Raw genomic sequence first — 55,156 nt, 5'->3', positions numbered from 1 at the left:
CAGGCGACAAGAGTTATTATGGAGCTGATCGCGGTCGATCCTACGAATTCATAGTAATTAGTAGAGGCATAAATTCGCAGAGATTGTCGGTGATAATTAGTTTTCCGGGCAGCGATACGGAAGATCCGCAGGAGTACCCGTTCGAATGCGTGTCCAAGGCGGAAGTCGAGCCCTACCTCGGCTCGGGAAAAATACTGCAATGGCGATTTGATCGGCGAGCCGGCGCCCTTATTGGTGAAGGCGTGCGCAAAATTGCCGATGTCGGGCCGTGCCAGGGCGGTTCTCGTCCGCTCTCTCCGTTCGTTTGGCAAGGTGATTTTTCCCTGATATCGACGGCAATAGCCGACCCCGCTATCAACTTCGCTGACATCCTTGATGATCTGGAGTCGGATTCGACCACGGTCCGTCGGGAGGCCCGATCGCTTCTCTACCAGGAGGGAATGAAGGCAATCCCACCGATGCTTGAGCGCTTGAAAGAGCGGAAGGACTCATATCGCGTCAGGCTGGGTGTTGCTGTTGCTCTGACGGAATATATGAGGGAGCACAAGTCCGAGCGGCGAGAAATTGCGAAGTTGATCGACGACCAGTCGTTGGAGGTTCTCTGCCAGATGGCCGGGGATGAAGATAGAACGGTTAGGGTCTTTGCCTCCGAGTTTCTGTACGATCTGGGGGATCCGAGAGCCGTGAAGATCGCGCTGGAACTGATAAGAACGGCCTCCGAAAATGGTAAGTACAATCTCATTCTGGTCATCCACGGTGCTTATCCAGACCTCAAGGAGGCTGATCGTGCGGCCCTGGCCCTCTCCTTCAATGGGCTTCGGAGTGATGTCGGGCCCCGCACACAGGAACTGATCGACAAGGTTTTGGGTAGCGGCTCCTGATGTCCGTGAAGCGACGGCAATCGACGCGACAAGCGCATGGGGTGAAAGTGATGCTGTCGTAATAGCGGCAAAGAACGACTCCCTCGCAAGAGCTGGCTGGCCGGGCGAGGATAGTGCATGAGTGATTCGTCGGTGAAACCCTCTCCCTCCTGGTGGCGTGCGCTGGCCGTCTATGGCGAGCGGCGGGTGCTGGTCATGCTGGCGCTCGGCTTTTCCGCCGGGCTGCCCAACCTGCTGGTGTTCGACACCCTGTCGGGCTGGCTGCGCGACGACGGCGTCTCGCTCGCGGTGATCGGCTTCTTCAGCCTGGCGACCCTGGCCTATTCGGCCAAGTTCCTGTGGGCACCGCTGGTCGATCGCTACGACATTCCGCTGCTGTCGCGCCGGCTGGGCCATCGCCGCTCGTGGATGCTGGCGGCTCAGGTCGCGGTGATGGCCGGCTTGATCCTGATCGCCGGGCAGAATCCGGCCGACAACCTGGGCCTGGTCGCCGCCTTCGCCGTGTTCGTCGGCTTTTCCGGGGCGACCCAGGACATCGTCATCGATGCCTGGCGCATCGAGGCGGTGGAAGGGGCCAAGCAGGGTGCCATGGCCGCAGCCTATCAATGGGGCTATCGCATTGCCGGGCTGGTCGCCGGCGGCGCGGCCCTGGCCCTGGCCGAGGCCTTCACCTGGAATTTCTCCTATGCCGCCATGGCCTGCCTGATGATCGTGGGCATGATCGGCGTGCTGACCGCCCCGCGCGAGGCATCCCGCGCGCCGCGTCCCGCCCCGCGCGCCGGCCGCCCCGGCCTGACGCCGGCGATCGCGGCCGAATGGCTGGTCCGGGCGGCGATCCTGCTCATCGGCGCCTTGATCGTCGGTGCCGGCCTGAGTGGCGATCCCTTCACCTTGACCCTGCTGTCGAGCGCCGTCGGCTCGCCCGACGGCTTCGGCCTGGCCCCGCTGTGGACCGTGCCGCCGCAGGCCGTCTTCCTGCAATTCGGCGCCGTCATCGTCGGGCTGGGCCTGATCGTGGTGGCCTGCTGCCCCATTCCCGGCATCGAAACACCGCCGGGCCGGACCCTGGCCGAGGCCTTCGGCACGCCGCTGGCGGTGTTCTTCCGCCGCTATGGCCGCCTGGCCGGGCCGATCCTGGCCCTGATCTGCGTCTACCGCCTGTCGGACTTCGTGCTGAACATCATGAATCCCTTCTACCTCGACTTAGGCTTCACCAAGATCGAGGTGGCCGAGGTGCGCAAGGGCTTCGGCCTGGTCATGACCATGGTAGGGGTCTTTGCCGGCGGCTATGCCGTGGCCCGGTTCGGCATTCTCCGGTCCCTGCTGGTCGGCGCCTTCGCCGGCCCGGCCAGCAACCTGGTCTTTGCCTGGCTGGCGCTCCAGGGGCCCGATGTGCCGTCGCTGATCGTCGCCATCGGCATCGACAACCTGGCCTCGGGCTTCGCCGGCACCTGCCTGATCGCCTATATGTCGGGGCTCACCTCGGCCGGCTTCACCGCCACGCAATATGCCCTGTTCTCCTCGCTCTACGCCCTGCCCGGCAAGCTGATCGCCTCGCAGTCGGGCCGCATCGTCGAGGGCGCCGCCCGGGGTGCTGAGGACGGCGGGCTGTTTTCGGCCGTCATGCCCTGGCTGTCCGACCTGCCGCCCCAGGCCTTCGCCGCCGGTGCGGCCAAGGCGGGGACAAGTCCTGCGGCGCTGGGTGCTGGATATGTCACATTCTTCCTCTATTCAGTGGTGATTGGGCTCTTCGCCATCGTGCTGTGCTTCGTCGTCGTCAGGCGGCAGTCGCGGGACGGTCGGTCCGTTTGACCGGCGAGGCCCGAGGGCGGTATGCTGATCCCTTATCAGGTGGGTCGGACCCGGCTGGGGAGGCACCACCGTGCGGGAGGGGATGCCGCTTTTGGAATGACGCGGCGCCGGGGGGCAGACCGGTGGCCTGTGTCGATCGGCGGGCAGGCGCAACGGCGCAGACAAGCAGGTGAACGTGGCGTTGAACACACTGAAGGTTGACGAGGGCGCGGGCGAGGCGGTACCCGCCCGCCGGCCGGCCGATACCGACAAGCTCGAGGCCCGCCTGGCGCGCACCGAGGCGGAACTGCTCGCCTCGCAGGCGCTGCGCTACCGTGTCTTCTACGACGAAATGGGCGCCCAGCCGACGCCGGAACTGGCGGCGGCCAAGCGCGATTTCGATCACTTCGACCCGTTTTGCGACCATCTGCTGGTGTTCGATCACGGCGACGGCAGCCAGCCGCCGGTGGTGGTCGGCACCTACCGGCTGTTGCGGGAGTGCGTCGCCAAGGCCCACGGCGGCTTCTATTCGGCCAGCGAATTCGACATCGCCATGCTGGACCGCGGACGCCGGCCGGACGACAATTTCCTGGAACTGGGCCGCTCCTGCGTGGCGCCCGAATACCGCACCAACGCAGTCATCCAATTCCTGTGGCGCGCCATCGCCGGCTATATCGTCGAGCACAAGATCAGCCTGATGTTCGGCTGCGGCAGCTTCCACGGCGTCGATCCCGACGCCCTGGCCGTGCCGCTCGGCTATCTCCACCACTATCACCTGGCGCCGCCCGAGCGCCGCGTCCGCGCCCTGCCCAGCCGCTTCGTCACCATGGACCGGATCCCCAAGGAGCAGCTCAACCCGCGCGAGGCCAAGCGCACCCTGCCGCCGCTGATCAAGGGCTATCTCAGCCTGGGCGGCTATATCGGCGACGGTGCCGTGATCGACCCGGAATTCCAGACCGTCGACTGCTTCATCATGGTGCCCTGCGATACCCTGACCGAGCGCTATATCCACCGCTATCGCCGCGAGCAGAGCGAGGCGGAGTAGTCAGTCCCCGCTCATAGTGTAACAAAGCATCACCAGCCCGGCCCTGCGCGACGGCGGTTAACCGCGTTCGCGGGTTGAGGGGTGCGGGAAAATTTCTCCGTTGCAAAAAATATGAAGATCGGTCTACATATTTTCTGCAACAAGGAACACCCATGGCCGGACCATCGAAATTGCCCAAGGGGGAAAAGACCCGCGACCGCCTGGTCGCTTCAGCGCTGGCGACCTTCCACGCGCAGGGCTATCGCGGCACCGGGCTGAATCAACTGATCCAGGAAAGCGGTTTTCCGCGCGGCTCGCTCTACTTCCATTTTCCCGACGGCAAGGAGGCGATCGCGACGGCGGCAGTGGTACTGGCCCAGGATGTCATCGGCCAGGGTATCGACATGGCCTTTGCCGCGGCCTCCTCCCCGCTCGAGGCGCTGAAGTTGATCGTCGATGGCTTTGCCCGGGAACTGGCAGCCTCGAACTACGCCCGCGGCTGCCCGGTGACCACGATCGCGCTCGAGACCGGCGAGGATACGCCGGCGCTGGGCCTCGCCTGCGCGCAAAGCTACCAGGACTGGCTGGCGCGCATCGCCCGCCACCTGGTCGCCGCCGGCATCGCCGCGGAACGGGCGCCACGCCTGGCGACCTTCGCCCTGTCGGCGATCGAGGGCGCCCTCATTCTGGCCCGGACAGGCCGTTCGCGCGCACCGCTCGACGATGTCGTCGCCGAGATCGCACCACTCTTCCACACGAGGAACGCCAGATGACAAAGACCATCCTGATGACCGGCATCACCGGGTTGATCGGCCGCTGGACCGCCGCCCGGCTGACCGCCGACGGTCACAAGGTGCTGGGCCTGGTGCGCAACGCCAAGGCGCGCGAGGCCGAGTTCAAGGCCTGGGTCGTGTCTCATGGCGGTATCGCCGCGCAGCTCGAGCTCATCGAGGGCGATCTGGCGCTGCCGGGCCTGGGCCTCGCCCAACGGGACAGGAGCCGTCTCGCCCAGGCGCGCCACATCTACCATCTGGGTGCCTTGATGGATTGGAGCGACGACCGCGTGCGCATGCACCGGGTCAATGTCGAGGCGACGGTGGACCTGCTTGCCCTCGCCCGCTCGATCGAGGGGTTCGAGCGTTTCGTCCACATCTCGGGCTATCTGGTCACCGCGGGGGCGTTCTGGCGCTCCCTGGGGTTCGAGCGGGATAAACTGGTTGAAGACGAGGGCGCGGCGCAGAAGGCATTCCGCATCTTGCGCAAGCGCGGCGCGGTCTATGAAAACTCCAAGATCGAGGCGGACATCCTGGTGCGCCGGGCGGCCCGCCAGGGCCTGCCGGCGGTGATCGTCAACCCATCCAGCGTGATCGGCCACGCCAAGACCGGCGAAGCGCACCAGATGTTCGGCATCGAGGGCCTGATCCAGGGCATCTCCAACGGCTCGATGTCCGCCATTCCCGGCAAGGTGGGCGACTGGGTGCCGTTGCTCACTGTCGACTATCTGGCGGCATTCCTGGCGCGGGCGCCGATGCTGCCCTGGAGTGCCGGCCAGGACTTCACCGTACTGCACCAGGGCACGCCCGACCTCGCCCGGGTGATCTCGATCATTGCCGAGGAGCTGGGCAAAAAGGCGCCGCGGCATCACGTGCCGCTGTGGCTCCTGCGGCCATTGCTCAAGGCCGGACTCGACCGGAAAACCGGCACGCCGGCGCAGGCCCTGGCCTTCATCAACGCCTATCGCTTCGATACCAGTGCCGCCGAGCGTGCCGCCATCGAAATCGGCCTTGCCCATCCCGACATCGAGCAGGCCCTGCGTCAGAGCATTCGCTACTTCACCAGCCAGCCGGCCTTGCGCCGGGCCTGACGCCTAGTGGCGGATGGGCCGGCCGCCGGCGCCCTGGGTGTCGATGGCATAGCCGGCGGAGCGCACGGTGCGGATCATGTCCTTGCCACCGTTGGCGTTCAGGGCCTTGCGCAGGCGGCGGATGTGGACGTCGACCGTGCGCTGCTCGATATAGATATCCCGGCCCCAGACCGCGTCCAGGATCTGCTCGCGGCTGAACACCCGGCCCGGGTTTTCCAGGAAATGGCGCAGCAGGCGGAACTCGGTGGGGCCCAGGTGGATCTCGCCGCCGTTGCGCATGACCCGGTGGGACGACAGGTCCATCACCACGTCGGCATAGGCGAGGCCTTCCTCCGACAGGGCCGGGCGCGAGCGGCGCAGCACCGCGCGGATACGGGCCAGCAACTCGTTGGGCGAGAACGGCTTGGTCACATAGTCGTCGGCACCCGATTCCAGGCCACGCACCCGGTCGCTTTCCTCGCCCCTGGCGGTCAGCAGGATGATCGGCACCTGGCGGGTACCCTGCTTGCGGCGCAACTGGCGGCAGACCTCGATGCCGGAGACCGAGGGCAGCATCCAGTCCAGCACGATCAGGTCGGGCAGGCGCTCGTCGACCAGCATCAGCGCCTCGTCGCCGTCCATGCCCGCGCGCACGTCGAAGCCGTTGGCCTCGAGGTTGTAACGCAGCAGATCGACCAGGGCCGGCTCGTCCTCGACGATCAGGATCGAGGGCTTCATGACAGGGGTCAGTGCCGTCATGCGGCGACCGTCGGGTCGGAGATCTGCGAGGTGATGTCGGCCTTGGGCCGGTCAGACTGCATCCGCGAACCACGCACGATGAAATAGACCGTCTCGGCCATGTTGGTGGCGTGGTCGCCGATCCGCTCCAGGTTCTTGGCGATGAACAGCAGATGGGTGCAGCCGGTGATGGTGCGCGGGTCTTCCATCATGTAGGTCAGCAGTTCGCGGAACACGCTGTTGTAGAGCTCGTCCAGCGCCGGGTCGCGGTCGCGCACCTCGACCGCCCGGTCGGCGTCCTCGTTCGAGAGGGCGTCGAGCACGTCCTTGACCATGCTCAGCACCATCTCGCCCATGCGCGGAATCGCGTGCATGGTCTGGACCGGCACCGCGATACCGATCGAATTGGCGCGCTTGGCGATGTTCTTGGCATAGTCGCCGATGCGCTCCAGGTCGGTCGCGATCTTCAGCGCGCCGACGATGTGACGCAGGTCGACCGCCATCGGCTGGCGCAGGGCCAGCAGGCGGGTGACCAGGTCCGAGATTTCGCCGTCGAAGACATCGATGCGGGCATCGGAATTGATGGTGCGGTCGGCCAGCGCCCGGTCGCGCCGGACCACGGCCTGGACGGCGGAGGCGATGTTGGCTTCCGCGATGCCGCCCATGCGCAGCACCTTGGTCTTGAGGGCGTTCAACTCCTGGTCGAACGCCGAGACGATATGATTGTCGGCCATTGGGTCGATTCCTTCGTGTCCGCGTTCAGCCGAAACGGCCGGTAACGTAGTCCTGGGTACGCTTGTCCACAGGATTCGTGAAGACCCCTTCGGTCGGGCCGTTTTCGACCAGCACGCCCAGATGGAAGAAGGCGGTGCGCTGGGAAACGCGCGCGGCCTGCTGCATCGAGTGGGTGACGATGGCGATGGTGAAGTTCTCGCGCAGCTCGTCGATCAGTTCCTCGATCTTCGCGGTGGCGATCGGGTCGAGGGCCGAGCACGGCTCGTCCATCAGGATCACTTCAGGGCTGACCGCAATCGCGCGGGCGATGCACAGGCGCTGCTGCTGGCCGCCGGAGAGGCCGGTGCCGGGCTGGGGCAGGCGATCCGAGACTTCCTTCCACAGGCCGGCCCGCTCCAGGCTCGCCTTGACGATGTGCTCGAGGTGATCCTTCGACTCGGCCAGGCCGTGCAGGCGCGGGCCATAGGCCACATTGTCGAAGATCGACTTGGGGAACGGGTTGGGTTTCTGGAACACCATGCCGACCCGGGCGCGCAGGTGCACGACGTCGAGGTCGGGGGCATAGATGTCGTCGCCGTCCAGGCGGATGTCGCCCTGGACGCGGCACGACGGGATGGTGTCGTTCATGCGGTTCAGCGTCCGCAGGAAGGTCGACTTGCCGCAGCCCGACGGGCCGATCAGCGCCGTCACCTGGTTCTTGGCGACTTCCAGGTTGATGTTGTACAGCGCCTGTTTTTCGCCGTACCAGAGGTTGACGCTCTTGGCCGAAATCTTGGCCACACCCTCGAGCGGGACGGTGTGGGTCGTGAAATCAAGGGTGTTCATGGGGGCGGTCATGGGGCTCACCACTTGCGTTCGAATTTCTTGCGGAGATAGATCGCGATCGCGTTCATGAAGGTCAGGAAGACCAGCAGAACCATGATCGCGGCGGAGGTTTTTTCGACGAAGGCCCGCTCCGGGCTGTCCGCCCACAGGTAGATCTGCACCGGCAGCACCGTGGCCGGGCTGGCGAAGCCGCCGGGCACGTCGACGATGAAGGCGACCATGCCGATCATCAGCAGCGGCGCGGTCTCGCCCAGGGCATGGGCCATGCCGAGGATGGCGCCGGTCAGCATGCCGGGCATCGACAAGGGCAGCGTGTGGTGCATCACCGTCTGGATCTTCGAGGCGCCCATGCCGTAGGCCGCCTCGCGGATCGAGGGCGGCACCGCCTTGATCGCGGCGCGGCTGGCGATGATGATGATGGGCAGCGCCTGCAGGGCCAGCACCAGGCCGCCCACCAGCGGGGCCGAGCGGGGCATGCCGAAGAAGTTCAGGAACACGGCGAGGCCCAGCAGGCCGAAGACGATCGAAGGCACCGCCGCCAGGTTGTTGATGTTCACCTCGATCAGGTCGGTCCAGCGGTTCTTGGGCGCGAATTCCTCGAGGTAGATCGCCGCCATCACGCCCAGCGGGAAGGCGATGCCGATGGTTACCACCAGGGTGAAGAACGAGCCCATCACGGCGCCCCACAGGCCGGCGCTTTCCGGCTCGCGGCTGTCGCCGCCGGTCAGCAGTTCGGTGTTGAGCGCCGCCGTCAGGCTGCCGTCGGCCACCAGCTTGTCGTAGATGCCGATCTGGAAGTCGTTCAGCTTGCGCTCGGCCTCCGGCAGGTTGCGGTCCATGAAGCCCTTGCGGAACTGGTCGACCAGGTCGTCGGCCAGCACCTCGACCTTGATGGTCTGGCCGATCAGGCCGGGATCGGCCTTGACCATGTCGGCCAGTTCGTAGGACGCACCCGAGGAGATCAGCCCCATCATCTGGCGCGTCGGGCCGCGGCCCTCGACCTCGGGGAAGCGCTTCTGCATCGCGGCACGCAGGATCGCGTTGTAGTCGGCGGCACCGATCACCGCCGGATCCTTGGAACCCTGCGGATCGATCACCGCCGGGTCCAGCGCCACCTCGAGGTTGATCTTGGTGGTCAGGAACGCGGTCGAGCCCTGGTAGATGATCGAGCCGACCAGCAGGATCAGGAACACCACCGCGACCGAGACCGCGGCGATGCCCCACATCTTGAAGCGGGCCTCGGCGGCATAGCGGCGCTTGAGCAGTCGGTTGAACTTCTCGCGGCCCTCGTCCGTGGTCGAGAACGGCTCGGAGCGGAATTTCTGTGCGACGTCGGTCATTCGTACTGCTCCCGGTACTTACGCACGATGCGCAGGGCGACGATGTTCAGGCACAAGGTGACGACGAACAGGACCAGGCCCAGGGCGAAGGTCGCCAGGGTCTTGGGGCTGTCGAACTCCTGGTCGCCCACCAGGAGGGTCGCGATCTGCACGGTCACCGTGGTCACCGCCTCGAAGGGATTGGCGGTCAGGTTGGCGGAAAGGCCGGCGGCCATGACCACGATCATGGTCTCGCCGATGGCGCGCGAGATCGCCAGCATCAGGGCGCCGACGATGCCCGGCAGGGCGGCGGGAATGATCACCCGCTTGATCGTCTCGGACTTGGTGGCGCCCAGGCCGTAGGAGCCGTCGCGCATGGCCTGCGGCACCGCGGTCATCACGTCGTCGGACAGGGACGAGACGAAGGGAATGATCATCACGCCCATGACGACACCGGCAGCCAGTGCCGATTCGGATGCCACGTCGAGGCCTGCCGCCTGGCCCAACTGGCGCACGAAGGGGGCGACCGTCAGGGCGGCGAAGAAGCCGTAGACCACGGTCGGGATGCCGGCCAGGATTTCCAGCACCGGCTTCAGCACCGAACGTACCCGCCGGTCGGCATATTCCGACATGTAGATCGCCGACATCAGGCCGATCGGGGCGGCCACCGCCATGGCGATCAGCGTGATCAGCAAGGTGCCGGTGAACAGCGGGATCGCGCCGAAGGCGCCGGTCGAGCCGACCTGGTCGGCGCGCAGCGCCGTCTGCGGGCTCCACTGGATGCCGAAGAGGAATTCGGTGATCGAGACTTTGGCGAAGAACTGCGCCGATTCGAAGACCAGCGACAGGATGATGCCGACCGTGGTCAGCACCGCGATGGTCGAGGCGGCCATCAGGGCGATCATCACCGCCCGTTCGACCCGCGGGCGCGCCCGCAACTGCGGGGTCAGGCGGCTCTGCGCGAAGTAGAGGCCGATGATGCCGACGGCCAGCGCGCCGACAGCCAGCGCGAGCCCCGAATAGTCGTGCAGCGAGACGTAGCGCGCCGCGGCGGCGCGCAGGGTGTCCGTCACCTCGCCCGAGATCGAGCCGTTGGCGACGAAGTTGCGCACGTCGGTCATGAACAGGTCGACGCGATCGGCCGTGATCTCGGCCGGCAGGCCGGCCACGACCATGCCGTCGATGATCGAATTCTCGAAGATCAGCCACAGGCCCGCGACCAGCAGGGCCGGCAGGGCGCACCACAAGGCGGTGTAGTAGCCGTAGTAGCCGGGCAGCGAATGCAGCCCCTTGGTCTTGCCGCCGTTGCGCGCCAGCGCGGTCGACCGGCCCATGTAGAAGCCGATGATGCTGAGCAGCAGGATCGTGGCGATGAGGATGTAACTCGGCATGGCTGCGTCTTTCGTAAGCCCCAAGAGAGGACGCCGGGCCAAAGAGGATCCGGCGGCCGCCAGGCAGGCGGCCGCCGGATTTACCGGATGCTTACTTCACGGTCGCCGGGTCGAGCGGGACCATGCCGACGCCGGCGGCGCGGGCCTTGTCGGCCTCGACCTTGGGCAGGGCGATCAGGCCCTTGTCGGCCAGATAGCCGTTCTCGCCCATGGCCTTGTCGGAGGTGTATTCAGCCACGAATTCCTTGATGCCGGGCACGGTACCGACATGGGCCTTCTTGACGTAGATGAACAGCGTGCGCGAGACGCTGTACTTGCCCGAGGAGATGTCCTCGTAGGTCGGCTGCACGCCTTCGATCGTGGCGCCCTGGATCTTGTCGGCATTCTCTTCGAGGAAGCTGTAGCCGAAGATGCCGAAGGCGGCCGGGTTGGCGACCAGCTTCTGGACGATCAGGTTGTCGTTCTCGCCGGCTTCGACATAGACGCCGTCTTCACGCACCTTCATGCAGGCCTTGCCGACATCCTTCTTGTCGACGCCCGAAGCGATGATCACCTCGGTGGCCTTGGCTTCCTCGCAGCCCTTCTCGAGCACCAGCTCGTTGAAGGCGTCGCGGGTGCCGGACGTCGGCGGCGGGCCCAGGATCTCGATCTTGGCCTTGGGCAGCTTGGGATCGATCTCGTCCCAGGTCTTGTAGGGGTTGGCGACGAGCTGGCCGTCGACCACGACCTGGGCGGCCAGGGCCTTCCAGATGATCGCCTTGTCGATTTCGATCTTGGGGCCGCTCTTGGCGTTGGCGAAGACGATACCGTCGAAGCCAACCCGCACTTCGACGATCTGGGTGACGCCGTTCTTGGTGCAGGTCTCGACTTCCGAGGCCTTGATGCGGCGCGAGGCGCCGGTGATGTCAGGGGTGTCTTCGCCGACGCCCGAGCAGAACAGCTTCAGACCGCCGCCGGTGCCGGTCGACTCGACGATCGGGGTCTTGAAGCTGCCGCCCTTGCCGAAGGACTCGGCAACCGCGGTGGTGAAGGGGAACACGGTGGACGAGCCGACGATGCGGATCTGGTCGCGCGCGGCAGCCTGGCCCGCGAAGGCAGCAGTCGCCAGGACGGCGACAGTGCCCAGCAGGGCGAAATGGTTCTTGATGGCCATAGATGTTTCCTCGGGTTGGTCCGAACGGGGGCACCATATCGACCGGGCGAGACTTACATATGACATTATTATTGCAGTTTTATGACATCACTTAAGCCACTGTAATAGCTATGTTTTTAGGAAAAGTAACGGCGGCTGGCCGGACGGGCGGGCGCCGTCCATGACATATATGTCGACTTTGTGTCAGGCCGCCGCGGGCCGGGGGGCCAGCCGGCGCAGCAAGGCCAGATAGGCCGCCAGCGAGGCGACGGCGAAGGCCAGGGCGACGCCCAGGGCGGCATCCATGCCGAAGCCGTCGACCAGCGCGGCAAAGGCGAAGGGCGCCACGGCGGAGACGATCAGGCGCAGAGACGAGAGCCGGCCCAGCAGCGTGCCATAGCCGGCGGCCCCGAACAGGGCCAGCGGCACGACCCCGTAGGCGATGCTCTTCAAACCCTGGCCAGCGCCGTAGAACAGGGCGAAGACGACGGCAAAAGCGGTGCCCTGGCCGCTGCCCAGAACCGCGGCCAGGGCCACCGGCAGGGCCGACGCGGCCAGCAGGCCGACGGTGGTGGCGCCCCAGCCCTTGCCGCCGACCATCTCGATGAAGCGGGCGCCGACCTGCGCCGGGCCGATCAGGGCCGCGACCCAGATCGCCGTCGACGGCGCCGTCCCCAGCGCGCCCAGGATGGTCAGGACATAGACCGGAAAGACCGCCAGCACGAAGCCGCCCAGGCAGAACGACGTGGCCAGCAGGACGAAGGCCGGCTGGCGCCACAGCGATCCCGCCGCCTGGGGCGCGACAACCTCGCCCACGACCGGTGGCGCTACCCGGCGCCCCTGGCGATCGGCCGGGGCCAGGCACAGGTAGTGCGTGGGCACGCAGGTGACGAACATCGCCGCCGCAAACACGAGATAGGTCTCGCGCCAGCCCAGGTGGTCGACCAGATAGGTGGTCAACGGCCAGAACAGGGTCGAGGCGAAGCCGGCGATCAGGGTCAGCGCCGTGATCACCCGGCGTGCCCGCGGCCCGGCGATCTGGCTGATGCCGGTGAAGGCGGCGTCGTAGAGCACAAAGGTCGAGGCCGCCTGGAGCAGGACCAGCGCCACGCCATAGCTCACCGGCCCCTGCACCAGGGCCATGGCCGCCAGGGCCAGCGCCGCCGCCGCGGAACCGATGGTCATGGGCAGGCGGACACCGAAGCGGTCGAACTGCCGCCCGGCCACCGGCGCCATCAGCCCGCCCGCCAGCAGGCCCAGCGAGAAGCAGCCGTAGGTGAAGGAACTGGACCAGCCGAATTCGGCCATCAGCGCCGGCGCCATGACCGTGAAGGCGTAATAGAGCGCGCCGTAGCCCATGATCATGGTCAGGCCCAGTCCGGCGATCAGCCCGCCGAAGCCGCGTTCACCCATCGCTACCGACCACCCCTCAGGCCGCGCTGCCGCAACAGGCAGCCGCGCGCTCTCCGCAAGCCGCCGCCGTTGCCGCCACCGGGATCGAGCAGACCCCGGTTTCCGGCAGGACCAGTTGCACGTCGTCGGCCGCCGCCAGGTCGCCGGCCAGCGCCGCCACCACCGAGCGGACCTGCTCGTAGCCGGTCAGCAGCAGGAAGGTCGGCGCCCGGCCATAGCTCTTGACGCCCACGGTATAGAAGCCGGGCTCGGGATGCGACAGTTCGCGGTGGCCGTGGGGCGGCACCGAGCCGCAGGAATGGACATTGGGATCGATCAGCGGCCCCAGGGCCTTGGCACTCTCCAGCCAGGGGTCGAGGTCGAGGCGCAGTTCCCGGGCCAGGGACAGGTCCGGCCGGTGGCCCGTCGCCACCACGATCCGGTCCACCGGGCCGATGGCCATGCCCGCCGCGCCTTCCACCACCAGGCGCGCACCGTCCGCCCGCACCGCGGTGGCCGCGAAGCCCTCGACCAGGGTGACCTTGCCGCTGTCGACCAGGTTCTTCACGTCGAGGCCCAGTTCGCCCCGGGCCGGCAACTGGTCCGCCTGCCCGCCGCCATAGAGCCGGGTCAGGTCGCGGCCCCGAGTCGCCCAGATGATCCGGGTCGTGGGCTCCAGCTTGGCCAAGGCCACGAGATCGAGCAGGACATTGGCCGCCGAATGGCCCCCGCCCACCACCAGGACGGTGCGCCCGGCATAGGTTTCGCGGTCGCGGCCGCGCACATCGGGAATGCCGTAGGCGATCTTGTCGGCGAAGGCGGCCTCGCCTTGCGCGGGCAGGCCGTCGGCGCCCAGGGGATTGGGCGTGGCCCAGGTGCCCGAGGCGTCGATCACCGCCCGGGCCAGGTCGTGGCGCAGGCCGGCCGCGGTTTCGACACGCAGCACGAAGGGCCGCCCGTCGCGCCCGCGGCTGGTGACCTTGTCCAGGCCCTGGCGGGAAATGGCGGTCACGCGCGCGCCGGTCTCGACCGCCGCGGCCAGCGCCGGCAGGCGCGCCAGCGGCGCCAGATAGGCCCGGTTCAGCGCCTCGCCCGTGGGCATGGCATCGGCCGGCGGCGCGCTCCAGCCGGCGGCCTCCAGCAGGGCCCGGGCCGCCGGATCGATGCAATAGCGCCAGGGCGTGAACAGCCGGACATGGCCCCAGTCGGCGACATGGGCGCCGACCGCGGCGCCCGCCTCATACAGCTTCACGGCCATGCCGCGGCTGACGAGCTGCGCCGCCGCGGCCAGGCCCACCGGGCCGCCGCCGACGATCGCAACAGGAAGGGATTCATTCGCCGGCATGCCGATCTCCTTCGATCATTCCAGATTATTCGAAATATCAGCCGAAAAAAACGTCGTCAGGCGACGGCCGCGGCCTCGTCACGCGAACAGGACGCCTCGACGCAGCACTCGGCGACCAGGAAGCCGACCAGCGCGTCCATGGCCTGATAGTTGGCCCGGCAGATCAGGGTCGTCGCCTGCCGGTCCTGGGTCACCAAGCCGGTCAGGATCAGGCGGTGCAGATGGTGCGACAGGGTCGAGGCGGCGATGCCGATCCGCTCCTGCAGCCGCCCCACCGGCAGGCCTTCGCGTCCGGCCCGCACCAGGGTGCGGTAGACCGTCAGCCGGGTCGGGTTGCCCAGGGCCTCGAGCTGCTTCGATACTTGTTCGACTTTCATGGAAATACTGTCGAACCCGCCCGCGGCGGTGTCAACCCGCTATTTCGACAATTATCGAATTATCGCCCCGGGAACGGGGAAGGCTGGGGCGTGGTGTACCAGTCGGGACGGGGGATGGTCCATTGGTCGCCCCAGATCTGGGCGCCGCCGTCGACGTGGAGCATTTCGCCGGTGATGAAATTGCCCGAGGGGCCGGCCAGGTAGGCGGCGGCCTCGGCGACGTCCAAGGCCCCGCCGAAGCGGCGCATCAGGTTGGTGTCGGGCATGCTGTCGCGGGCTTCCGCCGAATAGACGTTCATGCCCTCGGTCGCGATGATCCCGGGGGCGATGCAGTTGATGCGGATCCCCAGGGGCGCCCATTCCACCGCCACCGTCTTGGACAGATGCACCACGCCGGCGCGTGCCGCGCAAGTGTGCGCGACGCCCGGCATGCCGCGGCCGACCACGGCGACGATGTTGACGATGGCACCCGGCCGGCCGGCATCGCGCCAGTGCCGGGCCGCCGCCTGCATCATGTGCCAGGTGCCGTTCAGGTTGGTGTCGATGACGGCGTTGAAGCCCTTGGGCGAGAAATCGATCGCGGCCTGGGGAAACTGTCCGCCGGCATTGTTGACCAGGATGTCGACCGCGCCGAAGCGGTCCCATGCCGCCTGGTGCAGCGCCGCCACCGCTTCCGGGTCGCGGATCGACGCGGCGTGGACATGGGCTTCGATCCCCGCCCGGCCCAGCAGCGCGGCGGTCGCCTCCAGCTTCTCAGGCTTGCGCCCGGTCAGCACCAGCTTCGCGCCCAGCCGGCCGAAGGTCGCCGCGATCGACTTGCCGATGCCCGTGCCGGCGCCCGAGATGATCGCCACCCTGTCCTTGAGCAGATCGGCCCGATAGCTGACCGGCAGGGTCAGGAGTTCGTCGTCCGTGTAACCGAAGCGTTCCATCGTCGTCACAATCCTTCGCTCTCGGGCACCAGGCCGGGCGGCACGGCAACGGGGAAGTCCATCAGCATCTGGGCGAAGGCCTTGCCCTGCGGGTCGATGCGGATCGAGGCAACGCCGCCGCCGCCCAGCGAATCATGCAGCAGGAAATTCAGCGCGTCGAAGCCCGGCAGGTCGAAACGCTCGACCCGGGTGACCCCGGTATGGGCATACCAGGCCGCCACCGCCTCGGGGGTCAGCGCCGCGCGGATATAGGGCAGATAGCCCGGCAGCCGGGCGATGATGCCGACATTGGCGATATTGCCCTTGTCGCCCGACCGCCCCACCGCCAGCGCGATCAGGGGCACGGCATGGCCCGTCGAGGCGATGGCGGCAACCGCGGACACTTCCGGGATAGGCGTCTTGGCCGGCGGCGGCGGACTGGCGACGGCAAAGGTCTCCTCGCCCAGGTGAACCTGGGCCGGGGTCTGCATCGCCGGCCACAGGAAGGAGAAATTGCGGAACACCGGCTGCACCGTCGGCCGGCCGGCATAGAGGCCGGTCAGGCCCTGCGCGGTCGCCGTCGCCGCGGGCGCCACTTCCCGGGCCAGCAGTTCCAGGCTGTCGGCACCGGGCGCCCGGGCGCCGATTTTCAGCACGATCTCGCGGGTCCGGGCGGCGGCGGGATGGGCATGGGGGCCATAGGTCGCCTCGCTGCCCAGCACCTCGATCGAGGTTTCGGTGAAATCGGCCAGGTTCCGGGCGGCGATCAGGCGCCGCGCCCGGGCGATGATCGCCTCGCCGACGCGGGCCGCCTTGGCCGCCGCCTCGCGCCCGCCGATGGTGATCGCCCCGATCATGCGGAAGCCGTCGGCCACCGTGGCACTGACCTTCAGGGTGCCGCTGGCCGGCCGGCCCCGCGCGCCCGACACCCGCACCCGGTTTTCGCCCGCCTGTTCCAGGCGCACGCTGCGGAAGTCGCAGGTTACATCCGGCAGGACATAGGCGGCCGGGTCGCCGATCTCGTAGAGCAGTTGTTCGCCCGCCGACAGGGGCGTGATCAGGCCGCCGGTGCCCTCGGGCTTGGCCAGGACGAAGCTGCCGTCGCCCGCCACCTCGACGATGGGGAAACCCATGTCGTCCCAGCCCGGCACCTCGCGCCAGTCGGTGAACAGGCCGCCGGTGCCCTGCGCCCCGCATTCGATCAAGTGCCCGGCCAGCGAGCCCTGTGCCAAGCGGTCCCAATCTTGCCAGTTCCAGCCGAAATGATGGACCAGCGGCCCCAGGGTCACGGCACTGTCGACGCAGCGCCCGGTGATGACGATCTCGGCGCCCTGGTCCAAGGCGGCGGCGATCGGCCGCGCGCCCAGATAGGCATTGGCGGTGATCAGCTTCTCGGGCAGGGCGGCGCCGGTGAACATCTCGGTGACACCCGCCGCGCGCAGCTCGGCCTCGGCCGGCTTCAGGTCGTCGCCGGTGACCACCGCGATCTTGAACGCCAGGCCCTGCTCCGCCGCCTTGGCCGCCAGCGCGGCGGCGCAGGCGGCCGGGTTCATGCCGCCGCCGTTGGAGACGACGCGGATGCCCTGGCGCTTGATTTCGGCCAGGTGCGGCGCCACCGCCTCGATGAAGTCGGGAACATAGCCTGCGTCGGGCTTGCGGGCCTTCACCCGCGCCAGCAGCGACAAGGTGACCTCGGCCAGCCAGTCGAAGACCAGGAAATCGAGCTGGCCCAGCGCGACCAGTTGCCCGGTCCCCGCCAGGCTGTCGCCCCAGAAGCCCGAGGCGCCGCCGATGCGGAGCCCCGCCTTGTCCCTCGCCGCCACGTCGCCTCCAACTTGAATTCAATTCATTTTGGAGCACCATAGACAAACCGGCCGCGGTCGGCAAGAGCAGCCGTGACCATGAAAAAACCCGCCGCCCGGGTGGGCGGCGGGGCTCTTCTCCACTGGTCTCAAGTGGTTACTTGATGGTGACGGTACCCTGCGCGCCGGCACCCACCGGCGGGACCACGCCGCCCACGGCACCGGCGGCGCCGTCCAGGGTCTTGTCCGCCGCGCCGGCGAGGCCGGTCACCGCCTTGCCGGCGGTATCGGTGGCAGCGCCCGCGGCACCTTCGACGGCACCCGTGGCGGCCGAACTGTCGGCGGCAGCACCGCCCTGGACGGCGACGCCCGGGGCCGAAGCGCTGGCGCTCCCGCCGGCGGCGACCGGCGGCACCACGCCGCCCGCCGCACCGGCAGCACCCTCGACAACCGTGCCGGCGCTGTCGGTGACCGTGTCCAGCACGCTCTTGGTCTTGCCGGCGGCACCAAGGCCCAGGCCCGCATCGGCGGCAGCGCCGCCCTGGACCGAGACACCCGGCACCGCCACGCCGACGCCCGCACCGGTCGTGGCGTCCGGGGGATTGGCCAGGGCAGGGCCGGTCAGGCCGGCGATAAGCGCCGTGCAAGCAACGACGAAGGAAAGACGATTAGACATGGACCAACTCCTGATCGGGGGACCCCATCGCACGGCACCACGGCCGTGCGATACCCGGTCAAGAAATGGCCCGACCCGTCCGGCGGTTCCCGCCGGGGCGGCCTTTACCGGCTGCGCGTACCGTCCGAATCGCCCTGTTTAGAGGCGCTGGTTTCGGCCGGCACGGCGGTGGTGCCAGCGCTTGCGGTCGGGCGCTGCGACACCTTGTCCTCGCCGTCGTCGAAGCTGGGCGGACCCAGCTTCAGGCCGCTCTGGGCGCCGATCTCCTCGACCGCCGGCAGGCCGGAGGATCCCGCCTGGGCGGTCGTGGCAAGGCCGAGGCCGAGCACCGCCGAGGCAATGAGAACTGATGTACGGAAAAGCAACATGACCAACTCCTCGGTCTCTTCGCCCCCGAAATGGGGGAGAAACCGATCCATTTCCACTATCGTGGGGACACCCCCTGCCATGCACAAAGAGCGTGGCGCGGGACGGCGACCGGTCAGGCCGGCGGGGATTGCGTCGTCTTGCGCGCCCGCAGCAGGCGCTCTTCCAATTCCAGCAGGCTGCCGGGATCGGCCAGATCACCCGCCGCCTCGCGCGCCAGCACGGCATCGAGCTCGTCGGCCAGGCCACCCAGCAGATCCCGGGTGCGCAGGGTCAGGCCGATGTCGGCGCGCAGGGCGGCGAGCGCCCGTTCGGCACTGTCCTGGGCTCGCCTAGCCGCGGCGACCACCGCCGGGCTGTCCGACTGCCCGGCCCGGCCCAGCAGGTCATCGAGCCTGGTCAGCACGGGCGCGACCAGCCGCGGCACGCGAGCGGCATCGCCCGACAGCACGGTGGCGGTCACCCCCGGCGGCAGGGCGCCGGACACGGTTCGCCCCAAGGCGCGGCGGCGAAGCTCGATGATTTCGCGCATGGTGCCCTGCACCGCCCCGGTCAATTCATAGGCATGCTCGCGGTCGACCCCGGCGCCCAGGCCCAGCAGCGCGGCATGAACACCGGCCAGCCGGTCGAACAGGTTCTCCAGCCGGCGCCGTTCGTCGGGGCTGTAGGCCAGCCGGTCGATATCGCCCAGCACCACCTCGATGGCGACGGCATAGGCTTCGAAGGCGGCGCGCGCCGGGGTCCGGGCAGCCCCCAGGACACCGAGGCCGGCGCGCCGCGACAGCCAGCGCCGGGCCAGCAGCAGGCCGCCGGTGAGCACGACCGCCGGCAGGAAACCGGCGGCCAGGCCCCCCGCCCCCAGCACAAAGCCCAGGAAGGTGCTGGCCGTGACGGTGTTGACCAGGCCGAGCATGAAAACCGCCCAGAAGGCGCAGACCCCGCCCACGATGTAGCGGCTGCTCCAGCGCTCGCGCCGCTGCTTGGCTGCCACCAGGGCCCGCCAGCGGTCGAGGCCTTCATCAGCGGTAAGGTCGAGGACGGTCATGTAGAGAGGCGGCTCACGCGTAAATACGCGCCTCACCTTGCCCCTATGGGGGCGAAATTCAAGTGCCGCCATCTTTCATCGTCGTCCCGGCCTTGAGCCGGGACCTTGTGCCGATAGAGGCGCCTTCTGGTCGCGAGGTCCCGGCTCGAGGCCGGGACGGCGCTTGCTGATGACGATTATTCGGCCGCGATGGCCGTCGTCTCGTTGCGATTGGCGGCAACCACGGTCACCGGGGTCGCGACATAGTCGGTCGGGTTCACGCGGGCGGTCTGGCGGCGGAAGCGGAAGGTGAAGTCCGGCCACAGGGTGACGTTGCGGCCCTGGTCGTCGCGGTACCACGAGACGCAGCCGCCGTTGTTCCACACCGTGCCGTCCAGCTTGCCCGCCAGGCGCTGGTTATACTCGGCCTGGACCTGCGGCTTCACGTCGATGTGGTTGTAGCCTTCACGCCGCATCAGCTTCAGGGCATCGACCACATAGGCGATCTGGCTTTCGATCATGTAAACCATGGACGAATGGCCCAGGCCGGTGTTCGGCCCCATCAGGAAGTACATGTTGGGGAAGCCGGTCACGGCGGTGCCCAGGTAGGCCTGCGCGCCCGTCTGCTTCCAGCGGCTGTTCAGGTCCTCGCCGCCCATGCCGGTGATCGGCAGGCCCGAGAGCATGTCGGTCGCCTTGAAGCCCGTGCCGTAGATGATGCAGTCGACCTTGTGCTCGACCCCGTCGTCGGTGATCACGCCGCTGGGCGTAATCTCGCGGATCCCCGTGGTGATGACGTCGACGTTCTCGCGGGTCAGGGCCGGGTAGTAATCATTGGAGATCAGCACGCGCTTGCAGCCGATGGTGTAGTCGGGCGTCACCTTGGCGCGCAGCACCGGGTCCTTGATCTGCTTGCCGATGTAGCGCAGCGCCATGTGCTGCACTTTCTCCATCAGCTTAGGCTTGTAGGCAAAGCCCAGGACGCGCATTTCCAGGAACCAGTAGATCGCCTCGCGGAAGGCGCGCTGGAAGCCGGGGACGTAGTTGTTCAAGGCGCGCTCGAAGCCGCCGATCGCCCGGTCGGGCTTGGGCATCACCCAGGGGGCGGTGCGCTGGAACAGCTTCAGTTCCGCCACCTTGGGCGCGATCTGGGGCACGAACTGGATGGCGCTGGCACCCGTGCCGATCACGGCCACGGTCTTCCCCGCCAGGTCGTAGCTGTGGTTCCAGTTCTGTGAATGGAAGGTCTCGCCCTGGAAAGTCTCGCGGCCCTTGATATTGGGATAGGCCGGGATCGACAGGCCGCCCATGCCGGAGATCACGGCGCGGGCGGTGACCACCTCGCCGGTCCTGGTGGTGATGCGCCACAGGCCGGCGGCCTCGTCGAAGGCCGCACCGGTCAACTGGACACCGAAGCGGATGTGCGGCAGCACGCCGTATTTGGTCGCGCACTTCTCGAGATAGGCGCGGATTTCCGGCTGGGGCGAATACATCCGCGACCAGTTGGGGTTCTGCTCGAACGAGAAGGAGTAGAGGTGGCTCTGCACGTCGCAGGCACAACCGGGATAGTGGTTGTCGCGCCAGGTGCCGCCCACCGTTTCGGCCTTTTCCAGCACGACGAAATCGTCGAGCCCGGCCTTCTTCATCTGGATGGCCATGCCCAGGCCCGAGAAGCCCGTGCCGATGATCGCCACGTCGAAATCAGGCTTGGTGACCAGGGGGTGGCGCAGCGGGGCATTCATCGAGGCATCCTCCAGGGGGCGGTTTCTATCTGACAACGTCTCGTGTCAATTGCGAGATTGCATCTGACAACGATCAATGTCAATATCAAAAAATGAACTCGACAGCCGCCATCGCCAAAGTCCCGCCCGGCCGCACCTATCGCGGCGCCAGCAACGAGGAACGCCGCGCCGAACGCCGGCAAAAGCTCATCGAGGCGGCGATCGAGGTTTACGGCGACGTCGGCTTCCACGCCGCGACGGTGAAGCAGGTCTGTGCCCAGGCCGGCCTGACCGAGCGCTATTTCTACGAATCCTTCGAGAATGCCGAGGCGCTGCTGGCGGCCGGCTACCTGGCCGTGATGGACCGGCTGCAGGCCGAAGTCCTGGCCGCCATCGCCGCCGCGCCGCGCGACATGGGCGCGATCACCCGGGCGGCGCTGACCACCTATTATCGCCTGCTGCGCGAGACGCCCAAGGCGGCACGGGTCTTCCTGGTCGAGATCCTAGGGGTCAGCCCGGCGGTCGACGCGCTCTATTGGGATGCCATCCGCAACCTGTCGCTGACCGTGCTGCAATTCTGGCCGGAAGCGACAGAGCGGGCACGGGCCCAGGGCATCGACCTGAACCTCTTCGCCGACGGCCTGATCGGGGCCACCGTGCAGATCGCGCTGGGCTGGGTCCGCTCGGGCTATGCCCAACCGGTGGAAACCGTGGTCGAGACGGCCATGGCCATCCTGGGCGCGGTCAACCGGCAGTACGGCGGCTAGGCTCAATCGCCGCCGCCACCACCCCCGCCACCGCCACCACCGCCGCCGTCACGCTGGCGACCACCCCCGAGCTGATCGGCGAGCCGGTCGATCTCGCCCTGCCGGGTGAATTCGAAGCCGAGAATATTGCCCGCGGCACTGCGCACCGGCTGGGCCTGGTAGCGCCTCTTGGACACCGGGTCGACCTTCTCATAGGCCGTCCCGCGACTGTCGAAGTGAGCGTCGCCGGCATCATCGAGACGGCCGAAGACACCGGGAAAGCCCGGCATGGCGCGGAACGGCGGCACCGGCTTTGAACCCGTGAGTTCATCGCAACTGGCGCCGCTGAGGCTGAACACCAGCAGGAGCCCTAAAAGGGCTTTGACGGCCAGACGAGATATCGTGGACAGAGTCATTGCGTTGCCCCCTTCGCAATCACGAGATAAGCAACGCAAACCAACCCCCAGCAGAGGGTAGCATCGGAACCAGGCGGGTTCAATCGAGGGTGCACGACAACACCTTGCGGCGTCTCAGGCCACCCGCAGCACCAGCACCGCATAGCGGCAAGGCGCCTTGCCCTCGTTGTGGAAGACGCAGTCGGTGGGCGGGCCCAGTTCCAGACAATCGCCCTCGCCCAGGCGGTGGGTGACCTCGCCCTCGACGAAGACCAGCGCACCGCCCAGCACCCAGATCAATTGCCGGATGAAGGCATAGGACGACGCCGGATAGGGCACGCTGGCGCCCGCGGGCAGTTCGACCTGCACCAGATCGAGCGGCAGGTCCGAGGCCGGCGAGACATGGCGCCGGACGTAGCCGGTCGTCGGGTCGACCCAGCGCGGCTGCTCGCCGGCCCGCAGCAGCCGGCCGGGGTGTAATTCGATCCGTGCCAGCAGGGTCGACATGGTCAGTTCCAGCGCCCCCGACAGGCGGCCCAGCAGCGACGCGGTGGGGCTGCTCTCGCCCCGCTCGATCTTGTTGATCATCGCCCGCGAGACGCCCGAGCGCTGCGCCAGCTCGGTCAGGGACCAGCCCCGGGTCTCGCGTTCGAGGCGGATACGCGCCCCTAGACGGGCATCGAGATCGTTCACTATAGTGGACATGCGTATAGCATAAAGGACGCTGGCGGATGAACAAGAGCCTTTCCATCCGCGATGCCGGCGAGGGCGACCTGGCCGGCATCCTCGAGATCTACAACGATGCCGTCGCCCACACGACGGCGATCTGGAACGACACGCTGGTGGACCTGGAAAATCGCCGCGCCTGGCTCGCCCTGCGCCAGTCCCAGGGGTTTCCGGTCCTGGTGGCGGTGGATGGCGACGGCGCCGTTCTGGGCTATGCCTCCTACGGCGACTGGCGGCCCTTCGACGGCTATCGTTACACCGTCGAGCATTCGGTCTATGTCCATAAGGCCTGCCGGGGGGCCGGCGCCGGCCGCCTGCTGCTCGCCGCCCTGATCGAGCGCGCCCGGGCGGCTGGCAAGCATGTCATGGTCGCGGGCATCGACGCCGCCAACGAGGCCTCGATCGCCCTGCACGAAAAGCAGGGCTTTCGCCGGTCCGGCCTGATCGAGCAGGTCGGCCGCAAGTTCGACCGCTGGCTCGACCTGGTGTTCATGGACAAGCGGCTATAAGCCCTGCCGGTCAGCCCGGGTCGTGGTGGTGGGGCTCGTTGTGCCGGCGCAGCACACGCCAACCCAGATACCAGCCGGCGCCGATGATCAGGACCGCCAGATAGGGGCTCAAGCCCCCGGCGAGCCCCAGGCCGGCAATGGCACTGGGGATCAGGATCAAGGCCAGGCCGCTGCGATCGGCGGCGAAGCCGTCAATGCTCTGCGGGTCGATCGCGCCGTTGACGATGCGGGCCGCCAGGGCGGCCGCGTCGGGACAGGCTTCGCCGTCCAGCCGCGCCTTGAACAGGATGTTAGTGAGTTCCGCCTTGCCGCCGTCGCTACGCAGGATACTGCGCGCCACCGTCCGGGGGTTGTCGCCGGCGGCGGCGATCAGGTCGCCGACGCTGCAGGGCCGACCCTGGTCGGTGCCGACCACCCAGGCGGTCAGCCGTGCGATGCGCTTGTCGAGGTCGAGATCGCGCGGATCCCGTCGCGTCACTGGTTCCATGGAGAGCCTCCCTCCATCTGCCCCTCTATCACGCGACCTCTCCGGCCCCGCTGTCGAGCCCTGATATGGGCTTGGACCTCATCTTCCTCGATCGCGCTTGCGTATCTGCCCCGAGTGTTGCATTCCGACCAGACACGATCCAGGTCAGACCCATGCCCGACTATCGCTCCAAGACCTCCACCCACGGCCGCAACATGGCCGGCGCCCGCGCCCTGTGGCGCGCCACCGGCATGAAGGAAGGCGATTTCGGCAAGCCGATCATCGCCATCGCCAATTCCTTCACCCAATTCGTGCCTGGCCACGTCCACCTGAAGGACCTGGGCCAGATGGTGGCGCGCGAGGTCGAGAAGGCCGGCGGCGTGGCCAAGGAATTCCACACCATCGCGGTCGACGACGGCATCGCCATGGGCCATGACGGCATGCTCTACAGCCTGCCGTCGCGCGACCTGATCGCGGATTCGGTCGAATACATGGCCAATGCCCATTGCGCCGACGCGCTGATCTGCATCTCCAATTGCGACAAGATCACGCCGGGCATGCTGATGGCGTCGCTGCGCCTGAACATCCCCACCATCTTCGTCTCGGGCGGGCCGATGGAAGCGGGCAAGGTGAACTGGAAGGGCAAGATCCAGGCGGTTGATCTTGTGGATGCCATGGTCGCCGGCGCCGATCCCAATGTGTCCGACGAGGAAAGCCTGGAGATGGAACGGTCGGCCTGCCCGACCTGCGGGTCCTGCTCGGGCATGTTCACCGCCAATTCCATGAACTGCCTGACGGAAGCGCTGGGCCTGTCGCTGCCAGGCAACGGCACCATCGTGGCGACCCATGCCGACCGCCGCGACCTGTTCCTGTGGGCCGGCCGCCTGATCGTCGACCTCGCCCGGTCCTACTACGAGGGCGAGGACGAGCGCGTCCTGCCGCGCTCGATCGCCTCGTTCAAGGCTTTCGAGAATGCCATGACCCTGGACATCGCCATGGGCGGTTCGACCAACACGGTGCTGCACCTCCTGGCGGCCGCCTTCGAGGCGGGGGTGGACTTCACCATGGCCGATATCGACCGGCTGTCACGCAAGGTGCCCAACATCTGCAAGGTGGCGCCGGCCAAGAACGACGTCCACATCGAGGACGTCCACCGCGCCGGCGGCATCGTGGCCATCCTGGGCGAGCTCGACCGCGGCGGCCTGATCCACCGCGACGTGCCCACCGTCCATGCCTCGACCCTGGGCAAGGCGATCGACAAGTGGGACGTGAAGCGCAAGCCCAGCGACGAGACCCTGCACTTCTTCAAGGCCGCCCCCGGCGGCGTCCCCACCACCGTCGCCTTCAGCCAGGACAAGCGCTTCGCCGACCTGGACCTGGACCGTGAGGCCGGCGTGATCCGCGACGTGCCCCATGCCTTCTCCAAGGATGGCGGCTTGGCCGTGCTCTACGGCAATATCGCCGCGGACGGCTGCATCGTGAAGACCGCCGGCGTCGATGCCTCGATCCTCACCTTCAAGGGCCCGGCACGCATCTTCGAGAGCCAGGATGCGGCGGTGGAAGCGATCCTGGGCGACCGCATCGTGGCGGGCGACGTGGTGGTGATCCGCTACGAGGGGCCGCGCGGCGGCCCCGGCATGCAGGAAATGCTCTATCCCACCTCGTTCCTGAAATCCAAGGGCCTGGGCAAGGCCTGCGCCCTGATCACCGACGGCCGCTTCTCGGGCGGCACCTCGGGCCTTTCCATCGGCCATGTCTCGCCGGAAGCGGAAGAAGGCGGCGCCATCGGCCTGGTCGAGGAGGGCGACATGATCGAGATCGACATCCCGGCGCGGACCATCCACCTGGCAGTCAGCGACGAGGTCATGTCACATCGCCGCGCCGCGATGGAGGCCAAGGGCGGGCAGGCCTGGCAGCCGGCGCTGCCGCGGCCGCGCAAGGTGTCCACCGCGCTGAAGGCCTATGCCGCCATGGCGACCAGCGCCGCCAAGGGTGCGGTCCGCGACGTCTCGAAACTGTAACGCATTGACCTCACTCCCCTTCCCTGGCAGGAATCGCGCCGGGGAAGGGGAGTGGGGCATGAGATTTTCGTCCATTGCCGGCGTCATGCTGGCTGCCGGCACGCTTGCGGCCTGCGCCCTGCCGGTGCAGCAGGCCTCCCACGCCGCCGCCCCGGTGCCGGGCATCGCCGCGCCGCCGCCGGTGCATGATCCCCTGCCGCCCGCGCCCCAGGCCCGCAACGTCACCGTGACCGATCGCGACTGCCTGATCGTCACCCTGTACTACGAGGCGGGCGGCGAAGGGGCCAAGGGCCTGGCGGCGGTGGGCCATGTCGTGCTCAACCGGCTGGACAACCGCCCGCCCGATACCACGATCTGCGACGTGATCTACGAGAAGGGCCAGTTCGGCTGGACCCGCAAGGTGCCGCGCAAGAGCATTCCCGGCGTGATCGGCACCACCCAGCGCTGGCAGAATGCCGCCGTCATCGCCGATGCTGTCCTCTCCGGGACCATCGGCGATCCCACCGACGGTGCCCATTCCTTTTACTCGATCCTGCAATACGGCAAGCGCACGCCCAAATGGGCCCGCAAGCTGACCCGCACCGCCCAGATCGGCAACCACGTCTTCCTGCGCTGAGCCTGGCGGGGGCGCGGTGCGTCCTTCGACAGGCTCGAGGCATGAGGGGGAGTCTTTGTGGCAAAAAGATTCTCCTCATGGTGAGCCTGTCGAACCACGCAACCTGCCGGTCCAAGCCGGATCGGCGAGCGCGCCGCCTAAACATGCGCCGGGTGACTGGCGTCGGGCTTGATAATCCCGGCGGCGCTTTTGGCACCGGCGTGAAAGACCTCGAGCATTTGCCGCTGCTTTTTCAGGCCCTGCTCGCAGAGGCGACGATAGCCGCCCGGCACTAGTCGATGAGCAACCTGCCAGGCGAGTCGCGGGCCGATGGTCAAGACGGGATACCAGGGCAGGACATTCGAGGGGACGCCAAGCGTGTCCAGCGTGCGTTTGCCGAGCAGAAAGCGGCTGATGCTGAGATGGCGCGAGTGCTCCAGCCGGCGGTGAACGGCCCGGAAGTAAGGGTAGTGGCGCGTCAGCGGTTCGGCCGCCAGGGACTTCGCCATGATCTGGCTGGTCTCTTCCCCACGCGGCTGGGTACTGGTGGCATGCAGCAGCAGGCGAATGGCGTGCGCATTCGAGGTCGGCAGCCAGGGCCCCTTGACGCCCATCAGCCAGCCCACATAGCGCGTATGCTTTATGACGGCGTCGATTTGGCCATTGGTCATGGGGACACCCAGGCAACGGGAACCGAAGGCCACAAGCGCGTTGGCCAGGATCGTGGCGCACATATCGGTCTGGTTGATCGGCATGGCGTGACGAGCAGCATTCCAATCCGGCCTGCGCACCAGATTGCGGCGCACCAGGGCGTGGATCATGCGCACGCGGATGGTGCTCTTGAAGCCGACACCAAAGCGCTCCATGCCCTCAGGGGTTATGATGTCCATCGCCCAGGACATGGTTTCGGCAAACCGCCTGCCGGCACCCTTGTTCAGCGCGCCCGTCATCACCAGCGCCTCATTGAAGCCGGAAAGCAGATAGCCGCCCATCAGGGCATAGTCACGGCCCAGATAAGCGCCGACTTCGCCAACGGCGTTCAACGCGCGCATGCCTTCCTGCACCGCACTCATGTCGACCCAATCGGGGCGGCGATCGATCACGGCAAAAAACGCCCGCAAGGGTTCCGGCGCTTCCGGGACACTTTCAACGCCGTGATCCAGGGCTTGTTCGAAAAGCTGTTTGCCCTCTCTGGCACCGGCGGCAAACATCCAGTCCAAGAGCGTGTCCATGGGCTCGTCACCCTCCCACAGACCCTCGATCATCTCCTCCCGAAGACCGCGATCGAGACGCACCGGTCCCCCGATCAGGCGCTCCATCAGCCACACCGGCAGAGAAACAGGCATCAAGGCATGGACGAAGGGCGGTATTCCGTCTTCAGGGAAGGCGGGCACACGGCCCGGTGTCGCGCGGCGGGCGGTCGCCGTAGGGGGCGTCATGACGGTCATCGGGGTCTCCTGGACAAGTATCGGCTCTTGCTACACGGAGACCGTAATGCAACAAATCACTTATATTCAACTTGCATTAAAATCGGATTGTCGAACCGTCATGCGCAAGAAACCGGTCCAGCAACGGTCGAGGCAGATGGTCGACCGGCTGATCGAAGCCACCGGCCAGGTGATCGCGCAGCACGGCCTTGACGCGGTCAGCACCAACCGGGTCGCCGAAACGGCAGGGGTCAACATCGCCTCGCTCTACCAGTATTTTTACGACAAGTCGGAGCTGATCGAGGCCTTGCTGGACAAGGCCAGCCGCGACACGGTGCGAATGTTCAATAATAATCTTGCCACAATTGATCTTCAGATGCCGGATACCAGTAAATTACTGAAAATAGCAATGACAGTGGGCTTGGATTTTCTGCGCTCCAACCCGCTTTATATGGAATTGATAAACAATTGGCACCGGTTGCCGATGCATCGCCTGCTCGATCCGCTGGAGCTATATTTTCAGACGCTTGCCCGCCAGTTCTTTCTACAGCACCTCGAAGACTATGCATTCGAGAATATTCAAGCCAAGCTCTTTGTGCTGATCAATAGCGCGCTGTTCACCATGCTTCGGTATCTGGGCAAGGAGAACCCATTGCTGAAGGAAGAAGATGTTGTCGATGCCCTGGTTGAAACCATCGTGCTGTCGCTGGGCGCCGGCGCGGTTACAAAAGCATCGCGGGTCTGATCTGCATTGGCAACCACGTCTTCCTGCTCTGAGCCTGGCGGGGGCGTGGTGCGTCCTTCGACAAGCTCAGGATGAGGGGAGTCTTTGTGGCAAAAAGATTTTCCTCATGGTGAGCCTGTCGAACCACGCACCCTGCGGCCCCAAGCCCGACAGTGCATGAAGGCCCGCAGGCGTTGCATGTGTGCGTATGGCCCGGGCCGGCTATGGTGCCGGCCATGCAAAGTAATGCTTCCCCCCAGAGCCGGCTGGGCATGATCGTCGCGCTGGGCGCGCTGACCGCCTTCGCCCCCCTGTCGATCGACATGTACCTGCCCGCCTTCCCGGCACTGGAGGGCTATTTCGCCACCGATGCCGGCGCCGTGCAGGCGACCCTGGCGGCCTTCTTCATCGGCCTTGCCATCGGCCAGGCCTTCCACGGCCCCCTGTCCGACCGCTTCGGCCGGCGCGCGCCCCTGATGGCGGGGATCGCGATCTATATCGCCGCCTCGATCGGTGCCGTCTTCGCGCCCGATATCGAGACCCTGGCGGCATTGCGCTTCATCCAGGCGATCGGCGGCTGCGCCGGGATGGTGATCGCCCGGGCCATGGTGCGCGACCTGTTCGACGAGCGGGATTCGGCCAAGGTCTTTTCCATGCTGATGCTGGTCATGGGCCTGGCGCCGATCCTCGCCCCCCTGGCCGGCGGGCAGATCCTGATCCTGGCCGACTGGCGCGTGATCTTCCTGGTGCTGGCGGGTTTTGGTGCCTTGTGCCTGTTCAGCGTCACCCTGTTCCTGCCCGAGACCCTGGGCCGCGAGCGGCGTCATCGCGGCGGCCTGGGCTCGGTGCTGCGGGCCTACGGCCACCTGCTGGCCGATCCCGGCTTCATGGGTTTCGGCGTGGCCAATGCCCTGCTCAGCGCCGGCCTGTTCAGCTATATCACCGGCTCGCCCTTCATCTTCATCACGCTCTACGGCGTCAGCCCGCAGGACTACGGCCTGCTGTTCAGCCTGAACGCCTTCGGCCTGATCGCCGCCAGCCAGGTCAATGTCCGCCTGCTGCGCTATTGGGACGGGCGGCGGATCCTGAAGGTCGCGATGGCGGTCAATGCGCTCGCCGGCCTGGTGCTGGCGGGCATGGCCCTGGCCCAGCCGGCCAGCCTGTTCCTTTTGATGGTGCCGCTGTTTACCACCCTGGTCAGCCTGGGCTTTGTCGGCGCCAACGCCATGGCGGCGGCGATGTCGCGCGCCGGCCACCATGCCGGCGCGGCATCGGCCCTGCTGGGGGTGATGCAATTCGGCTTCGGCGCCATGGCCGGCGCCGCCGTCGGCCTGTTCGAGAACGGCACCGCCGGCCCCATGGGCCTGGTCATGGCCGGCCTGGCGGTGGCCGGCTTCACCACCCACCGCCTGCTGGCCGCCCGCCCCTGACGAATAGGGTTACGCCTCGTAGGCGACCTTGTACTGCTCGATCAGGTGGCGGTTGTCGTGGCGCCAGGGGTGGAAGCCCGGCAGGAAATAGCTGAAATAGGCCGGCAGGATGCCCCACAGGAAACCGGGGCTGACAAACACGAACTTCCAGATCGCCAGGCGGTTCTTCCAGCGGTTGGTCTCGCCCCGCGCCTTCAGCAGCGACAGGGCATTGTGCAGGGTCTGGCCGTTGAACACCCGGGTCGCCAGCATCAGCGCCCTGATGCGCATGCGGTAGCCGGCCAGGCCCTTGGGCCCGACCTGGTTCCACACGTCATAGGCGACCGATTTGTGCTCGGCCTCCTCGATCGCGTGCCAGCGCCACAGCTTGGCGTATTCGGGATCGGCCTTGTCGAAGAAGCCTTCCTTGGCCAGGGCGAAATGGGCACCGATGGCGGTGAAATGCTCGAAGGCGCAGGTCACCGCCAGCTTGAAGATCGCGCTGTCGTCCCAGCGGGCGATCTCGTCCTTCAGGTTCTGCTCCAGCGCCGGAACATCGCCGCCGAAGGCCTGGATCGCCTCGTTGTAGCGGCGGTGTTCGCGGCTGTGGATGCCTTCCTGCTGCTGGAAGGCGGTGATTTCCGCCTGCAGCTTGGGATCGGCAATCTGGTCGCGGTAGTGGATCACCGCATTGATGAAATAGGTCTCGCCCACCGGGAACAGGATCGAAGCGCCGTCCAGCAGCGCCGTCGCCTGCGGATTGCCGCCGAACCAGTTGCGCTTGTCCGCACCCGCCAGCGCGAACTTCAGGTTCCGCGCCTTGATGACTGCCTTACCCATAAAGCTACTCCCTCGTCTGCCAGTTACTCGGCCGCGGTTATCGGGGCGGCGTAGGAATCCTTGCGCTGCTCGATCAGGTGGCGGTTGTCGTGCTGCCAGGGGTGGAAGCCCGGCAGGTAGTAGCTGAGATAGGCGCCCATCTGGCGGCGCAGGGTGCCCGGCTTCACCAGCCCGAAGTAGAGGGCTCGGCGGATGTTCCTGCCCGTCGCCGCCTCGCCCCGGGCCGCCAGCAGGGTGAAGGCATTGTTGTGGGTCTGCTGCAGGAAGACCCGGGTGGCCAGGCGCATCGCCCGGGTCCGCATCAGGTAACCCTTCAGGCCCTTGGGCTTCACGATGTTCCAGACGTCGTAGGCGACCGACTTGTGTTCCGCTTCCTCGATCGCATGCCAGTGCCAGATGCGGGAGAATTCAGGCTCGGCGCCGGCCATGAAATCGGGATGGGCCAGCAGGTCGTCGGCCAGGATGGCGGTGAAATGCTCGAAGGCGCAGGTCACCGCCAGCTTGAATTCCGGGCTGTCGTCCCAGCGGGCGATCTCGTCGCGCAGGTTCTGCTCCAGCGCGTCGACATCGCCGCCGAAGGCCTTGATCGCGTTGTTGTAGCGGCGATGCTCGCGCGAGTGGATGCCTTCCTGCTGCTGGAAGCCGTTAATCTCGGCCAGCAGCTTGGGATCGCTCACCCGGTCGCGGAAATGGACGACCGCGTTGATGAAATAGGTCTCGCCCACCGGAAACAGGATCGAGGCGCCGTCCATGATGGCGGTCGCCACCGGGTTGCCGGCAAACCAGTTGCGCTTGTCCTCGCCGGTCAGGGCGAACTTGATGTTGCGCGCGACGATATCGGCCTTGCCCATGTAATCACTCCTTCGCTGGTTACTCGGCCGCGATGACAGGTTCGGCGGCATAGGAATTCTTGTGCTGTTCGATCAGGTGACGGTCGTCGTGCTGCCAGGGATGGAAGCCCGGGCGGAAATAGCTGAGGTAGACGCCGAACGACCGGCGCAGCAGGCCCGGCCGGATCACCGCGAAATGCAGGATACGGCGCGCGTTGCGCAGGACATTGGTCTGCCCGCGTTCGCGCAGCAGGACATGGGTGTTGAACCGGGTCTGGCTGGTGAAGATCCGGGTCGCCCTCAGCATGGCGCGCACCCGCATCAGGTAGCCGCGCAGCCCCTTGGGACCGACCTGGTTCCAGACGTCGAAGGCCACTGCCTTGTGCTCGGCCTCCTCGATCGCGTGCCAGCGCCACAGCCTGGCGAATTCCGGTTCGGCACCGTCCAGGAAATGCGGGTCGGCCAGCAGTTCGTGGGCCAGCATCGCCGTGAAATGCTCGAAGGCGCAGGTCAGCGCCAGCTTGTATTCAGGCGAGACGCCGCGCCGCTCCATCTTTTCGACGACATCCCGCAGGCGCTTCTCCAACCGGGCGATATCGCCGCCGAAAGCCTCGATCGCCTTGTTGTAGCGGCGGTGTTCGCGGCTGTGGACGCCTTCCTGGGCGGCAAAGGCGTTGATGTCCGCCAGCAGCCTGGGATCGGTGATGCGGTCGCGGAAATGGATCACGGATTCGATGAACTTGCCCTCGCCATAGGGAAACAGGATCGAGGCGCCGTCGAGGATCGCCGTGCGCACCGGGTCGCCCGCGAACCAGTTGCGCTTGTCCTCGCCGCCCAAGGCGAACTTGATGTTGCGTGGGGTAATCGGTACCTGGCCCATGGATCGTTCTCCTCGTAAAGCCGAGGCCGGCCGCCGGGCATGCCGGCCGCCGGTCGAGCTGAACTCACGCCTCGTAGGCGGACTTGAACTTGTCGATCAGGTGCTGGTTGTCGTGCTGCCAGGGGTGGAAGCCCGGCTTGAAATAGCTCAGGTAGGCCGGGAAGCTGCGCCGCAGCACGCCCGGGCGGACCAGGATGAAGTGCAGCATCTTCCACATGTTGCGGCCATAGCCGCCCTCGCCGCGGGCCTTCAGCAGGCCGGCGGCATTGTAGGTCGACTGGCCCATGAACACCCGGGTCGCCTTCCACATGGCGCGCGCCCGCATGAGATAGCCCTTCAGCCCCTTGGGACCGACCAGGTTCCAGACGTCATAGGCGACGGCCTTGTGCTCGGCCTCCTCGATGGCGTGCCAGTGCCACAGCTTGGAGAACTCGGGCTCCGCCCCGGCCATGAAGTCGGGGTGGGCCAGCAGGTCGTCGGCCAGCATCGCCGTGAAATGCTCGAAGGCGCAGGTCAGCGCCAGCTTGTATTCAGGCGAGGTACCGGCCGCTTCCAGCTTCTTGATCTCGTCCTTCAGGCGCTGCTCCAGCGCCGGGACATCGCCGCCGAAGGCTTCGATCGCCTTGTTGTAGCGGCGATGCTCACGGCTGTGGATGCCTTCCTGCTGCTGGAAGGCCAGTACCTCGGCCTGCAGCTTGGGATCGGCGATGCGGTCCTTGTAGTAGACCACCGACTCGATGAAGAAGGTCTCGCCGACGGGAAACAGGATCGAGGCACCGTCCATGATGGCGGTCGCCACCGGGTTGCCGGCAAACCAGTTGCGCTTGTCTTCGCCGGTCAGGGCGAACTTGATATTGCGCGGCTTGATTTCTGCCATGCCCATAATTGCTCTCCTCGTTATCCGCCGGCGGCCGGTTACGGCCTGGCGGTGATGGCGGGTTGGCTGGTTTTGGTCTTGGCCCCGGTCGCCGCCCCCAGGGCGCGGCGGATCAGGCCGGTGTAGGACACGGGAAGCAGACGCACGATGCCGGAAATGAGCCGGGCATCGCCGCCGATCAGGATGCGCCGGGAACGCTTTTCGATGCCGCGGATGATCGTGGCCGCTGCCTGGGCGGGTGTGGTGCGGGCGACCTGTTCGAAGCGGCGCGCGACGGCTTCCGCCGATTCAGCGCCCGGCGGCAGTTCGAGCATGCGGGCCGAGGCGGCGATGTTGGTCTTGATGCCGCCGGGATGGACGCAGCCGACATGGACACCGGTGCCGTGCACCTCCTGGCGCAGGCTTTCGGTGAAGCCGCGGACCGCGAACTTGGCGGCGCAATAGGCACTCTGCCCGGGAATGCCGATCAGGCCGAAGACGCTGGAGATATTGACGATCGAGCCCGAACCCTTGGCCAGCATGTGCGGCAGGAAGGCCTTGGTGCCATAGACCACGCCCCAGAAATTGATGCCCATCAGCCACTCGAGATCCTTGAGCGGCATGGTGGCCACATTGGCCATCAGGGCGACGCCGGCATTGTTCACGACGAAATCGGCCCCGCCCAGTTCGGCGATGACCTTGTCGGCATAGGCGAAGAATGCAGCTTGGTCGGCGACGTCCAGCTTCTCGGCCAGCACGGTGGTGCCGCCCTGGCGCAGCTCGTCGGCAACGGCGGCCAGCTTCTCGGTATTGACGTCCGAGATCGCCAGCTTGCAGCCGCGGGCGGCGAAGTCCCGAGCCAGCGCCAGGCCGATACCCGATGCGGCACCCGTGACCACGGCAACCTTGCCTGCGAACATTTCCCGACCCATTGCTCTCTCCTTCTTGGTTTAGTTTTATCGCCTGACCAAAGTTTTGTCAAACGTCAAATATTCAGTTGCGCTGCACCTACAAGGCGCAGCGGTTGCATCATCCGCCCGCCTTGCGCATTGTGACCATCGGAATCTTGAGGAGTTTGGGCGGTCGTGTCGCGTCCCGTATTCGATGATATTCAGGCCAAGCTGCGCTCGCTGACCCGGGGCACGCGCGCCCTGCCGCCGCAGAGCCGGGCCGAGAAATCGGCCGCCCTGCGGGCCAGGATCATCGATGCCGCCAAGGAGGAATTCGCCGCCAAGGGCTATGACGGCGCCTCGGTCCGCGCCATCGCCGCGGCGGCCGGCATCGAGCAGGGCCACCTGGGCTATCACTTCAAGACCAAGCGGGCGCTGTGGGAGGCGACGGTCGACGTGGTCTTCGCCGATTTCCCCTCGTCGGTGGCCGGCATGCCCCTGCCCCGGACCTATGAGGATGCCCGCGCGGTGATGCGCCTGGCCCTGCATTCCTATGCCGACTATTGCACCGTCTGCCCCGAGCACGCGCGCATGGTGTTCAACGAGGCGACCTCGGGCGGGGAGCGGCTGGAATGGCTGGTGGAACGCCACATCCGCAGCCGCGTCGCGACGCTGGAGCCGGTGTTCAACGCCGCGCGCGACCGCGGCGCCGTGCCCGCGACCAGCTTCGAAGCCTTTCTCCTGAGCTTCCTGGCCGCGATCGCCTTCACCTACGGCCTGCGCGCCTTCCCGGCGGCCGTCTTCGGCCCGGCCAAGACCCCGGTGGAGGAAGTGCCCCCGGTGCCGATCGAGGAATTGATCGCGCTGTTTTTAAGGTAAAAGCCCTCTCCGCCCTTTGGGGGGAGGGTTGGGTGAGGTGGGTCTACGGCGTAGAGCGCGTCTGGCCCAACCACCACCTCACCCTTCCCATTGCTGGCGCAATGGGCCCCTTCCCTCTCCCCCGCAAGCGGCGGAGAGGGACTTATTCAGGCCGCATCCGCCGCAACCAATCCACCCGCCTTCTCGATGAAGGCGGCGATGGCTTCGATGCCGTCGCCTTTCGAAGCGCGGGCGAAGACGAAGGGCTTGTCACCACGCATGCGCCGGGCATCGCGGTCCATGACGCCGAGATCGGCGCCGACCAGGGGGGCCAGATCGGTCTTGTTGATCACCAGCAGGTCCGAGCGGGTGATGCCCGGGCCGCCCTTGCGCGGGATCTTGTCGCCGGCCGAGACGTCGATGACGTAGATGGTGAGATCGGCCAGTTCCGGGCTGAAGGTCGCCGCCAGATTGTCGCCGCCGGATTCGATCAGCACCAGGTCGAGGTCGGGGAAGCGCCGGCGCATTTCCGCCACCGCCGCCAGATTGATCGAGGCATCCTCGCGGATCGCCGTGTGCGGGCAGCCGCCGGTCTCGACGCCGAGGATACGCTCGGGCGAGAGGCTGCCGGCACGGGTCAGGAACTCGGCATCTTCCTTGGTATAGATGTCGTTGGTGATCGCGGCGATGTCATAGCGCTCGCGGAACAGCTTGCAGAGCTGGTCCATCAGCGCCGTCTTGCCCGAGCCGACCGGCCCGCCGACACCCACCCGCAAGGGACCGTTGGGATTACGCATGGCTACATCACCTTTCGTTACCGCTCATTTCCCCTACCGTCATGGCCGGGCGAAGTCCCGGCCATCCACGTCGGCAAGCCGCCTCTTCCGTCAAAGGGCGTGCACTGTCCCGACGTGGATGCCCGGCACAAGGCCGGGCATGACGATTGAGGGGAAACGGTCCGCATGGATTACGTCCTGAACAGCCGCGTGTACTGCGTCTCGTGGCGCATCGCGGCGATGTCGGAGGCCAGGGCGGCACCGCCCATGGCCTCGAAGGGATCGGCCTGGGTGTCCAGCGCCGCGGCCCGCTCGACCGTCGCCTCCACCGCCGGCATCAGGGCGGCAATGGCTTTCTGGCCGTCGGTCTGGCCCAAGGGCACCAGGCGCTGGGCGGCCGAGACCAGGTTGGCGACGAAGCCGTGGAGATAGGCGGTGAGCGCGGGGCGCAATTCGATGCCGTGGCCGGCCGCCTGGGCCGCGACCACGATGGGGAAGGCCACCGTGTCGGGTACGCTGGCCAGTGCCGGCACCGGCCAACTGGTGACCGAGATCATTTTGAAGGCGCTGCCCTGGGCCAGCGCCTCGACCTGGCGTTCCCGCGAGGGGGCGGCGGCGCTGGCGAGTTCCGCCAGGGCATGGAGCTTAGCTGCATCGCCACCGGCGGCATGGGCGTGGGTGAACAGGACGGCGTCATTCCAGACGCTGCCGGCCGCCAGCAGATCGTTCAGCCAGTCGACCAGGGCTTGCCGGTCGCGCACCCAACCCATCTCGACGGCCCATTCCAGCCCATGGGAGTGGCTGAAGGCGCCGACCGGATAGGACGGCGACAGCCACGCCATGAGCCGGTAGAGGGCGCCGTCAGTGGTCATGCTTGCAGTTGGGGCCATGGACATGGCCGTGCTCGTGGCCGTGATCATGATCGTGCTTGGGTTCCTGCCCGTGCTTCAGCAGGGCGGTCGCGGTCGCCCCATGATCATGACCGCAATTCGGGCCGTGCTCGTGCTCCTCGTGCCCATGATCATGGTGATCATGGTCGTGATGGCCGCCGGCATAGGCGCCGCCCTCGGGCTCGAAGGCCGCATCGATCTTGGCCACCCTGGCGCCCAGGCCCAGCAGCATGCCCTCGATCACATGGTCGGGGCGGATGCGGATGGCGTCGCCCAGGAGCTGGGTCGGCAGGTGGCGGTTGCCCAGGTGCCAGGCGATGCGCACCAGTTCGGCCGGGCTCGACGCCGTCACCTCGACCAGGCGCTCGGGCGCCGCCAGGACGCGGACCACGCCGCCGCCGTCCAGCATCAGGCCGTCGCCGTCGCCCAGCGGGATCAGCTCGGCAAGGTCCATCAGGAATTGCTGGCGCCCGGCCGAGAGCACGGCGCGGCGGCGCAGGCGGGCATCGGAATCGAGCACCACCTCGCCGACCACGGCGTCGTCGGGGAAGGAGCCCTTGGGCAGAACGGCAGAAGCGCGCTTCATGGCAAACGTCCGTCAGAAAAGGAAGTAACGCTGCGCCATGGGTAGCACTTTTGCCGGCTGACAGGTGAGAAGTTCGCCATCGGCGCGCACCTCGTAAGTCTCCGGATCGACCTCGATCACCGGCAGGGCGTCGTTCAGGATCATCGACGCCTTGGCCGCCTTGTCGCGGGTATTTTCCACCGCCGCCAGGCCACGGGCAAGGCCCAGGCGCCCGCCGATGTTGAGGTCCAGCGCCGCCTTGGAGACGAAGGTCAGGCAGGATTCGGCCATGGCCCGACCGAACGAGCCGAACATCGGCCGGTAGTGCACCGGCTGGGGCGTGGGAATCGAGGCATTGGGATCGCCCATCAGGGCCTGGGCGATGGTGCCACCCTTGATCACCAGGTCCGGCTTCACGCCGAAGAAGGCCGGCGACCACAGCACGAGATCGGCCAGTTTGCCCAGGGCGATCGAGCCCACATGGTTGCCGATGCCGTGGGCGATGGCCGGGTTGATCGTGTATTTGGCGATATAGCGCCGGGCGCGGAAATTGTCGTTGCCCGGGCCGTCGCCGGCCAGGGCCCCGCGCTGGACCTTCATCTTGTGGGCGGTCTGCCAGGTGCGCAGGATCACCTCGCCCAGCCGGCCCATGGCCTGGCTGTCGGAGGAGATGATCGACAGGGCGCCCATGTCCTGGAGGATGTCCTCGGCCGCGATGGTCTCGCGCCGGATCCGGCTTTCGGCGAAGGCCACATCCTCGGGGATGCTCGGGTCCAGGTGATGGCAGACCATGAGCATGTCGAGATGCTCGTCCAGCGTATTCACCGTGAAGGGCCGCGTCGGGTTGGTCGACGAGGCGATGACATTGGGCAGGCCCGCCACCTTGATGATGTCCGGCGCATGGCCGCCGCCTGCCCCCTCGGTGTGGAAGGCATGGATCTGGCGGCCCTTGAAAGCGGCGATGGTGTCTTCGACGAAGCCCGACTCGTTCAAGGTGTCGGTGTGCAGCATCACCTGCACGTCGTATTCATCGGCGACCGTCAGGGCGCAGTCGATCGAGGCCGGCGTGGTGCCCCAATCCTCGTGCAGCTTCAAGGCCGCGGCGCCGCCCTTGATCTGCTCGATCAGCGCGGCCGGGTCGGAGGCATTGCCCTTGCCTGAGAACATCAGGTTGACGGGGAAGCCTTCGGCGGCCTGGAGCATGCGGGCCAGGTGCCAGGGGCCGGGGGTGCAGGTCGTCGCCTTGGTGCCGGTGGCAGGCCCGGTGCCGCCGCCGATCAGGGTGGTGACGCCGCTGGAAATCGCCTCGTCCACCTGCTGCGGGCAGATGAAATGGATGTGGCAGTCGATCCCCCCGGCGGTGAGGATCTTGCCCTCGCCCGCGATCACTTCCGTGCCGGGGCCGACGATGATGTCGACGCCGGGCTGGATGTCCGGGTTGCCGGCCTTGCCGATGGCGGCGATGCGGCCGTCTCTGATGGCGACGTCGGCCTTCACGATGCCCCAGTGGTCCAGGATCACCGCATTGGTGATGACGGTGTCGACGGCGCCATTGGCCCGCGTCACCTGGGACTGGCCCTGGCCGTCGCGGATGACCTTGCCGCCGCCGAACTTCACCTCCTCGCCCGGGGTGGTGAAATCGCGCTCGATCTCGATGAACAATTCGGTATCGGCCAGGCGGATGCGGTCGCCGGTGGTCGGCCCGAACATGTCGGCATAGGCGGCGCGGGAGATCTTGAAGGCCATGTCAGATCTCTCCCATCACGAGGCCGCGGAAGCCGACGATGCGCCGCTTGCCCCGGAACGGAATCAGGCGCACGTCACGGGTCTGGCCCGGCTCGAAGCGCACGGCGGTGCCGGCGGGAATGTCCAGGCGATGGCCGTGCGCCGCCACCCGGTCGAACTCCAGGCCTGCATTGGTTTCGGCGAAGTGATAGTGGCTGCCGACCTGGATCGGCCGGTCGCCGGTGTTGGCCACGTTCACGGTGATCGCCTCGACACCGGCATTCAGTTCGATCTCGCCGTCCTGGGTGATGATTTCGCCTGGGATCATGATTGTTACTCCCTTACCGGATCGGCTGGTGGACGGTGACCAGCTTGGTCCCATCGGGGAAGGTCGCCTCGACCTGGACGTCGTGGATCATCTCCGCGATTCCCTCCATCACCTGCTCGCGGGTCAGCACGCTGGCGCCGGCCGCCATCAGCTCGGCCACCGTGCGGCCGTCACGCGCGCCCTCGACCACGAAATCGGAAATCAGCGCGACGGCTTCGGGGTAGTTCAGCTTGACCCCGCGCTCCAGCCGCTTGCGCGCGACGATCGCCGCCATCGAGATCAACAGCTTGTCCTTTTCACGTGGACTGAGGTTCACGGAAGGCCTCCTTGGCTACGTTTGCCCTCTCCGCCGCAGGCGGGGGAGAGGGAGGGGACCCGGCGCGTAGCGACGGGGAGGGTGAGGTGGTCGCGGGTCAAGCGCGCCCTAGGCCGCCGACCCACCTCACCCAACCCTCTCCCCCCTGAAGGGCGGAGAGGGCTTTCATCGGTGCGGTGTCGCGGCATCATCAAATCTGCCACACCCGCGGCAGGGGGCGGCCGTGGCGCAAGGGAGCGAGCGAGCGCACCACCAGGGCGCGCAGATCGGCGCCGGTGGGCGCAGCCAGGCGGATGGCGAGCAGGCCGTCCCAGGCGCTGGCGCCCCACAGGCCGGGGCCGTCGAGGGCCGCGCGCACGCAATCCAATCGATCGGCGGCATCGGGGCGACATGGATGATGGTCGAGGCGGCCCGCGCGCCCTGGCCCATCGCCTGGCGGTCGAGCATCGCCTGCATGTCGCCGGCCAGCGCCGTGACGTCGGCATAGATCAGGCGGCCGTCGCGGCGCACGCGCCAGGCGTCGCGGAATGTGCCGCGTTGCACGGACTCGCCCCGGGCGGTGCGGCCGAAGACCACCGATTCGACGCCTAAGAACCAGCCATCGGCGGCGATATCGACCTGGAGGTCGCGGTGCAGGGCAGCACCATCGAACAGGATGGTTTCCTGGGGCAGCCATTCCGCCTGGGCGCCGGCCTCGACGCAGAGGCGGGTGCGCAGCATGGCGGTGCCCTCGATCGAGCGGTAGCCGCGCTCGGCCCCCTGGGCCGCCACGGTCGCCTGGGCACCGGTGCCCCAGTCGACGGTGGTGGTCAGCCGGTCGCCGCCGGTCAGCCCGCCCGAGGTATTGAGGGTGACCGCGGTGGTGAAGGCGCCGTGCTCGGTCTTGGGAAAGCGCGCCTTGGCGCAGCCCTGCTGGTACAGGTGATCCAGCACCGTGGCCGGCCCACGCCGCTTGAAGGAAAGCGCGAGGTTGCCTTGGGCGCGGGTAAGGCTGCTCGTCTCAGACCATGACGTGGCGGCGAACCTCGGCTTCATTCAGCTCGTCCTTGAGCCCCGCCAACACGACCTCGCCGCGGTCCATGACCGCAAGGCGGTGGCCGAGCGCGTGGGCGAAATCGAAATACTGTTCGACGAGCAGGATCGCCATCTCGCCGCGATCGCGCAACAACTCGATGACGCGGCCGATATCTTTGATGATCGAAGGCTGGATGCCCTCGGTCGGTTCGTCCAGCACCAGGAGGCGCGGCTTCATCACCAGCGCCCGGCCGATCGCCAGTTGCTGCTGCTGGCCGCCCGACAGGTCGCCGCCGCGCCGGCGCAGCATGGATTTCAGCACCGGGAACAGGTCGAAGATCTCGTCGGGGACCTTGCGGCTCGCCCTGGGCAGCACGGCATAGCCGGTTTCCAGGTTCTCGCGCACGGTCAGCAGCGGGAAGATGTCGCGGCCCTGAGGGACATAGGCGATGCCGCGCCTGGCCCGTTCGAAGGACTTGAGGTGAGTGATGTCCTCGCCTTCCCAGGTGATCTTGCCCCGCGTCACCGGCTGGTTGCCGACGATGGCGCGCAGGGTGCTGGTCTTGCCGACACCGTTGCGGCCCAGGAGGCAGGTGACCGCGCCGACATCGGCGGTCAGGTTGACCCGGCGCAAGGCCTGGGCGGCACCGTAGAAAAGATCGACGTTTTCGACCGACAGCATCGCTCAGCGCCCCAGATAGACTTCGATGACGCGTTCATTCGCCTGCACCTGGTCGAGCGGCCCCTCGGCCAGCACCGAGCCTTCGTGGAGCACGGTGACCTTCACGCCCAGGGCCTTCACGAAGCTCATGTCGTGTTCCACCACCACCACCGAATGGCTCTTGTTGATCTCGACCAGCAGGGCCGCGGTCTCCTCGGTCTCGGCATCGGTCATGCCGGCGACCGGCTCGTCGACCAGCAGGAGTTCGGGCTCCTGCGCCAGCAGCATGCCGATCTCCAGCCATTGCTTCTGGCCGTGGGACAGGTCGCCCGCCAGGCGGTCCTTGGCATCGCCCAGCTTGGTCAGGCCCAGCAACTCGTCGATGCGGGTGCGCTCGGCCACGGTTTCGCGGGCGAACAGCACCTTGTGCGGGCGGCGCAGGCCGGCCAGCGAGAGCAGGAGATTGTCGCGCACGGTGTGGGATTCGAACACGGTCGGCTTCTGGAACTTGCGGCCGATGCCCAGTTGCGCGATCGCCGCCTCGTCCAGCTTGGTGAGATCGACATCGCCGTTGAACGAGACCGTGCCGGTATCGGGCCGGGTCTTGCCGGTGATAACGTCCATCATCGTGGTCTTGCCGGCGCCGTTGGGGCCGATGATCGCCCGCATCTCGCCGGGGGCGATCACCAGGGAAAGCTGGTTGAGGGCGCGGAAACCGTCGAAGGTGACGGTGACGCCGTCGACATAGAGCAGCGGCTTGGGGGAGATTTCGCCGATCAGCATGGCCTATTCCCCGCGCCTTCCGGTGCTTCCACCGGTTTGCCGTTGTCGCCGGCCCGGGTGGCGCGCCGGTTCTTGTAGCCCTGGATCAGCAGCGGCACCGTGCCGAAGATGCCCTTGGGCATCAGCAGGGTTACCACGATGAACAGGCCGCCCAGGGCGAACAGCCACAATTCGGGCAGGACGCCGGTGAAGACCGACTTGCCGAAGTTCACCACGATGGCGCCGATCACCGCGCCCACCAGGGTGCCGCGGCCGCCGACGGCGACCCAGACCACCGCCTCGATCGAGTTCTGGGGCGCGAATTCGCCCGGGTTGATGATGCCCACCTGGGGCACGTAGAGCGCCCCGGCGAAGCCGGCCATCACCGCCGACAGGGTGAAGATGGCGACCTTGTAGCCTTCCACCCGGTAGCCGATGAAGCGGGTGCGGCTTTCGGCGTCGCGCACGGCGACCAGCACCTTGCCCAGGCGCGAACGGGTGATCCAGCGGCACATGATGAAGGTGCCGGCCAGCAGGGCGGCGCTGGCCAGGAACAGGACCACGCGCATGCCGTTGGTCTGCAGGTTGAAACCCAGCAGGTCCTTGAAGTCGGTGAGGCCGTTGTTGCCGCCGAAACCCATGTCGTTGCGGAAGAAGGCCAGCAGCAGGGCATAGGTCATGGCCTGGGTGATGATCGACAGATAGACGCCGGTCACCCGGCTGCGGAAGGCCAGCCAGCCGAAGACGAAGGCCAGGATGCCCGGCGCCAGGGCGACCATGAACATGGCAAAGAAGAAATTGTCGAAGCCCAGCCAGTACCAGGGCAGTTCCTTGTAGTTCAGGAACACCATGAAGTCGGGCAGGATCGGGTCGCCGTAGCTGCCGCGGGTGCCGATCTGGCGCATCAGATACATGCCCATGGCATAGCCGCCCAGGGCGAAGAAGGCACCATGCCCCAGCGACAGGATGCCGACATAGCCCCAGACCAGATCGATCGCCAGGGCCAGGATGGCATAGCACAGATACTTGCCCAGCACGGCGACCACGAAGGTCGGCACCTGGAAGAAACTGTCGGCCGGCAGCGCCAGGTTGAGCACGGCGACCAGCACCGAGAGCACGAGCAGGATGGCCAGGAACCAGAAGGCGACCTTGTCGCGGGCATAGAGACGTTGCGTGATCATCGCTCGACCGCCCTGCCTTTCTGGGGAAACAGGCCGCGCGGCTTGCGCTGGATGAACAAGACGAGCGCCACCAGCACGATCACCTTGCCCAGCACGGCACCGGCGACCGGCTCCAGCAGCTTGTTGGTTATGCCCAAGGTCAGGGCGCCGACCAGGGTACCCCACAGGTTGCCCACGCCACCGAACACCACGACCATGAAACTGTCGATGATATAGCCCTGGCCCAGGTTCGGGCTGACGTTGTCGATCTGGCTGAGCGCCACGCCGGCGATTCCGGCGACGCCGGAGCCCAGGCCGAAGGTCAGGCTGTCGACCCAGTTGGTGCGAATGCCCATCGAGGCTGCCATGCGCCGGTTCTGGGTCACCGCCCGCATCTGCAGGCCAAACGCCGTCCGCCGCAGCACGACCATCAGCACCGCCAGCACCAGGATCGAGAAGACGATGATCCACAGGCGATTGTAGGTCAGGGTCAGACCGCCTAAGTCGAAGGCGCCCGACATCCAGCTGGGGTTGCCCACCTCGCGGTTGGTCGGCCCGAAGATGCTGCGCACGGCCTGCTGCAATACCAGCGACAGGCCGAAGGTGGCCAGCAGGGTTTCCAGCGGCCGGCCGTAGAGGAAGCGGATGATGCTGCGCTCGATGCCGATGCCGACCACGCCAGCCACCAGGAAGGCCATGGGCAGGGCGATGGCCAGCGAATAATCGAACAGGCCGGGGAAACTGGTCCGGATCACTTCCTGGACCATGAAGGTCACATAGGCGCCGATCATGACCATTTCGCCGTGCGCCATGTTGATGACGCCCATCACGCCGAAGGTGATGGCGAGGCCGATCGCCGCCAGCAGCAGCACCGAGCCCAGCGAGATGCCGTAATAGACCGCCTGGACGCCGGACCACAGGGCCAGGCGGCCTTCGATGATGCTGCGCGCATCCGCAATCGCCGCGGTCAGGGCCGGGGTCGGGTTGGGCACATCGGCCAGCAGGCCCAGGGCTTCCTGGTCGCCCTGTTCGGCGATCTTGGCGACGGCGGCGAGCTTGGTCGCCTCGTCCGAGCCGCCGAACAGGATGATCGCGGCCTGGGCGCGCTCCAGCGCCGCCTTCACCTTGGAATCGGTTTCGGCCGCCAGGGCCTTCTCGATCAGCGGCAGGACCGCCTGATCCTTGGATTTCAGCACCGCGGCGGCGGCCTCGAGGCGCTTGGCCGGGTCCGGGCTCATCAGGGTGAGCTGGCCCACCGCGGCCTCGACGGCGCGGCGGATGCGGTTGTTGGCGCGCACCGCCTTGGCACCCACGGGCTCGGCCGCCAGGGCTTCACCGCTATCGGCTGCATGGAAGGCACCGGCCGTGTCCTTGTAGACCAGGGCGCCGTCGCCGGTGACATAGAGCCGCCCGTCGCTCAGTGCCTGGAGAATGTCGGTGGCGGTCGGATGACCGCTGACGGCCAGGCCCTCGATACCCTTCTGGATATCGTCATAGGACGAGGACGTGAGGAGTTTCAACGTGTCGGCGATGCCGTCGGCCCGCGCCACGGTCGACCCCAGCATCAAGGCCGCGAAAAGCGCCAGGGCTAGGCTCGAACGACGCAGGAGAGAGATGGCGTAGGAAACCATGAGTCGACCGCCTCTCGGGGACATGGGCAAGAAGTTCCCGGGCGGCGGCGAACCGCCGCCCGGGCAAGTTGTGAGGAGGAGACTTCAGGCCCTACCAGAACTTACTTGGAACCACCGCACTTGCCGGTGACGACATTGAAGTTCCCGCACTTGAGCGGCGAACGCCAATCGGAGATCAGGTCCTTCGAGCCTTCGAGGAAGTCGGACCATTCGTCGCCCATGATCAGGCCGGCGGTCTGCTGGACGATGTCGAACTGGCCATCGGCCTTGATCTCGCCGATCAGCACCGGCTTGGTGATGTGGTGGTTCGGCATCATGGTCGAATAGCCGCCCGAGAGGTTGGGGACCGAGACGCCGATCAGGGCATCGATCACCTTGTCGGGATCGGTGGTGCCGGCCGCCTCGACCGCCTTCACCCACATGGCGAAGCCGATGACATGGGCTTCCATCGGGTCGTTGGTGACACGCTTGGGGTTATTGGTGAAGGCCTGCCACTTCTTGATGAACTCCTTGTTCTCGGGGACGTCCACCGACATGAAGTAGTTCCAGGCGGCCAGGTGACCGACCAGGTTGGAGGTGTCGAGGCCCGCGAGCTCTTCCTCGCCGACCGAGAAGGCGACGACCGGGATGTCGGTCGCCTTGATGCCCTGGTTGGCCAGTTCCTTGTAGAAGGGCACGTTGGCGTCGCCGTTGATGGTCGAGACCACGGCGGTCTTCTTGCCGGCCGAGCCGAACTTCTTGATGTCGGCCACGATCGTCTGCCAGTCGGAATGACCGAACGGCGTGTAGTTGATCATGATGTCCTCGGCCGCGACGCCCTTGGCCTTCAGGTACGCCTCGAGGATCTTGTTGGTGGTGCGCGGGTAGACATAGTCGGTGCCGGCCAGGACCCAGCGCTTCACGCCTTCCTCGGCGGCCAGGTAGTCGACCGCGGGGATCGCCTGCTGGTTCGGGGCGGCGCCGGTGTAGAACACGTTGCGCTCGGACTCTTCACCCTCGTACTGCACGGGGTAGAAGAGGATGTTGTCCAGTTCCTTGAACACCGGCAGGACCGACTTGCGCGACACCGAGGTCCAACAGCCGAACACGGCCGAGACCTTGTTGACCGAGATCAGCTCGCGGGCCTTTTCGGCGAACAGCGGCCAGTTGGAGGCCGGATCGACCACCACGGCTTCGAGCTTCTTGCCCAGCAGGCCGCCCTTCTTGTTCTGCTCGTCGATCAGCATCAGCATGACGTCCTTCAGCGTGGTCTCGCTGATTGCCATGGTGCCGGAGAGCGAATGCAGGATGCCGACCTTGATCGTTTCCTCGGCGGTGGCGCTGACACTGGCGCCGACCATCGCCGTGGCGCCGAGCACCGCCCCAGCGACCCATTTTGTGAACTTCGACATAGATAACCCCCACCCCTGCGGGAAACCGAAGGCCGCTTCGCCGCGGCCAGGCGCGACTAGAACGAGAGAATGGCCCCGCCTCGCAGTCGCAGCCGGGGGAGTCGCAAGAGCCGTGCCAGAATCGATTCAAGGTCGCGGCTGTCACAAACAGCCGATCTGATCAGGGGCGCATTTTGGGAACTGGACGGCGCAATGGCAAAAATTTGGGCAAAAATTTAGGTACGGGCGCAAATAGAGCCTAATTTCTAATCACCGCGCCGTTCCCCTCCTCTCTGCCGAGAGGAGGGGCGCCTGACGGGATTACTTGACCGAGATGTCGACCGCGATATTGCCGCGCGTCGCGTTGGAATAGGGGCAGACCTGGTGGGCCTTCAGCACCAGCTCGTCAGCCACCGCCGGGTCGATGCCGGGCAGCGAGACCACCAGTTCGGCGGCCAGGCCAAAGCCGGTGGCGATCGGGCCGATGGCGATCGAGGCGGTCACGCTGGCGTCATCCGGCAGCTTTACCTTGGCCGCACCGGCGACGAATTTCAGGGCACTGAGATAGCAGGCCGAATAGCCGGCCGCGAACAGTTGCTCGGGATTCGTGCCCTCGCCGCCCGGGCCGCCCAGTTCCTTGGGCATGGACAGGGCAACCTTCAGGTGGCCGTCGTCGCTGGCGGCATGGCCATTGTCGCGGCCCCCGGTTGCGGTGGCATGGGCGGTGTAGAGGATCTTGTCAGGCATCGTGCTTCTCCGTGGCAGATGGACGTTATATAGCGTCAAATTAAATTGTGTGCAATATATATTTTCGACTCTCCCTCGCCTCGCTTGCGGGGAGAGGGCCGGGGTGAGGGGTCGCTGGCCTTGGGCCGCTGCCGGCCGGCTCTTTCGCGGACCGCCCCGAACACCCCCTCACCCTGCCCTCTCCCCCGTTGGGGGCGAGGGAATCTGCTACGCGACCACCTTGTCCAGTTGCTGGCGCAGCCTTACCACCTGCTGGCGCAGGCCGCCGACCTCGTCCGCGGTCAGGCCCAGGCCGCAGACCAATTGTTCGTAGCAGGTCTGCGCCGTCACCCGCAGGGCGCGGCCGGCCTGGGTCAGTTGAACCCGCACCTGCCGCTCGTCGGCCGGATCGCGCCGGCGCCCGATCAGCCCCGCCGCCTCCAGCCGCTTGAGCAGGGGCGTCAGCGTGCCGGAATCGAGAAACAGCCGCTCGCCCAGGCGGCCGACCGTGATGTCGTCCTCCTCCCACAGGACCAGCAGGGCAAGGTACTGGGGATAGGTGATGCCCAGCTCGGCCAGCATCGGCCGATAGGCCTTGGTCATCAGGTGCGAGGCCGAATAGAGCGCAAAGCAGAGCTGGTCGTCGAGGCGCAGGGACGGGGTATCGGACATGGCGGTGCTCACGAAAGGTTGCCCCATCATATCGTGCGCCATCCAGTTGCGTGCAATGGATTATTGAACCCACCCCGCCGCCAGCCCTACCAGTGCAGCCCCTGCGTCAACGCCGCCAGGGCCACCGCCTCGGTCGACGGCGCCTCGCCCTCCTTGCCCTTCTCGCCCCGGGCCGCGGCCGAATCCGGGAACAGGCGGTAGGTGGTGTTGAACAGGATGTTGGTGACGTCGGGCGCCGCCGCCCACATCAGCTCGCCCATGGTGCCCAGACGCGTGGCGATGCGCTTGGGCTTCTCGATGATGCCCTTCACGATCATGTTGGCGGCATCGTCGGGGCTCAAGGTCGGGATGTTGTCGTACATCTTGGTGGGCGCGATCATGGGCGTGCGCACCAGCGGCATGTAGATGTTGGTGAAGCTGATGTTGCGGTGATGGAACTCCGGCCCGGCGCAGCGCGAGAAGGCGCCCAGCGCCGCCTTGGACGCGACATAGGCCGAGAACCGCGGCTGGTTCACCTGCACGCCGATCGAGAGGATGTTGACGATGTGGCCCCGCTTGCGCGCCGACATCGAGGGCAGGAAGCCCATGATCAGGCGCAGGGCGCCGAAGTAGTTGACCTGCATGGTGCGCTCGTAGTCATGGAACCGGTCATAGGACAGGTTGACCGAGCGGCGGATCGAACGGCCGGCATTGTTCACCAGCACGTCGACATGGCCATGATCCTTCAGGACCGCGGCGATGAAGCGGTCGCAGGATTCGGTATCGGCCACGTCCACCGAATAGGCATGGACGTCGCCGCCCGCGGCCCGCAGTTCGGCCTGGGTGGCGTCCAACTCCTCCTGCTTGCGGGCGCAGATGATGGTCTTGGCCCCGGCCGCCGCGACCTTGCGCGCCGCCTCCAGGCCGATGCCTGACGTGGCGCCGGTGATCACCACCACCCGGCCCGACACGGCCCCGGCCAGCGAGCGGTCGCGGTGCAGTTCAGGGTTCAGGTGGCGCTCCCAGTAGTCCCAGATGAAACCGGCATAGTCACCCAGCGGCGGGCAACCGATGCCCGAGCCTTTCAGCGCCTTGGTGGTATCGCGATTGTCGAACTTGGTCGGGTAGTTGAAGTATTTCAGCGCCTGGCGCGGGATGCCGTAACCGCCCAGGACCGTATCGATGATCGAGCGCACCGGCGGCAGGCCGGCGATCATGTTGCGCACGCCGGGCGGAATGAAGCCGAAGACCCGGCTGTCGACCCGGATCGAGAATTGCGGCGCCTCCGCCGCCTTGGCGAAGATGTTCACCACCTCGCCCACCCGGTTGTGCTTGGGATTGGTCAGGTGGAAGGCCTGGCCGTCCAGGCCCGGCTTGTGGGAAATGTGATCCATCGCCGCGGTGACATAGTCGACCGGCACGATGTTGAGCAACCCGCCCTCGACCCCCAGCAGCGAAATCCACTGCGGGATCGCCCGGCGCAATTGCAGGATCAGATTGAAGAAGAAATAGGGCCCGTCGATCTTGTCGATCTCGCCGGTCTGGGAATGGCCGATGACGATGCCCGGGCGGTAGATGCGCCAGGGAATCCGGCATTCCTCGCGCACGATGCGCTCGCTGTCGTGCTTGGTGCGGTAATAGGGGTGATCGTCCGCCTGCCATTCCTCGAACATGTCTTCGCGCCAATAGCCGTCGTAAAGGCCGGCGGCGGCGATCGAGGAAGTGTGGTGGAAGCCCTTGGCGGCCAGGGCCTGCGCCAGTTGCACCGCATGGCGGGTGCCGTCGACATTGGCCTTGATCTGGGCGTCCTGGTTCTCGTTGGTGATGTCGTAGATCGCCGCCAGGTGGAAGAAATGGCTGATCTTGCCCTTCAGCTTCTCGATCTCGGCCGCCGAGACGCCCAGGTTCTTCTTGGAGAGATCGCCCGCGACCGCGACCACGCGCTCGGCATCGCGCTCCCACCGCTCCGCCTTCAGGGCTTCCAGCTTCTTCCTGGAGCCGGCGCGGACCAGCACATAGACCGTGCCTTTGCGCTTCAAGAGCAGATCGATCAGGTTGCGGCCCAGGAATCCCGTGCCGCCCGTAACGAAATAGGTCATGCCTTCCCCCGCTGTTCCCTCATGGCCGGGCTTGTCGCCGCCCGTGCTCGACACCAGTCTAGACAGCGTTCGCAACGGAATGGGAAGGGAAAATCAGCGACTTGACGACCAAGTCGACACAACCGACCTTTGACGAATGGTCGAGAGCGTCGAAAACCGGATCCTCGAGCATCTCCGTGCCATGCGCACAGACATTGCGGAGATGAAGACGGATATTGTCGAGGTCGAGGAACGCCTTGGCCTGCTCGAAGGCCAATACGCGAGCCTCTCGCGCCGCATGGACCGGCTTGGCGGCGATGTCGAGCAAATCAAGAAGCGCCTCGATCTGGTCGAGGCCTGAACCGGACCCATCCGCTATGGCCAACGCTGCGCGCCATGCAGGACGCGGACAATCTCAATCCGTTGTGCGGCCAGCCGGTAAATCGCGATATAGGGCGTGCCGGCAATCACCAACTCTCGGGTGCCCGCTACCCGGCCGGTTCGGCCAAGCATGGGATGCTCTCGGAGGCCGAGGATCTTGGCCTCTATTGTGGCAACCACGCGCGCCGCCGCAGGCGGACTATCGGTCGCGATATAGTCTTGGATGCCGATCAGATCGTTGCGCGCCCGGTCAAGGACGACGAGGCGCACGCCGCTTCCCCAACTCCTGGAAAACCGTCTCGGCGTCGTGGAAGACCGCGTCGGCCCGATCCGCTTCTCTCAGGCCCTGTTCGACTTCAGCCCGGAACCAGCGGTCATGTTCGGCGCTGTCGCGACTCTGCTTGATGTAGTCGCGCATGAAATCCCGCAGCAGGATGGAAGCCGGCCGGTCGTGCGCTTTCGCGGCCTCGACGAACTCGGCCTTGAGCGCTTCGTCGACCCGGAAGGTGAATGTTGTCTCGGCCATGTGCACCTCGATCATTCGTGCTGGGGCACTACTATGCACTAACAGATGCTGGCCGCCTACCCGTGCTCGCCACCAGTCTGGACAGCGTTCGCAACGGAATGGGAAGGGAAAATCAGCGACGCCCGCGATCGATGGGATATGGACCCATCACCGGAAGAATGGCGGCCTGACGACCAGGATCGTGAATCTCGATATCCGTGCTGCCGCCGCGGAGCCCCGACCGGCGGAAGGCCGTGACCCGAACCCGCAAATCGAGCGGCTCTTGGACCTGATGAGATCCATCGAGCCAGGGGAAAATAAACAGGAGGCCACCGTCTCGCTCACCCGCCCGCGACAGCCCCGAATTGTCATTCGGCCCGGGGGCCAGAAGATGGTGTCCTCGGCCACACCATCGATCAGCTCGAACTGGTAGAGTAGCTCCCTCGATTCCTCCGTCGCCAGGATTGATAAGGTGATTACCCCGGCATCGGAGCAATCGAAGCCGGGTTCTGCGCCTTCATAGCCGCGATGAATCTGCCTTACGGTGACCTGTGGCGCTGGCGGCGTCTTCTCACCCGGGATCGCAAGATCTGGCTGAAACTCGACATTCTCACTGGTGACGATGCTGCAGGCCCCGGCCGGCCGGCCGAGTCCGATAGCCGCCACCAATGCGATCAATAGTCGTGAGATCACTATCATACGTAAATGCTATAGGATCCCTCATGGCGGGGTCAATCCTACCCGTGCTTCACCATCATGTGCCGGACCACCGTGTAGTCCTCCAGGGCATAGAGCGACAAGGCGGGTGACCGAGACCCCCGGGACGAAGACCTCGTGGCGCACGATCCCGTCGGCCTGGGTGGTGCCGGCAACCACCGTCGGCTCGAAGGCCTATACGTGAATCTCTCACGCCGGATGGCTCAGTTCGGCAGTGATGTCGAGCAAATCAAGAAGCGCCTCAATCTGGTTGAGGCATAGCGGCTGATATTTCAGCCCCACTAAGAGCGACCCGGATCATGAACCTGGATTTCGGTGCTTCCGCCGCGAAGCCCCGACCGGCGAAAAGCGGTGACGCGGACCTTCAGATCCAATGCTTCCTGCACTTGGGATGCGTCGTCGGTCCACGGGAAAACGAAGAACAATTTTCCCTCATGCTCGAAGGCAGGCGCTGCGCCGACATTGGCGGTCTTCTCCGTCGACCAAAAAAACAAGTCTTCGGTGGCTCCCGATACGAGCTCGAACTGATAAAGCAAATCCCGCGACTCTGCGGTCGCCGGCACGGCGAAGACAATGGCCCGGCGTAAGAGCAATCCCCTGAAACACTCCCTTCCGAGTAGCCGCGTTTTACGCTCACTACCTCCACCAGGGGCATCGGCGGTGCAACTTCGCCTGGGCTCGCCGAAGCTGGCCTAAAGCCGACGCGCTCGTTTCTGACGAGACTGCACGCCTCGGCCGCTTGACCAAGGCACAGCATCCCAACCAGGGAAATCACCACAAACCGTTTCAGCATCGTCCGATGGTAGGCGTGCAATACCGAAGGATCAACCTACCCGTGCTTCACCATCACGTGCCGGACCACGGTGTAGTCCTCCAGGGCGTAGAGCGACATGTCCTTGCCGTAGCCGGACTGTTTCACGCCGCCGTGGGGCATTTCGTTGGTCAGCGCGAAGTGGCAGTTGATCCAGGTGCAGCCATATTGCAGCCGGGCCGCGGTGGCCATGGCGCGGCCGACGTCGCGGGTCCAGACCGAGGAGGCCAGGCCATAGTCGGAATCATTGGCCCAGCCCACCGCCTGGTCGGCATCCTCGAAGCGGGTGACCGAGACCACCGGGCCGAAGACCTCGCGGCGCACGATCTCGTCGGCCTGGGTGGTGCCGGCGACCACCGTCGGCTCGAAGAAGAAGCCGCCGCCACCCACCGGCTTGCCGCCGGTGGCGATCTTGATGTGCTTTTGCTCCGCCGCCCGCTCGACGAAGGAGGCGACGCGGTCGCGCTGGCGGGCCGAGATCAGGGGCCCCACCTCGTTGTCGGCGTCGCTGGCCTGGTTGTACCTGATGGTGGAAACCGCGCCGGCAAGATCGGCCACCAGCCGGTCGTGGATCTTGGGCCCGGCATAGATGCGGCAGGCGGCGGTGCAGTCCTGGCCCGCGTTGTAGAAGCCGAAGACCTTGATGCCCTCGACCACCGCTTCCAGGTCGGCATCGTCGAACACGATCACCGGCGCCTTGCCGCCCAGTTCCAGGTGGGTGCGCTTCACCGTCTTGGCAGCGGCGGTCAGCACTTTCTTGCCCGTCGCGATATCGCCGGTGAGCGAGACCATGGCGACCTTGGGGTGGTTGATCAGGAAATTGCCCACGCTCTCGCCCCGGCCCAGCACGATGTTGATGACGCCGGGCGGCAGGATCTCCGCCACCACCTGGGCCAGCAGCAGGGTGGTCAGCGGCGTCTGCTCTGACGGCTTCAGCACCACCGTGTTGCCGCCGGCCAGCGCCGGGCACAGTTTCCAGCCCGCCATCATCAAGGGGTAGTTCCACGGCGCGATCGAGGCGACGACGCCCACCGCATCGCGTCTGATCATCGAGGTGTAACCAGCCAGATATTCACCGGCCGCCAGTCCCGGCAGGCAGCGCGCGGCGCCGGCGAAGAAGCGGAAGCAGTCGGCCACCGCCGGGATTTCGTCGCCCAGCACGTTCTTGTAGGGCTTGCCGCAGTTGAGTGCCTCGAGCGTCGCGAAATCCGTCGCCCGCGCCTCGATCGCATCGGCGATGCGCAACAGATAGCCGGCGCGTTCGCCCGGCGTGGTGCGCGACCAGCTCGTGAATGCCTTGGCCGCGGCGGCCACCGCGGCATCGATCTGATCCTCCGAGGCTTCGGGAATGCGGGCGACGATCTTGCCGGTCTTGGGATCGAAGATCGGCTCTTCCGTCTCGGTACCCTTGGCGAAGCTGCCGCCGATCAGCATCTCCATCGGCAGGTTGGCGGTGATCGACATGGCTGTTCCTCCAGGCATTATTTTTGGGCAGGCATTATTTTTGCGCCGGCGTCTCGCGGGTCAGGTAGTAGGCGGCCAGGATGGGCAGGAAGGTGACGGCGATGACGAACACCGCCACCACATTGGTCACCGGGCGCTGGCGCGGGCGCACCAGTTCCGACAGCATCCAGATCGGCAGGGTCGACTGCTGGCCGGCGGTGAAGGTGGTGACGATCACCTCGTCGAAGGACAGGGCGAAGGCCAGCATGCCGCCGGCCAGCAGGGCCGTGGCGATATTGGGCAGCACGACATGGCGGAAGGTCTGGAAGCCGTTGGCGCCCAGGTCCATCGAGGCCTCGACCAGGCTGCCCGACAGGCGGCGGAAGCGCGCCACCGCATTGTTGTAGACCACGACGATGCAGAAGGTGGCGTGGCCCAGCACGATGGTCAGCACCGAGAAATCGAGCTCCATCAGGTTGAAGGCCGAGCGCAGGGCGATGCCGGTGACGATGCCGGGCAGGGCGATGGGCAGGATCACCAGGAGCGACACCGCCTCGCGCCCGAAGAACTGCCGGCGCGCCAGGGCGGCGGCGACCAGCGTGCCCAGCACCAGGGCGATCGCGGTCGAGAGTGCCGCGATGCGCAGGGAGAGACCGATGGCATCCCAGATGTCCTGCCGCGCCCAGGCGACCGCGAACCATTTGAGCGTCAGGTCCGGCGGCGGGAACTGGTAGCTCTTGTCCTCGGTCGTGAAGGCATAGAGGAAGACGAAGAACAGCGGCACATGCAGGAAGGCGAGGCCGCCGAACGCCGCCGCCTTCAACCCGAACGAGGTGCGGTCAGAGCGCATCGAAGGCCCCCATCCGCTTGGCCACCGTCAGGTAGATCCCCATGATCACGATCGGCACCACGGTGAAGGCCGCGGCCAGCGGGATATTGCCGGCCGTGCCCTGCTGGGTCAGCACCGCCTGGCCGATGAAGAGGGAGGAGCCGCCGACGATCTGCGGGATGATGTAATCCCCCAGGGTCAGCGAGAAGGTGAAGATCGAGCCGGCGATCATCCCCGGCAGGGCCAGGGGGAAGATCACGTTGCGGAAGGTCTGCTTCGGGCTGGCGCCCAGGTCTTCCGAGGCCTCGATCAGGTTGCCCGGCACCCGTTCGAGTGCTGCCTGCAGGGGCAG

Annotated in this window: 58 protein-coding genes (2 of these 58 cut by a window edge); 13 read left to right on the top strand and 45 right to left on the bottom strand. The window is 66.5% G+C overall.

Features of this window, described 5'->3' with window-relative positions:
• The 5 genes from D3874_RS24685 to D3874_RS24665 form a co-directional block, all read left to right on the top strand.
• Positions 1-881 carry the 3' portion of a HEAT repeat domain-containing protein gene (locus D3874_RS24685; protein ID WP_147385851.1) on the top strand. The gene continues 67 nt to the left of window position 1, outside the view, so only the last 881 of its 948 coding nucleotides appear in the window; its start codon lies beyond the left edge, outside the window; the stop codon is at positions 879-881.
• Positions 882-998: 117 nt separating this feature from the next.
• A complete protein-coding gene (locus D3874_RS24680; RefSeq protein WP_119781980.1) occupies positions 999-2,693 on the top strand; it encodes an AmpG family muropeptide MFS transporter in 1,695 nt (564 codons plus the stop codon).
• Positions 2,694-2,868: 175 nt separating this feature from the next.
• The gene (locus D3874_RS24675; RefSeq protein ID WP_233560147.1) at positions 2,869-3,717 is read left to right on the top strand and encodes a GNAT family N-acetyltransferase; all 849 of its coding nucleotides are present in this window, start codon (positions 2,869-2,871) and stop codon (positions 3,715-3,717) included.
• Between the two features lie 152 nt (positions 3,718-3,869).
• Positions 3,870-4,469 (top strand): TetR/AcrR family transcriptional regulator, encoded by a 600-nt coding sequence (locus D3874_RS24670; protein ID WP_119781978.1) that lies wholly within the window; start codon positions 3,870-3,872, stop codon positions 4,467-4,469.
• Positions 4,466-5,560 carry an SDR family oxidoreductase gene (locus D3874_RS24665; RefSeq protein ID WP_119781976.1) on the top strand — a complete coding sequence of 365 codons (1,095 nt, stop codon included), beginning with the start codon at positions 4,466-4,468 and terminating at the stop codon, positions 5,558-5,560. Before D3874_RS24670 ends, D3874_RS24665 begins: the two co-directional genes overlap by 4 nt.
• 3 nt (positions 5,561-5,563) lie before the next feature.
• Here D3874_RS24665 and phoB read toward each other — a convergent pair whose 3' ends face one another.
• From phoB to D3874_RS24590, 15 genes are all read right to left on the bottom strand, one after another.
• The gene (gene phoB, locus D3874_RS24660) at positions 5,564-6,298 is read right to left on the bottom strand and encodes a phosphate regulon transcriptional regulator PhoB (protein ID WP_456306434.1); all 735 of its coding nucleotides are present in this window, start codon (positions 6,296-6,298) and stop codon (positions 5,564-5,566) included.
• On the bottom strand, positions 6,295-7,011 hold the full coding sequence (gene phoU / locus D3874_RS24655) for a phosphate signaling complex protein PhoU (protein ID WP_119781974.1): 717 nt from the start codon (positions 7,009-7,011) through the stop codon (positions 6,295-6,297). Before phoU ends, phoB begins: the two co-directional genes overlap by 4 nt.
• 25 nt (positions 7,012-7,036) lie before the next feature.
• Positions 7,037-7,837, bottom strand: coding sequence for a phosphate ABC transporter ATP-binding protein PstB (gene pstB / locus D3874_RS24650; protein ID WP_233560311.1), 801 nt, complete (start codon positions 7,835-7,837; stop codon positions 7,037-7,039).
• Positions 7,838-7,854: 17 nt separating this feature from the next.
• Positions 7,855-9,177 carry a phosphate ABC transporter permease PstA gene (gene pstA / locus D3874_RS24645; RefSeq protein WP_119781970.1) on the bottom strand — a complete coding sequence of 441 codons (1,323 nt, stop codon included), beginning with the start codon at positions 9,175-9,177 and terminating at the stop codon, positions 7,855-7,857.
• Entirely contained in the window at positions 9,174-10,547 is a 1,374-nt protein-coding gene (pstC, locus tag D3874_RS24640) for a phosphate ABC transporter permease subunit PstC (RefSeq protein ID WP_119781968.1), read from the bottom strand. Before pstC ends, pstA begins: the two co-directional genes overlap by 4 nt.
• A 91-nt stretch (positions 10,548-10,638) precedes the next feature.
• Positions 10,639-11,700, bottom strand: coding sequence for a substrate-binding domain-containing protein (locus tag D3874_RS24635; RefSeq protein ID WP_119781966.1), 1,062 nt, complete (start codon positions 11,698-11,700; stop codon positions 10,639-10,641).
• A gap of 183 nt (positions 11,701-11,883) precedes the next feature.
• Complete coding sequence (locus D3874_RS24630; RefSeq protein WP_119781964.1) at positions 11,884-13,092, bottom strand: MFS transporter; 1,209 nt, start codon at positions 13,090-13,092, stop codon at positions 11,884-11,886.
• 16 nt (positions 13,093-13,108) lie between these two features.
• Entirely contained in the window at positions 13,109-14,416 is a 1,308-nt protein-coding gene (locus D3874_RS24625) for an NAD(P)-binding protein (RefSeq protein ID WP_119781962.1), read from the bottom strand.
• 56 nt (positions 14,417-14,472) lie between these two features.
• Complete coding sequence (locus tag D3874_RS24620; RefSeq protein ID WP_119781960.1) at positions 14,473-14,793, bottom strand: ArsR/SmtB family transcription factor; 321 nt, start codon at positions 14,791-14,793, stop codon at positions 14,473-14,475.
• A gap of 59 nt (positions 14,794-14,852) precedes the next feature.
• Positions 14,853-15,725, bottom strand: coding sequence for an SDR family oxidoreductase (locus D3874_RS24615; protein ID WP_119781958.1), 873 nt, complete (start codon positions 15,723-15,725; stop codon positions 14,853-14,855).
• 5 nt (positions 15,726-15,730) lie between these two features.
• Positions 15,731-17,527, bottom strand: a complete 1,797-nt coding sequence (locus D3874_RS24610) for an acyclic terpene utilization AtuA family protein (protein ID WP_119781956.1) — start codon at positions 17,525-17,527, stop codon at positions 15,731-15,733.
• Positions 17,528-17,663: 136 nt separating this feature from the next.
• Positions 17,664-18,182 (bottom strand): hypothetical protein, encoded by a 519-nt coding sequence (locus tag D3874_RS24605; RefSeq protein WP_119781955.1) that lies wholly within the window; start codon positions 18,180-18,182, stop codon positions 17,664-17,666.
• A 104-nt stretch (positions 18,183-18,286) separates the two neighbouring features.
• On the bottom strand, positions 18,287-18,601 hold the full coding sequence (locus D3874_RS24600; RefSeq protein WP_119781953.1) for a hypothetical protein: 315 nt from the start codon (positions 18,599-18,601) through the stop codon (positions 18,287-18,289).
• A 62-nt stretch (positions 18,602-18,663) separates the two neighbouring features.
• On the bottom strand, positions 18,664-19,593 hold the full coding sequence (locus D3874_RS24595) for a hypothetical protein (protein WP_119781951.1): 930 nt from the start codon (positions 19,591-19,593) through the stop codon (positions 18,664-18,666).
• 176 nt (positions 19,594-19,769) lie between these two features.
• Positions 19,770-21,314 carry a flavin-containing monooxygenase gene (locus D3874_RS24590; protein WP_119781948.1) on the bottom strand — a complete coding sequence of 515 codons (1,545 nt, stop codon included), beginning with the start codon at positions 21,312-21,314 and terminating at the stop codon, positions 19,770-19,772.
• A 92-nt stretch (positions 21,315-21,406) separates the two neighbouring features.
• On the opposite strand from D3874_RS24590, the gene D3874_RS24585 reads away from it, so the two are divergent.
• Positions 21,407-22,060 carry a TetR/AcrR family transcriptional regulator gene (locus D3874_RS24585; RefSeq protein WP_119781946.1) on the top strand — a complete coding sequence of 218 codons (654 nt, stop codon included), beginning with the start codon at positions 21,407-21,409 and terminating at the stop codon, positions 22,058-22,060.
• A gap of 2 nt (positions 22,061-22,062) precedes the next feature.
• On the opposite strand, the gene D3874_RS24580 is transcribed toward D3874_RS24585, so the two are convergent.
• Together D3874_RS24580 and D3874_RS24575 are read right to left on the bottom strand one after the other, a co-directional pair.
• Positions 22,063-22,455, bottom strand: a complete 393-nt coding sequence (locus D3874_RS24580) for a hypothetical protein (RefSeq protein WP_147385850.1) — start codon at positions 22,453-22,455, stop codon at positions 22,063-22,065.
• 114 nt (positions 22,456-22,569) lie between these two features.
• Positions 22,570-23,139 carry a helix-turn-helix domain-containing protein gene (locus D3874_RS24575; protein WP_119781943.1) on the bottom strand — a complete coding sequence of 190 codons (570 nt, stop codon included), beginning with the start codon at positions 23,137-23,139 and terminating at the stop codon, positions 22,570-22,572.
• A gap of 26 nt (positions 23,140-23,165) precedes the next feature.
• Here D3874_RS24575 and D3874_RS24570 point away from each other — a divergent pair, with 26 nt between their 5' ends.
• On the top strand, positions 23,166-23,669 hold the full coding sequence (locus D3874_RS24570; protein ID WP_119781941.1) for a GNAT family N-acetyltransferase: 504 nt from the start codon (positions 23,166-23,168) through the stop codon (positions 23,667-23,669).
• A gap of 10 nt (positions 23,670-23,679) precedes the next feature.
• Here D3874_RS24570 and D3874_RS24565 read toward each other — a convergent pair whose 3' ends face one another.
• On the bottom strand, positions 23,680-24,156 hold the full coding sequence (locus D3874_RS24565) for a hypothetical protein (RefSeq protein WP_119781939.1): 477 nt from the start codon (positions 24,154-24,156) through the stop codon (positions 23,680-23,682).
• Between the two features lie 152 nt (positions 24,157-24,308).
• On the opposite strand from D3874_RS24565, the gene ilvD reads away from it, so the two are divergent.
• Both ilvD and D3874_RS24555 read left to right on the top strand, forming a co-directional pair.
• On the top strand, positions 24,309-26,156 hold the full coding sequence (gene ilvD / locus D3874_RS24560; RefSeq protein WP_119781937.1) for a dihydroxy-acid dehydratase: 1,848 nt from the start codon (positions 24,309-24,311) through the stop codon (positions 26,154-26,156).
• A 58-nt stretch (positions 26,157-26,214) separates the two neighbouring features.
• Positions 26,215-26,772 (top strand): cell wall hydrolase, encoded by a 558-nt coding sequence (locus D3874_RS24555; protein WP_147385849.1) that lies wholly within the window; start codon positions 26,215-26,217, stop codon positions 26,770-26,772.
• A gap of 137 nt (positions 26,773-26,909) precedes the next feature.
• Here the strand turns inward: D3874_RS24555 and D3874_RS24550 are convergent, their stop codons facing one another.
• Positions 26,910-28,199, bottom strand: a complete 1,290-nt coding sequence (locus tag D3874_RS24550; RefSeq protein WP_119781934.1) for an oxygenase MpaB family protein — start codon at positions 28,197-28,199, stop codon at positions 26,910-26,912.
• Here D3874_RS24550 and D3874_RS24545 point away from each other — a divergent pair.
• Positions 28,189-28,923 carry a TetR/AcrR family transcriptional regulator gene (locus tag D3874_RS24545; protein WP_158596202.1) on the top strand — a complete coding sequence of 245 codons (735 nt, stop codon included), beginning with the start codon at positions 28,189-28,191 and terminating at the stop codon, positions 28,921-28,923. The two genes, D3874_RS24550 and D3874_RS24545, sit on opposite strands and share 11 nt — an antisense overlap.
• A 215-nt stretch (positions 28,924-29,138) precedes the next feature.
• Positions 29,139-30,332, top strand: coding sequence for a multidrug effflux MFS transporter (locus D3874_RS24540; protein ID WP_119782478.1), 1,194 nt, complete (start codon positions 29,139-29,141; stop codon positions 30,330-30,332).
• 9 nt (positions 30,333-30,341) lie between these two features.
• Here D3874_RS24540 and D3874_RS24535 read toward each other — a convergent pair whose 3' ends face one another.
• The 5 genes from D3874_RS24535 to D3874_RS24515 all read right to left on the bottom strand — a co-directional run bounded on the left by D3874_RS24535 (position 30,342) and on the right by D3874_RS24515 (position 34,649).
• Positions 30,342-31,151, bottom strand: a complete 810-nt coding sequence (locus D3874_RS24535; protein ID WP_119781932.1) for a metal-dependent hydrolase — start codon at positions 31,149-31,151, stop codon at positions 30,342-30,344.
• Positions 31,152-31,174: 23 nt separating this feature from the next.
• Positions 31,175-32,002, bottom strand: a complete 828-nt coding sequence (locus D3874_RS24530; RefSeq protein WP_158596201.1) for a metal-dependent hydrolase — start codon at positions 32,000-32,002, stop codon at positions 31,175-31,177.
• A gap of 19 nt (positions 32,003-32,021) precedes the next feature.
• Positions 32,022-32,861: a metal-dependent hydrolase gene (locus tag D3874_RS24525; protein ID WP_119781928.1), complete on the bottom strand. Its 840-nt coding sequence runs from the start codon at positions 32,859-32,861 to the stop codon at positions 32,022-32,024.
• Between the two features lie 64 nt (positions 32,862-32,925).
• On the bottom strand, positions 32,926-33,744 hold the full coding sequence (locus D3874_RS24520; protein WP_119781926.1) for a metal-dependent hydrolase: 819 nt from the start codon (positions 33,742-33,744) through the stop codon (positions 32,926-32,928).
• 32 nt (positions 33,745-33,776) lie between these two features.
• Positions 33,777-34,649: an SDR family NAD(P)-dependent oxidoreductase gene (locus D3874_RS24515; protein ID WP_119781924.1), complete on the bottom strand. Its 873-nt coding sequence runs from the start codon at positions 34,647-34,649 to the stop codon at positions 33,777-33,779.
• A 153-nt stretch (positions 34,650-34,802) separates the two neighbouring features.
• Here D3874_RS24515 and D3874_RS24510 point away from each other — a divergent pair, with 153 nt between their 5' ends.
• Entirely contained in the window at positions 34,803-35,486 is a 684-nt protein-coding gene (locus tag D3874_RS24510) for a TetR/AcrR family transcriptional regulator (RefSeq protein ID WP_119781922.1), read from the top strand.
• A gap of 146 nt (positions 35,487-35,632) precedes the next feature.
• Here D3874_RS24510 and ureG read toward each other — a convergent pair whose 3' ends face one another.
• The 15 genes from ureG to D3874_RS24435 form a co-directional block, all read right to left on the bottom strand.
• On the bottom strand, positions 35,633-36,262 hold the full coding sequence (ureG, locus tag D3874_RS24505; RefSeq protein WP_119781921.1) for an urease accessory protein UreG: 630 nt from the start codon (positions 36,260-36,262) through the stop codon (positions 35,633-35,635).
• A gap of 170 nt (positions 36,263-36,432) precedes the next feature.
• Positions 36,433-37,113, bottom strand: a complete 681-nt coding sequence (locus D3874_RS24500; protein ID WP_119781919.1) for an urease accessory protein UreF — start codon at positions 37,111-37,113, stop codon at positions 36,433-36,435.
• Positions 37,103-37,717, bottom strand: coding sequence for an urease accessory protein UreE (locus D3874_RS24495; protein WP_119781917.1), 615 nt, complete (start codon positions 37,715-37,717; stop codon positions 37,103-37,105). Before D3874_RS24495 ends, D3874_RS24500 begins: the two co-directional genes overlap by 11 nt.
• 12 nt (positions 37,718-37,729) lie before the next feature.
• Complete coding sequence (gene ureC, locus D3874_RS24490) at positions 37,730-39,442, bottom strand: urease subunit alpha (protein WP_119781915.1); 1,713 nt, start codon at positions 39,440-39,442, stop codon at positions 37,730-37,732.
• 1 nt (position 39,443) lies between these two features.
• Complete coding sequence (locus D3874_RS24485) at positions 39,444-39,749, bottom strand: urease subunit beta (RefSeq protein ID WP_119781913.1); 306 nt, start codon at positions 39,747-39,749, stop codon at positions 39,444-39,446.
• 13 nt (positions 39,750-39,762) lie between these two features.
• On the bottom strand, positions 39,763-40,065 hold the full coding sequence (locus tag D3874_RS24480; protein ID WP_119781912.1) for an urease subunit gamma: 303 nt from the start codon (positions 40,063-40,065) through the stop codon (positions 39,763-39,765).
• A 165-nt stretch (positions 40,066-40,230) separates the two neighbouring features.
• Entirely contained in the window at positions 40,231-41,100 is an 870-nt protein-coding gene (locus tag D3874_RS24475) for an urease accessory protein UreD (RefSeq protein ID WP_119781910.1), read from the bottom strand.
• Positions 41,066-41,761, bottom strand: a complete 696-nt coding sequence (gene urtE / locus D3874_RS24470) for an urea ABC transporter ATP-binding subunit UrtE (RefSeq protein WP_119781908.1) — start codon at positions 41,759-41,761, stop codon at positions 41,066-41,068. The genes D3874_RS24475 and urtE overlap by 35 nt, the downstream gene beginning before the upstream one ends.
• 3 nt (positions 41,762-41,764) lie before the next feature.
• Entirely contained in the window at positions 41,765-42,508 is a 744-nt protein-coding gene (gene urtD, locus D3874_RS24465) for an urea ABC transporter ATP-binding protein UrtD (RefSeq protein ID WP_408900000.1), read from the bottom strand.
• Between the two features lie 8 nt (positions 42,509-42,516).
• Positions 42,517-43,683, bottom strand: a complete 1,167-nt coding sequence (gene urtC, locus D3874_RS24460) for an urea ABC transporter permease subunit UrtC (RefSeq protein ID WP_119781905.1) — start codon at positions 43,681-43,683, stop codon at positions 42,517-42,519.
• Positions 43,680-45,293, bottom strand: a complete 1,614-nt coding sequence (gene urtB / locus D3874_RS24455; RefSeq protein ID WP_199699245.1) for an urea ABC transporter permease subunit UrtB — start codon at positions 45,291-45,293, stop codon at positions 43,680-43,682. Before urtB ends, urtC begins: the two co-directional genes overlap by 4 nt.
• Before the next feature lie 101 nt (positions 45,294-45,394).
• On the bottom strand, positions 45,395-46,684 hold the full coding sequence (gene urtA / locus D3874_RS24450) for an urea ABC transporter substrate-binding protein (protein WP_119781903.1): 1,290 nt from the start codon (positions 46,682-46,684) through the stop codon (positions 45,395-45,397).
• Positions 46,685-46,984: 300 nt separating this feature from the next.
• Complete coding sequence (locus D3874_RS24445) at positions 46,985-47,410, bottom strand: organic hydroperoxide resistance protein (RefSeq protein WP_119781901.1); 426 nt, start codon at positions 47,408-47,410, stop codon at positions 46,985-46,987.
• 207 nt (positions 47,411-47,617) lie between these two features.
• Complete coding sequence (locus tag D3874_RS24440) at positions 47,618-48,061, bottom strand: MarR family winged helix-turn-helix transcriptional regulator (protein ID WP_119781899.1); 444 nt, start codon at positions 48,059-48,061, stop codon at positions 47,618-47,620.
• A gap of 86 nt (positions 48,062-48,147) precedes the next feature.
• Positions 48,148-50,139 carry an SDR family oxidoreductase gene (locus D3874_RS24435; protein ID WP_119781897.1) on the bottom strand — a complete coding sequence of 664 codons (1,992 nt, stop codon included), beginning with the start codon at positions 50,137-50,139 and terminating at the stop codon, positions 48,148-48,150.
• A gap of 136 nt (positions 50,140-50,275) precedes the next feature.
• Here D3874_RS24435 and D3874_RS24430 point away from each other — a divergent pair, with 136 nt between their 5' ends.
• Positions 50,276-50,479, top strand: a complete 204-nt coding sequence (locus D3874_RS24430; protein ID WP_119781895.1) for a hypothetical protein — start codon at positions 50,276-50,278, stop codon at positions 50,477-50,479.
• A gap of 14 nt (positions 50,480-50,493) precedes the next feature.
• Here D3874_RS24430 and D3874_RS24425 read toward each other — a convergent pair whose 3' ends face one another.
• The 6 genes from D3874_RS24425 to D3874_RS24395 all read right to left on the bottom strand — a co-directional run.
• Positions 50,494-50,769: a type II toxin-antitoxin system RelE/ParE family toxin gene (locus D3874_RS24425; RefSeq protein ID WP_119781893.1), complete on the bottom strand. Its 276-nt coding sequence runs from the start codon at positions 50,767-50,769 to the stop codon at positions 50,494-50,496.
• Positions 50,750-51,025 (bottom strand): CopG family ribbon-helix-helix protein, encoded by a 276-nt coding sequence (locus D3874_RS24420; protein WP_119782476.1) that lies wholly within the window; start codon positions 51,023-51,025, stop codon positions 50,750-50,752. The genes D3874_RS24425 and D3874_RS24420 overlap by 20 nt, the downstream gene beginning before the upstream one ends.
• Positions 51,026-52,002: 977 nt before the next feature.
• Positions 52,003-52,314: a hypothetical protein gene (locus D3874_RS24410; protein ID WP_119781889.1), complete on the bottom strand. Its 312-nt coding sequence runs from the start codon at positions 52,312-52,314 to the stop codon at positions 52,003-52,005.
• Positions 52,315-52,550: 236 nt separating this feature from the next.
• Positions 52,551-53,996 (bottom strand): gamma-aminobutyraldehyde dehydrogenase, encoded by a 1,446-nt coding sequence (locus D3874_RS24405; protein ID WP_233560145.1) that lies wholly within the window; start codon positions 53,994-53,996, stop codon positions 52,551-52,553.
• A gap of 34 nt (positions 53,997-54,030) precedes the next feature.
• Positions 54,031-54,825, bottom strand: a complete 795-nt coding sequence (locus D3874_RS24400; RefSeq protein WP_119781887.1) for an ABC transporter permease — start codon at positions 54,823-54,825, stop codon at positions 54,031-54,033.
• Positions 54,815-55,156: the final stretch of an ABC transporter permease gene (locus tag D3874_RS24395; RefSeq protein WP_233560143.1), read on the bottom strand. It continues 600 nt past the right edge of the window; the window shows 342 of its 942 coding nt (coding positions 601-942); the start codon falls outside the window, past its right edge — the gene reads right to left on this strand; its stop codon occupies positions 54,815-54,817. Before D3874_RS24395 ends, D3874_RS24400 begins: the two co-directional genes overlap by 11 nt.

It is taken from the genome of Oleomonas cavernae (assembly GCF_003590945.1).
GTDB lineage: Bacteria > Pseudomonadota > Alphaproteobacteria > Zavarziniales > Zavarziniaceae > Zavarzinia > Zavarzinia cavernae.
Note: the sequence above shows the minus strand (reverse complement) of the source record. Positions and strands in the feature narration are given on the sequence as shown.

What these genes read in the sequence shown, in the direction of transcription:
- D3874_RS24680 (WP_119781980.1), top strand. Translation starts at nt 999, where the DNA reads ATGAGTGATTCGTCGGTGAAACCCTCTCCCTCCTGGTGGCGTGCGCTG.
- D3874_RS24670 (WP_119781978.1), top strand. Translation starts at nt 3,870, where the DNA reads ATGGCCGGACCATCGAAATTGCCCAAGGGGGAAAAGACCCGCGACCGC.
- D3874_RS24665 (WP_119781976.1), top strand. Translation starts at nt 4,466, where the DNA reads ATGACAAAGACCATCCTGATGACCGGCATCACCGGGTTGATCGGCCGC.
- phoB (WP_456306434.1), bottom strand. Translation starts at nt 6,298, where the DNA reads ATGACGGCACTGACCCCTGTCATGAAGCCCTCGATCCTGATCGTCGAG.
- phoU (WP_119781974.1), bottom strand. Translation starts at nt 7,011, where the DNA reads ATGGCCGACAATCATATCGTCTCGGCGTTCGACCAGGAGTTGAACGCC.
- pstB (WP_233560311.1), bottom strand. Translation starts at nt 7,837, where the DNA reads ATGAACACCCTTGATTTCACGACCCACACCGTCCCGCTCGAGGGTGTG.
- pstA (WP_119781970.1), bottom strand. Translation starts at nt 9,177, where the DNA reads ATGACCGACGTCGCACAGAAATTCCGCTCCGAGCCGTTCTCGACCACG.
- pstC (WP_119781968.1), bottom strand. Translation starts at nt 10,547, where the DNA reads ATGCCGAGTTACATCCTCATCGCCACGATCCTGCTGCTCAGCATCATC.
- D3874_RS24635 (WP_119781966.1), bottom strand. Translation starts at nt 11,700, where the DNA reads ATGGCCATCAAGAACCATTTCGCCCTGCTGGGCACTGTCGCCGTCCTG.
- D3874_RS24630 (WP_119781964.1), bottom strand. Translation starts at nt 13,092, where the DNA reads ATGGGTGAACGCGGCTTCGGCGGGCTGATCGCCGGACTGGGCCTGACC.
- D3874_RS24625 (WP_119781962.1), bottom strand. Translation starts at nt 14,416, where the DNA reads ATGCCGGCGAATGAATCCCTTCCTGTTGCGATCGTCGGCGGCGGCCCG.
- D3874_RS24620 (WP_119781960.1), bottom strand. Translation starts at nt 14,793, where the DNA reads ATGAAAGTCGAACAAGTATCGAAGCAGCTCGAGGCCCTGGGCAACCCG.
- D3874_RS24615 (WP_119781958.1), bottom strand. Translation starts at nt 15,725, where the DNA reads ATGGAACGCTTCGGTTACACGGACGACGAACTCCTGACCCTGCCGGTC.
- D3874_RS24605 (WP_119781955.1), bottom strand. Translation starts at nt 18,182, where the DNA reads ATGTCTAATCGTCTTTCCTTCGTCGTTGCTTGCACGGCGCTTATCGCC.
- D3874_RS24600 (WP_119781953.1), bottom strand. Translation starts at nt 18,601, where the DNA reads ATGGATCGGTTTCTCCCCCATTTCGGGGGCGAAGAGACCGAGGAGTTG.
- D3874_RS24595 (WP_119781951.1), bottom strand. Translation starts at nt 19,593, where the DNA reads ATGACCGTCCTCGACCTTACCGCTGATGAAGGCCTCGACCGCTGGCGG.
- D3874_RS24590 (WP_119781948.1), bottom strand. Translation starts at nt 21,314, where the DNA reads ATGAATGCCCCGCTGCGCCACCCCCTGGTCACCAAGCCTGATTTCGAC.
- D3874_RS24585 (WP_119781946.1), top strand. Translation starts at nt 21,407, where the DNA reads ATGAACTCGACAGCCGCCATCGCCAAAGTCCCGCCCGGCCGCACCTAT.
- D3874_RS24580 (WP_147385850.1), bottom strand. Translation starts at nt 22,455, where the DNA reads ATGACTCTGTCCACGATATCTCGTCTGGCCGTCAAAGCCCTTTTAGGG.
- D3874_RS24575 (WP_119781943.1), bottom strand. Translation starts at nt 23,139, where the DNA reads ATGTCCACTATAGTGAACGATCTCGATGCCCGTCTAGGGGCGCGTATC.
- D3874_RS24570 (WP_119781941.1), top strand. Translation starts at nt 23,166, where the DNA reads ATGAACAAGAGCCTTTCCATCCGCGATGCCGGCGAGGGCGACCTGGCC.
- D3874_RS24565 (WP_119781939.1), bottom strand. Translation starts at nt 24,156, where the DNA reads ATGGAACCAGTGACGCGACGGGATCCGCGCGATCTCGACCTCGACAAG.
- ilvD (WP_119781937.1), top strand. Translation starts at nt 24,309, where the DNA reads ATGCCCGACTATCGCTCCAAGACCTCCACCCACGGCCGCAACATGGCC.
- D3874_RS24555 (WP_147385849.1), top strand. Translation starts at nt 26,215, where the DNA reads ATGAGATTTTCGTCCATTGCCGGCGTCATGCTGGCTGCCGGCACGCTT.
- D3874_RS24545 (WP_158596202.1), top strand. Translation starts at nt 28,189, where the DNA reads ATGACGGTCATCGGGGTCTCCTGGACAAGTATCGGCTCTTGCTACACG.
- D3874_RS24550 (WP_119781934.1), bottom strand. Translation starts at nt 28,199, where the DNA reads ATGACCGTCATGACGCCCCCTACGGCGACCGCCCGCCGCGCGACACCG.
- D3874_RS24540 (WP_119782478.1), top strand. Translation starts at nt 29,139, where the DNA reads ATGCAAAGTAATGCTTCCCCCCAGAGCCGGCTGGGCATGATCGTCGCG.
- D3874_RS24535 (WP_119781932.1), bottom strand. Translation starts at nt 31,151, where the DNA reads ATGGGTAAGGCAGTCATCAAGGCGCGGAACCTGAAGTTCGCGCTGGCG.
- D3874_RS24530 (WP_158596201.1), bottom strand. Translation starts at nt 32,002, where the DNA reads ATGGGCAAGGCCGATATCGTCGCGCGCAACATCAAGTTCGCCCTGACC.
- D3874_RS24525 (WP_119781928.1), bottom strand. Translation starts at nt 32,861, where the DNA reads ATGGGCCAGGTACCGATTACCCCACGCAACATCAAGTTCGCCTTGGGC.
- D3874_RS24520 (WP_119781926.1), bottom strand. Translation starts at nt 33,744, where the DNA reads ATGGGCATGGCAGAAATCAAGCCGCGCAATATCAAGTTCGCCCTGACC.
- D3874_RS24515 (WP_119781924.1), bottom strand. Translation starts at nt 34,649, where the DNA reads ATGGGTCGGGAAATGTTCGCAGGCAAGGTTGCCGTGGTCACGGGTGCC.
- ureG (WP_119781921.1), bottom strand. Translation starts at nt 36,262, where the DNA reads ATGCGTAATCCCAACGGTCCCTTGCGGGTGGGTGTCGGCGGGCCGGTC.
- D3874_RS24500 (WP_119781919.1), bottom strand. Translation starts at nt 37,113, where the DNA reads ATGACCACTGACGGCGCCCTCTACCGGCTCATGGCGTGGCTGTCGCCG.
- D3874_RS24495 (WP_119781917.1), bottom strand. Translation starts at nt 37,717, where the DNA reads ATGAAGCGCGCTTCTGCCGTTCTGCCCAAGGGCTCCTTCCCCGACGAC.
- ureC (WP_119781915.1), bottom strand. Translation starts at nt 39,442, where the DNA reads ATGGCCTTCAAGATCTCCCGCGCCGCCTATGCCGACATGTTCGGGCCG.
- D3874_RS24485 (WP_119781913.1), bottom strand. Translation starts at nt 39,749, where the DNA reads ATGATCCCAGGCGAAATCATCACCCAGGACGGCGAGATCGAACTGAAT.
- D3874_RS24475 (WP_119781910.1), bottom strand. Translation starts at nt 41,100, where the DNA reads ATGAAGCCGAGGTTCGCCGCCACGTCATGGTCTGAGACGAGCAGCCTT.
- urtE (WP_119781908.1), bottom strand. Translation starts at nt 41,761, where the DNA reads ATGCTGTCGGTCGAAAACGTCGATCTTTTCTACGGTGCCGCCCAGGCC.
- urtC (WP_119781905.1), bottom strand. Translation starts at nt 43,683, where the DNA reads ATGATCACGCAACGTCTCTATGCCCGCGACAAGGTCGCCTTCTGGTTC.
- urtB (WP_199699245.1), bottom strand. Translation starts at nt 45,293, where the DNA reads ATGGTTTCCTACGCCATCTCTCTCCTGCGTCGTTCGAGCCTAGCCCTG.
- urtA (WP_119781903.1), bottom strand. Translation starts at nt 46,684, where the DNA reads ATGTCGAAGTTCACAAAATGGGTCGCTGGGGCGGTGCTCGGCGCCACG.
- D3874_RS24445 (WP_119781901.1), bottom strand. Translation starts at nt 47,410, where the DNA reads ATGCCTGACAAGATCCTCTACACCGCCCATGCCACCGCAACCGGGGGC.
- D3874_RS24440 (WP_119781899.1), bottom strand. Translation starts at nt 48,061, where the DNA reads ATGTCCGATACCCCGTCCCTGCGCCTCGACGACCAGCTCTGCTTTGCG.
- D3874_RS24435 (WP_119781897.1), bottom strand. Translation starts at nt 50,139, where the DNA reads ATGACCTATTTCGTTACGGGCGGCACGGGATTCCTGGGCCGCAACCTG.
- D3874_RS24430 (WP_119781895.1), top strand. Translation starts at nt 50,276, where the DNA reads ATGGTCGAGAGCGTCGAAAACCGGATCCTCGAGCATCTCCGTGCCATG.
- D3874_RS24420 (WP_119782476.1), bottom strand. Translation starts at nt 51,025, where the DNA reads ATGGCCGAGACAACATTCACCTTCCGGGTCGACGAAGCGCTCAAGGCC.
- D3874_RS24405 (WP_233560145.1), bottom strand. Translation starts at nt 53,996, where the DNA reads ATGTCGATCACCGCCAACCTGCCGATGGAGATGCTGATCGGCGGCAGC.
- D3874_RS24400 (WP_119781887.1), bottom strand. Translation starts at nt 54,825, where the DNA reads ATGCGCTCTGACCGCACCTCGTTCGGGTTGAAGGCGGCGGCGTTCGGC.